The organism is Reyranella sp. (genome assembly GCF_044224635.1).
Lineage (GTDB): Bacteria > Pseudomonadota > Alphaproteobacteria > Reyranellales > Reyranellaceae > Reyranella.
In genome coordinates this window covers 56,182-113,121 of record NZ_JBGAKA010000024.1, presented here as the reverse complement: position 1 = coordinate 113,121, position 56,940 = coordinate 56,182, and the positions used below count along the sequence as shown (strand labels likewise).

The window sequence follows — 56,940 nt, the reverse complement described above, 5'->3', positions numbered from 1 at the left end:
AGCAGCCCGATCGGCACCGCGACCACTGCACGCTCCGCCTCGAGCCGCTCACCGCTCTGCAGCGTGGCGACGATTCCGGCACCGGTCCAGGCGATGCGCTGCACGGCCGCGCCGAGCCGAACGGAAAGGCCCTGCGCGGCATCCTCGATCAGCGTATGGAAACCGCCGCGCGGCTGCGCGTTGCGGTCGAGCCCCTCGGTGGGAAACCATTCCTCGGCAGCGATCGCCTCGTAGGGGGCGCCCTGCACGCCTTCGCTCATCTCCACGAAGGTCGCGATCACGAGCTTGTCGATCTCGGGCAACCAGCCGGCGTGCAGCAACGGATCGACGGCCTGCTTCACCGAGATCGAGCGCGGCCCCCAGCTCCGCGCCATCGCCTTGCTCTTCCAGGCCGCCCATTCGATCGCCACCTTGAAGGCGGCACGCCCGAGCACGGCACGACGACGCTGCCCCTCGCGCGTCGGCGCGGTGGCGCGCTCATCGATCAGCAACCGGTCGCCCTGCGATTCGACCAGGGCGATGCCGAGCTTCTCGCACCACAGGGTGAGCGGGTTGCCGTCGACGCCATGCACCCACGACCCGCCGAGATCGAGCGGCGCGCCCAGTGAGGTGTCGGTCCATGTGCGTCCCCCCAGCCGCTGGCGCGCCTCGAGCACCGTGACCGCGAACCCCGAATCGTGCAGCAGGCGGGCGGCGACGATTCCCGCCATGCCGGCGCCGACGACGATCACGCGCTCCGGCGTGGCCGCGCCCATCGACCACGAGCCTGTCGGCAGGCCAGTCATCGCAGCACCAGGCCGGGCAGCAGCTTCATGGCGTCGAACAGCTCGCCGCCCGCCGCGGCCAGGCCGACCCGATCGGCGTACGGCGCGCCGGCGTAGGCGAGCACGCGCATGCCGGCGGCGCGACCCGCCTGCACGCCCGCCACCGAATCCTCGATCACGATGCAGTCGAACGGCTGCACGTCGAGCGACAACGCGGCATGCAGGAACAGGTCAGGGAACGGTTTTCCACGCGGAACCTGGCTGGAGCTGAAGATGCGTCCGCCGAACAGATCCCACAGGCCGGTGAGGCCGAGCGTGAAGCGCATCTTCTCCGGCGCCCCGGAGCTTGCCACACAGGTCTCGACTCCGGCCGCCTGCAGCGCCAGCACGGCGTCCTTGACGCCATCGATCGGCTGCAGCGGCGCGTCGCGGAAGTTGCCGTAGGTCACCGCCTGCATCTTCTCGAGGAAATCATCCGGCAGCGTGCGGCCGAGCTCAGCCTCGACGATCTCGACGCACGATTTCAGCGAGCGCCCGAGCAGCCGCCGCATCGTCTCCTCGATCGACCAGTGGAGACCCTGCGCGGCGAGCGCCGCCGAGAAGCTCGCATTGGCGATCGGCTCACTATCCACCAGGACGCCATCGCAATCGAAGATCGCTAGCAAGAGAGGGCCGCTCCTTCACGCTCCTCCCCAGCAAAGCTGGGGAGCAAAATGAGACGTGGCGCATGGAGGGCTGGCTAGAACGGCTTGTCGCCGGCCACCGTGACACGGTTGCCACTGCGGGTGTGGGGCCAGTAGTCCCACATGGCGCGGTGCTGGACGCAGCGGTTGTCCCAGAAGGCGATGGAATTCTCCTGCCAGCGGAAGCGACACTGGAACAGCGGATTCTCCATGTGCTGATAGAGATAGCTCAATATGGCATCGCCCTCGTCGCGCGGCACGCCGACCAGGGTGCGGGTGAAGCCGCGATTGACGTAGAGCGCCTTCTTGCGCGTCACCGGATGGGTGCGCACCACCGGATGCTCGGCACGCGGGTACCGCGGCTTGTCGGCGATGCCGTAATTCTTGTACAGGCCGCGATAGACCGATTCGCCGTCATGGATCGCGGTCAACCCTTCGAGATAGGTCTTCATGCGATCGGACAGCGACTCGTAGGCGGCATACATGCTGGCGAACAGCGTGTCGCCGCCCTTGGGCGGGCACTTCCTGATGTAGAGGATGCTGCCCATCGGCGGCTCGAGATCGCAGCTCACGTCGGTGTGCCAGCCCTCGCCGTTGGCGCGCGGCGAATCCTTGTCGGCGTGGATGATCATCAGCTCGGGCTTGCCGGGCTCGGACGGCGCCGCCGGATGAACATGCAGGTCACCGAACATCCGGCCGAACGCCAGGTGCTGCTCTGGGGTGATGTGCTGGTCGCGGAAGAAGATCACCAGGTTCTCGGCGAGCGCGCGATGGACTTCGTCCTGCTGGCGGTTGCTGAGTGGCCTGGCGAGGTCGATGCCGCTGATCTCGGCGCCGATGATCGGCGTCAGCTTGTCGACCGCGATGGTCTCGTAGGGCGCGCTCTCGTCGGCCGTGTGGCGATAGCGGGGCCCGGCTTTGCCGCTCAGCGATCCTTGCATGGCGCTCTCCTACTCCAGCTTGATGTTGCCGCGCCGGATGATGTCGCCCCAGCGCGTCATCTCGGCGCGCGTGAAGGCGGCGAACTCCTCCGGCGTGGTGGTCGACGGCGTCGATCCCATCGTGTCCAACCGCGCCAGGACCTGCGGATCCTGGCAGGCAGCGACGATATCGCGATTGAGTCGGGCAACCAACTCCCCGGGAGTGCCCTTCGGGGCATAGAAGCCGGTCCAGGTCCAGATCTGGAAATCGGGCAGGCCGGCCTCGGCGGCGCTCGGCACCATCGCCAAGCGGGATTCGCGCTGCGGCAGCGTGACGGCCAAGCCGCGCATCGCGCCGCGATCGATCTGCAGCTTGCCGTTGATGGTGTCGATCACCATGAAGGTGAGCTGCCCGTTCAGGAGGTCGGGGAACGCCTGCGGGTTGCTCTTGTAGCCGATATAGAGCGCGTCGACGCCGGCGAGCTGGCGATAGAGCTCCGAGGCGATGCGGGCCGGCAGCGCGCCGGCGCCGAAATTGTGCTTGCCCGGCTCGGCCTTCAGGAGCGCCGTCAGCTCGGCCAGCGTCCTGATCGGCGAATCGGCGCGCACCAGCACGACGAAAGGCGAGGTCCCGAAGCGCGTGATCGGCTCGAAGTCGGCGACCGGATCGTAGGGCAGCTTGTCGTAAAGCGCCGGATTGACCGCCTGGGTCATCGCCGACGTCAGAAAGATCGTGAGCCCGTCGGGCTTGGACTTGGCCGCTGCTTCCGCCGCCGGCAACCCGTTGCCGCCACCCTTGTTGTCGACCACGACCGCCTGGCCCCACATCTGGCCAAGGCGGTCGGCGACCACGCGCCCGGTGATATCGGTCGCCGCTCCCGCCGGAAACGGCACGATGATCGTGACCCGGCCAGTCGGCCAGGCCTGGGCCTGCAGCGATGACGCGGGCGCGACGGCCGACAGCGAAGCGGCGGACAAGAAATGCCGACGGAGCATGTTTCCTCGATTTGTCGTCGGCGCACCATTGGGCGACGGTCTCGCACCGGTCAAGCGAGGCATTTCGCGCTCCGCCCTTCCTCCCCAGCTCCGCTGGGGAGGTGTCGCCATCTTACGGCGATGGAGGGGTCATGGCGGGAGCGCGCCACTCTGTGGCGCTCATGCTCTTCCGATCCGCAATCGTGATGTCCGCTATTCCCATGAGCGCCACAGAGTGGCGCGCTCCCGGCCACGAGTCATGACGGGAATGAGTTGTGCATTCGAGGCCACACAGGCAGGGTCCTGCGGAAACATGAACGGGACCAACCGGGGGAACCATGCCGAGCTTCGACGCCATCGCCTCGCAGACCGTGCGCACGGCCGACCATCTCGAACCTGCGTTCCGGCACGAGGCCGATATTGCCGCCGCTGCGCAGAAGCTCACGGGACGCAGGAAGAAGCCCAACGTCTTGATCTACCTGATGGACGATGTCGGCTGGGGCGATTTCGGCTGCTATGGCGGCGGCGTCGCGGTCGGCGCGCCGACGCCGCATTTCGACCGGCTGGCGCGCGCCGGCCTGCAGCTCACCTCGTGCTACTCCGAGCCGTCGTGCTCGCCGTCGCGGGCCACCCTGCATACCGGGCGCGTGCCCAACCGGCACGGCCTGCATCGCCCGCCGATGTACGGCGAGCCGGGCGGCCTGCAGGGTGAGGTCACGCTGCCCATGCTGCTTGGCCAGGCAGGCTACACGACGCAGGCGGTCGGCAAGTGGCACCTCGGCGAGAATGTCGAATCGCAGCCGCAGCATGTCGGCTACGACGATTTCTACGGCTTCCTTTCGGTGTCCGACATGTACACCGAATGGCGCGATCCGCATTTCTTCCCCGAGATCGTCTACTCCGGCGCACGCACCGAGTGGATCGAGAACATGCCGTTCAACAAATGCTTCGTGCACGCCACCAAGGGCGGCGAGCTCAGCAATGTCGAGGAGGTGACGATCCCCGTCCTCTCCGAGCTCGACGAGAAATGGTGCCAGTATTCGGTCGATTTCATCGAGCGCCAGGCCAAGTCCGACAAGCCGTGGCTGCTCTACCACTGCACGCGCGGCGCCCACTTCGACAACTACCCGCACGAGAAGTATCTCGGCAAGTCGCCGGCCAGGCATCCCTACAAGGACACGCTGATCGAGCTCGACGACATCATGGGCCGCCTGGTCGATGCGCTGGGGCGCTCCGGCCAGATCGAGGACACGCTGATCTTCGTGTCGTCGGACAACGGCCCGCACATGGAGACCTGGCCGGACGCCGCCTTCACGCCGTTCCGCTGCGCCAAGGGCTCGACCTGGGAGGGCGGCGTGCGCGTGCCCGGCCTGATGTTCTGGCCCGGCATGGTCGAGGCCGGCCGGCAGAGCGACGGCCTGTTCGACTTCAACGACATCCTGCCGACCATGCTGGGGCTGGCCGGCGCCTCCGCGCTGCTGCCCAACGACCGCTACATCGACGGCGTCGACCAAACGAGCTTCCTGCTGGCGCCGCACGGCCTGTCGAACCGCAAGTACCATTACTACTGGCTGTCGCAGACCTTCTCCGGCCTGCGCTGCGGCGAATACAAGATGTTGCTGTCGGCAACGAGCGACGACCCGACCGACGCCGCGGGCCCGGGTGGCTTCACCGGCGTGCTCGAACGCTTCGCCTACCCGCGCCTCTACAATCTCTATCTCGACCCCAAGGAGCAGCACAACTACCTGACGCGCAAGCTCGCCTACGTCGAAGCCTTCCAGCTCGGCATGCGCACCCATCTCGGCACCTTCCGCCGCTTCCCGCCGAAGAAGGTCATGGGGCTCAAGGTCGAGGACAAGCGGGCATAGGCGACAAGTCATCGCCGGGAGCGCGCCACTCCGAGCCCGTGACATTTTCGATCGTCGTTCTTTGGCGGTAGATGAGTTCGCCACCGGAAACATTTCTGTCGTCCTGAGTAAGGCGTTTGCAAAGCAAGCGCCGATAGCGAAGGACCTCATCGCCGCTTGGTACGTGTGCACTTCGGAACTTCTGGCGATGAGATCCTTCGCTCCGCTCAGGATGACCGGAGAGGGGTGACTGCGTTCAATAAAGTCACACGCTCTCCGTGGCGCTCATGGAGCAGGTTGCTCGTGGTCCTGGAAGAGCATGAGCGGCACGGAGTGCCGCATTCCCGGCGATGAAAGTCTAGTCGCAGGCGGTGTAGCCTGACTGCACGCAGCGCGCCGCCGTGGCCTGCACCAGCGCCTGCTCGTCCGCGTCGAGCTTGTTGGCCGCGAGACAGTCGCGCGCCAGGTTGACCCACGTCGCATGCTGCGGATCGGTGTTGCGCTCGAGGATGGTCCACCACACCGAGGCCTGCAGCCGCGCGCGCCGGTCGGGCTTGCGCGGGTAGTCGCGCTGCTGCAGGCGCAGCGCCACCATGGCTTGGGCCGGTACGCAGCCCTGCACCGCCGCCGCGCGATACTTGGCGTCGATGGTGTCATGCCAGCGCCGCGCGGCGGCCGATCCTGGCTTGTCCTGGCCCACCATGTCGTCCAGACGCAGCATCGCGCCGAGTTCGCCCTTCTCGGCAGCGCGCGCGAGGGTGTCGACGATGGTGCGATACCACTTCTCCGCCTCGGCCTTGCTCTCCGGCACGCCGCGGCCATAGAGATACATGTCCGCGAGGCGCTCCTGGGCACGCATGTCGCCCGATTCAGCAGCGGCCTTGATGGCCGGAAAGACCAGAGCCCACGCAGTCTGCGCCTTCCTGATCATCGCATAGTTCGACCCGATCAGTCGGCCGTGGTGCTCCGCCAGCAGGTACTGCGCCTCGGCGTCGCCAGCCTCCGCCCGCTCGAGCCTGGCCTTCTCCGCGCGCCTCGCCCAATCGCGCCCTGCCGCCTCGTCGATCGGCGTGCCCGAGCCCCACTGCAGCGCCTTGCCTACCCATTCGAGCGACTCGAGGTCGCCGTTCTCGGCCAGTCGCTTGCGTGTCGCGAACGCTGTCCCATACCAGCGCTCCGCCGCAGCCGGGTCGGTCGGATGAAGGGCCGCGCCGAGCTGGCGCTGCGCCGCCGGGTTGCCCCGCTCGGCCAGCGCCTGCAGCATCGCGAGGCCGCGACTGACGTCGCACGTCTCCAACGCGAACTCAGCCTCGCGCACCACCTTTTCGGCGTGCGCGGCGACGCTTGCCAAGCATAACGCCAGCGTCAGTCCCAGTCGCTTCAGTCGTCGTCCCACAGCGGGGCAGGATCAGACCAGAGGATCATGGGCGAATTTGGGCGATCGCAACGCAAAGATGTTCTCTGCACTCTGACGATTGGGAGCCTATCAGCGCCAGCCGGCTTGCTGCCGCCACGGGAACATCTTGTTCTGATGATGTGAACGTCATATCGAAGGCCACACTCAGGTCCGGAGACCATCTGATGATGAATCGCCCGATCCGTACCGAAGCCGAGTACAAGGCCGCGCTGGCAGAGGTCGAGCACTTTTCCCAAGTCGAGCCGATGAAGGCCCTACAAGCTTGCCGGTAGCCGCCAGAAGCAGGCGACATCACGCACATCGAGTCGGAAAGCCGCCTAGTTCCTGCCCAATCAGGCCGCAGCAGATGACCTGGGTCCGAATCTCGGCGTCTAGGCAGGATTCAGTGCACTGCCGCCTCATCGAAGAGCAGTACGCGCTGAGCGGCAATGGCTTCCTTGAACTCCTCGTCGAGCGAATTCCAGTCGACGACGTCGACCCTCATCGGCAGGTCGCTCTCGGAGAAGGCATGCCTCAACTTCGAGATCGTCTCGTATGCGATAGGCGCGTCACCTTCGAGCGCGATATCGAGGTCGGAGAAACGTTTGGCCGATCCCGTCGCGCGCGAGCCGAACACCCAGACTTTCAGGGCCGGCACATGAAAGGCGAGGATCTCGCGGACCTCGGACAGGGACTCTGCGTCAAGCTGGACGGCCAGTGCTCCGCTGCTTGAAGCCCTGGCCCTCGCTGCCGCCTAAAAGGTTCTCGGCCGGCACCTCGAAGCCGTCGAAGCCGATCTCGAACTCCTTCATGCCGCGATAGCCCAGCACGCGGATCTCGCCGCCCGACATGCCCTTGGCCGGGAACGGATCGCTGTCGTCGCCGCGCGGCTTCTCGGCGAGGAACATCGACAGGCCCTGGTAGCCGGGCTTGGAGGCGTCACTGCGCGCCAGCAGGGTCATGATGTCGGCGCGGGCGGCATGGGTGATCCAGGTCTTGTTGCCCTGGATCCGGTAGACGTCGCCCTCCAGCATGGCGCGGGTGCGCAGGCTGGCGAGGTCGGAGCCGGTGTTGGGCTCGGTGAACACCGCCGTCGGCAGCAGCTCGCCCGAGGCGATGCGTCCGAGATACTTCTGCTTCTGCGCCTCGGTGCCGCCGGAGCGGATCAGCTCGGCGGCGATCTCCGAGCGCGTGCCGAGCGAGCCGACGCCGATATAGCCGCGCGAAAGCTCCTCGGTGACCACGCACATGGCGAGCTTGCCCATGCCGAGGCCGCCCCATTCCTCCGGCACGGTGAGCCCGAACACGCCGAGCTCGGCCATCTTCTCGACCACCGGCAAGGGGATCAGCTCGTCGCGCAGATGCCAGCCATGGGCGTGCGGCGCCACCTCGCTGTCGACGAAGCGGCGGAACTGGCGGCGCACCTCTTCCAGGGCCTCGTCGTCGAGCTGGAGCGCCCCGAAGCCGCCGGTGTCGAGACCGTCGGCAATCAGCTCGGCGATGCGCAGGCGCACCGCCGACGTGTTGGCAGCGATCAGGCGGCTCACGGCGAGCGAGTCGAGCGCAGAGGCATCGGCGCCGAGGTCGGCCGGCCGCACGATCTCGACCTAGCTGAGGGCGATGCCGCCCTTGAGCTGGGCGAGATACTCGCCGAAGGCAGACTGCAGGATGAGCTGCTCGAGCTCACCTGCCGAACCGGCCTCCGCCCAGCGCCTCATCTGGCGCAGCGCCGAGACATAGGTCGCGATCCAGGCGAAGCCGTGGGCGGCGAACTGCTCGCGCTCCAGCGCCTTGGGATCGACCTTCCCTTTCGGCGCGATCAGCCGCCCGCACCGCCTCGCGCGCCGCCGTCTCGTAGCGATCTGCGGCGCTCTCGGCCTCGGCGCAAAGGGCGAGCAGATTTTCCAGGATCAGGGACATTTCTTGGGTCTCGGCAGCAACATACGGAGCAATGCGGGATCGCTAAGCGAAGGGTCCTTGCCGAGAGCCGCCACTTAAGGCGGAGTAACCTCCGCCGACGTGACGCTCTCTTTTCATTCCCCTCCCCAGCTTTTGCTGGGGAGGTGTCGCGTCATACGCGACGGAGGGGTCAAGGGCACAGGTGGGGCTGCTCATGCCCCCTCCGTCCGCGACTACGCGGACACCTCCCCAGCGAAGCTGGGGAAGGAATGAGATGAGCGCCACGTCGGCGGAGGTTACTCCGCCTTAAGTGGCGCGCTCCCGGCGATGAGGGATCCTTCGCTGATCGCGCTAGTCTTCCAGCGCGTCTTCCAGGGTGCGCAGGCCGGGGCGCTTGGCGGAGACCAGCACGGCCATGTTTCCAGGCTTGTGCTGGTTCTTCCACATCTTGGTGTGCGCCTTCGGGATGTCGGCCCAATCGAACACCTCGCTCATGCACGGATCGATGCGGCGCTCGATCACCAGCTGGTTGGCCTGGCTGGCCTGAAGGAGGTTGGCGAAGTGGCTGCCCTGGATGCGCTTCTGGCGCATCCACACGAAGCGCGCGTCCATGGTGAGGTTGTAGCCGGTGGTGCCGGCGCAGAACACGACCATGCCGCCGCGTTTCACGATGAAGCACGACACCGGGAAGGTCTGCTCACCAGGATGCTCGAACACGAAGTCGACGTCGTTGCCCTTGCCGGTATGCTCCCAGATCGCCGCGCCGAACTTGCGGCACTTCTTCATGTACTCGGCGTAGCCCTTCTGGTCGTCGACGTCGGGCAGCTGGCCCCAGCAATCGAAATCGTTGCGGTTGATGACGCCCTTGGCGCCAAGCGACATCACGAAATCCTTCTTCGACGGATCGGAGATCACGCCGATCGCATTGGCGCCGGCCGTCGCGATCAGCTGCACCGCCATGGAGCCGATGCCGCCGGCGGCGCCCCAAACCAGCACGTTGTGGCCGGGCCGCAGGATATGCGGGCGATGGCCGAACAGCATGCGGTAGGCGGTGGCGAGCGTCAGCGTGTAGCAGGCGCTCTCCTCCCAGCTGAGATGCTGGGCACGCTTCATGAGCTGGCGCGCCTGCACCTTGCAGAATTGCGCAAAAGAGCCGTCCGGCGTCTCGTAGCCCCAGATGCGCTGGCTGGTCGAGAACATCGGGTCGCCGCCGTTGCATTCCTCGTCGTCGCCGTCGTCCTGATTGCAATGGATGACGACCTCGTCACCCACCTTCCAGCGCTTCACCTTGGCGCCGACCGCCCAGACAATGCCCGAGGCGTCGGAGCCGGCGATGTGAAAGGGCTGCTTGTGGACATCGAATGGCGAAATCGGCAGGCCAAGGCCCGCCCATACGCCGTTGTAGTTGACGCCGGCCGCCATCACGAGGACCAGCACCTCGTCCTCGCCGATCGTATGCGTCGGTACGACCTCGAGCTGCATCGACTGCTCGGGCGGACCATGGCGGTCGCGCCGGATGACCCAGGCGTACATGTTCTTCGGAACATGGCCGAGCGGCGGGATCTCGCCGATTTCGTAGAGATCCTTCCTTGGCTGGTTGGCCGTCGGATGCGGGCGGGCCGCGAAAGCGACAACGGACATGACGATGCCTCCTGCAATGCAGCAGAAGTTATTGTTGCGTTCGCGAGATTGCAACGCACAAATTGCGGTTCGTTGCTGCTGTCAGGGGGCAATAACAATAAAATTACCCTCACCCTGCGGAAGCCACGCATTGAAGCCAGGTCGGGCCCAAGGTAAACGGGCGTTTACCGATCCGTTCCAAGTCCGGGAGAGCGCGCCATGAAACTCATGTGGTTTCACCTCATGCCCTACACGGAGCTTCCCGACGACTTCAACAAGAAGCACCCGTCGGTGTGGGTCGACATCCATTCGTCGCTGTTCGATCCGCGGCGCGCCCATCACATGTACAACGACTTCATGGACGAGCTCGAGTATGCCGCCGAGGTGGGCTTCGATGCGGTCTGCGTGAACGAGCACCATTCCAACGGCTACGGGCTGATGCCTTCGCCCAACCTGATCGCGAGCTCGCTGGCGCGGCGCACCACCGACACCGCACTCTGCGTCATGGGCAACTCGCTGGCGCTCTACAATCCGCCGACCCGGGTGGCCGAGGAGTTCGCCATGATCGACTGCATCTCGGGCGGCCGGCTGATCGCGGGCTTCCCCGTCGGCTCGCCGATGGATACCTGCTTCGCCTACGGCCAGAACCCCAGCATGCTGCGCGAGCGCTACTACGAGGCGCACGACCTGGTGAAGAAGGCGTGGACCGAGAAGGAGACGTTCGCCTTCTCCGGCCGCTTCAACCAGCAGCGCTACGTCAACATCTGGCCACGGCCGATCCAGGACGATCCGCATCCGCCGATCTGGATCCCGGGCGGCGGCTCGATCGAGACGTGGCGCTGGTGCGCCGAGATGGACTACGTCTACTGCTACCTGTCGTACTATGGCTACAAGGCCGGGCTCACGACCATGCAGGGCTTCTGGAACGAGATGGCCAAGCTCGGCAAGGATCGCAATCCCTACCGGGCCGGCTTCCTGCAGTTCGTCGGCGTCGCCGAAAGCCGCCAGCAGGCGCTCGACCTCTATACCGAGCCGGCCGAGTATTTCTACGGCCGCTGCCTGCACATCGATCCGCGCTTCGCCACGCCGCCCGGCTACACGACCGAGGCGACGCAGCGCGCCGGCATCGAGAGCATGGTCTCGAAGGCGGCCAACGTCGCCAACCCGGCGACCAAGGCAGCGTTGAAGGCGACCAACATGAAGGACATCGTCGACGGCGGCTACGTCATCATCGGCTCGCCCGACGAGGTGGCCGAGCAGGTGCGCCATGTCGCGACCAGCCTCAATGTCGGCAACCTGATGCTGCTGCTGCAGTTCGGCAACATGAGCAAGGACACCACCAAGTACAACACGCGGACGTTCGCCGAGACGGTGATGCCCAAGGTCAAGGACGTGTTCGGCGACTGGGAGAACAGGTGGTGGCCCAAGCCGCTGGCGCACAGCCAGCGCGCCGCGGTGCCGACGTTCCAGCCCAAGCTCGTCGCCGCGGAGTAGCGCCGGTGTCCGCGCCCAAGACGACCACCGTCGAGGTCAACGGCTTTCCCTGCCGCGTCTGGAGCAAGGGCAGCGGGCCCAAGGTCGGCTTCCTCGCCGGCCTGGGCGGGCTGCCGCGTTGGCTGCCGTTTCTCGACAGGCTCGCCGCGACGCGTACCGTCATCGCGCCGTCGTTGCCGGGCTATCCTGGTGCCGTCGGCCATGCCGAGCTCGACAGCCATCTCGACTGGGTGCTGGCGGTGCGCCAGCTGATCGACAAGACGGGGCTGGCCGGCGCCGACCTGATCGGCGCGTCGGTCGGCGGCGCGTTCGCCGCCGAGATGGCGGCGATCTTCCCCGATCGAATGGCCGATCGAGATGACGCGCGCCTCGGAAGCGGCGGCCCGGGCCTTCTGGCCGCTCGGCAACACGCGGCTGGAGAAGCGTCTCGGCCTGATCGAGGCGCCGACCCTGATCCTGTGGGGCGAGGCCGATGCCATCCTGCCGCAGGGCTATGCCCGGAAGTTTGTGAACGGGATCGGCCGCTCGGCGCGCCTCGAGACCGTCGCCGGCGCCGGCCACCTCGCCTATCTCGACCAGCCCGACGCAGTCTCGAAGGCGGCGCTGGCGCATCTCTCGTAACCTCCTCCCCACGACGTGGGGAGGTGCCCCGTCGTACGCGGCGGAGGGGTCATAGAGTCATGAGGTCCATGACCCCTTCTTAGGCTCATGACCCCTCCGTCACCGTAAGACGGCGACACCTCGCCAGCAGAGCTGGGAAGGAGCACTTGAGTTGTGGTTGCACCGTCGTCTCGGATCGCTATTGTCCAGCGCGTTAGAGTTTTGCGAGGATTCGCCGATGATGATCCGTTCGATGAAGAAGGCCGCAGGTGTTTCGCTGCTCGCGGCGGTGCTGGCCGTGGGCGTGACGTTGACCGAACGGCAGGCGACGGCTCAGGTGACGGCCGTGCCGCGCGTCGGCGTCGCGTTCAACCAGACCCTCACGCGACAGGTCACGATCGAATCGGCCGATCCGGAAGGCGGCACGATCACGTTCCGGCTGCCCGACGGCCAGTATGTCGTCTGCCCGGTCTCCAGCTCGCTCACCGGCACCCTGGCGACGCTGGCCGACGGCTCGACCGCCAACATCACCTACAATCAGATCGTGACGCTCCTGAATCTGCGCCAGAAGGGACCGGGCTCGCAGGAGGCACGGCGCGAGCAGATGTCGCCGCCCAGCACGACCGACGTTCAGGTCGGACGCTTCACCATGACGGTCGTCGGCGTCGACCTGCCGAACAACACGGTGTCGGTGATCGACGGGCGCGGCGGCCCGGTGCAGACCTATCGCGCCGACACGATCGCCAAGCAGGACATGCTGAAGAAGATCAAGGTGGGCGACGTCGTGATCGGCCTCACCACGCCGCTCATGGTCACGGCGATCGCGCCGGTCAAATAGGCTGGAATGGGCCGCTGACGCGGCCTTCCTCTCACGCGACGTCGCTGCTCACTCGATGTCGACGTCTTCCCAGAAGCCGATCCAGTGGTCGACCGGCTTCATCTTGGGCTGCGGCGCCTCGTAGGACCATGCCGCGCGCGGGCTGCGCGTGCCGCCCTCGACGACATCGTAGAATTGAACGCCATGGGGGCACTCGAGATCGCGCGCCGTCTTGGGTGTGCTCTCGAGCAGATCCATGCGCACCGTATCGCGCGGGAAGTAGACATAGCCGCCGACCTCGAGCGTGTGGTCGCTCTTCGCGAGCGTCGTGCCACGCCACGTCGCCGTGCGGTGCGTCGTCGTCTGGGTCATCGGTCGAGTCCTCTCGATGGAGAGTTGCTGAAGCGCATTATATGGGGTTGGCGTCGCGCTGCTCCAGTGGCGACACATTACGCTTTCCTCCCTCGCAATCGACCAGGACATTCGCATCTAGGCGCTCTCTCGTTTTCCTCCCCAACTCTGTTGGGGAGGTGTCGCCGTCTTCGGCGACGGAGGGGTCATGAGCAACGGGACTGAGGCTCATGGCCCCTAAGGGCTTGTGACGAAATAAACGCTTCGAATGTCAAGCGACTGTCCGGTTGGGCTTTGGAACGAAGGTGTAGTTCCAGTCTGGATGGAAGCGGTCGTAGCGAATATTGAGCTGACTGATCTGTTGATCAGAGACCTTGGCGCCCTTGGGATAGCTCGTGGCGTCAATGTCGCAGGCGATGGTCAGTCCGGAGGTTGTCGTGGTGGCGGCGATGAGCTGCACGATGACCTTGTGGGAGAGCAAAGGTTTGGCGCGCCAGTTCTGGGTAATGAAGGCGAACATGCGATGCTCGATGCGGTTCCACTTGCTGGTGCCAGGCGGGTGATGGGTGACGGTGATGGCGAGGCCGGTCTGGTTGGCGAAGTTCTGCAACTCGACTTTCCAGAGGCGGACCCGAGCGCCATTGCTGCCACCGCAATCGGCAGTGATCAGCAGGCGCGTGGCCTTGGGATAGCGCTTGCGCCCCATGCGCCGCCACCAGCGACGAATGCTCTCGACGGCGAAGGTTGCGGTGTCATGGTTGATGCCGACACTGACCCAGCCTTCATTGGCGGCAATGTCGTAGACGCCGTAGGGGACCGCTCGACCCTTTCCCGGGATGACGAAGTCGTGCACGCGCACGGGCTGGGGTCGGCCTTTGCGCCGCAGCTCTCGGCCGGCAGTCCTGAAATCGCCGACCAGCTCCTTCTTCTTGGTGTCGACGGAGATGGCCGGTTGTCGGCACCGCCGGAAACGCTGGACCCGATCGTTGATGTGCTGGAACTGTGCATCGCGGTCAGGGTGCTGCTTGCCCTCGCGGGTCTTGGCGTTGGCTTGCAGGCTGAAGCCGAGGTCCTTGAGCAGGCGGCCGACCAGATTGGCGCTGACCCGGTAGCCCTGATCGGCCAACGCGGCGGCGAGATGGCGCTGACTGCGACTCACCCACAGCAGGTCGGCCTGCGGATCGCCTCGGGTGGCCGAGGCAACCAGATCGAGCAAGGCCTTGCGCAAGCCGGGCTGCTTGAGGGTCGCCGCCTTGCGACCACCGCCGCTGCGGCGGACGCGGCCGTATGGCCATTCGGCCGCTTCCTCGTCGAGCTCCTTCAGGCCGCGCCCGATCGTGCTGCGCGCTATCCCATCTTTCTCAACTGGAGCCATTGTTGAGGGAAAAACCCTTTAGAATCAAAGGGTGGAGCTTGAAGGTCTCCACTACAGAGTGGGGTCCCAGGTTAGGCCGCGGAAGTGGGAGGGGCAGAGATCTTGGGCGGCGGCTGAGGTGGGAGCTCGAGCTTGAGCTGGTGGAGCAGGATCTTTTGATCGGCGTTTGGCTCGGTGTGCCGGGTGATGACGAGGGTGCGTCCGTCGGTGGTAGGGAAGTGAACGTCGAGCATCTTGATGTCGGTGAACTTGTCGAGGACGGCGCGCGGGGTGAGGCCGCCGGCGAGAGTGCGCAGGCGGGCGCGCAGGGTGACGTGCAGGCAGTAAGCGATGAAGGCAACGAAGATGTGTGCCTCGATGCGCTGTTCGAGCTGATGGAAGATGGGCCGCAGCTGGAGATCGTGCTTGAGGTTCTTGAAGGCGGCCTCGATCTCGGTGAGCTGGATGTAGAACTGCCAGAGCTCGGCCGGTTGGCGATCGCCGAGATTGCTGCGCAGAAGATATCGGCCTTCACGCTGTCGGACGCGCCGCAGCTTGCTGCGGTTGAGGGCGTAGCTGAATGAGGCGCCACGCGGTGCCACCTCGACATCGATCAGGCGCCAGGCGGCGGGTGCCTTGGCGCGCGCGCCGCCGAGCTTCATGAGCAAGTCCTGGCGCTTGATCTTCTTCATCGCCGACAGTTCCGTGAGGCGAGCCCACAGCCCTTTGAGCTTGCGCCGGCGCATGGCGCGCTCCTTGTGCACGCGCTGCTCACTGCGGGCGAGCACGTAGAGTTCCGGCTCGTCGGCCAGCAGCTTGACGTCGACGCCCTGGCGCACGCTCTGCCACGGCTTGTCGAGCAGGGCTTTCTCGAGCTTGCTGAGCCGGCCCTTCGGTGTGCCGACCAGGTAGTGGACCGGCGGATCGGCTTGCCGCATCTCGGCCAGGACGGCCTCGCTGGGGATGCCGCGATCCATCACCCAGATGCGCTGCGCCTTGCCGTGCTGCGCCTCGATCTTGGCCAGAAAGTCGCGCAGCGTCGTGCTGTCGGCAGTGTTGCCGGCCAGCACCTCGTAGGCCAGCGGGAAGCCTTCCGGCGTGACCACCAGCGCGATCACCACCTGCACGCAATCACCGCGCTTGTCGCGGCTGTAGCCGTAGCGCCGCTTGTCGGTCTCGTTGTGCGGCGGCGCCGACTCGAAATAGGTGCTCGTCAGGTCGTACAGCAGGACCTCGAACTGCGCCCCGAACAAGTCCTGCCAGCGTTGCCGCAGATGGCTGAACAGGCCCTGCTTATGCTCGAGCAGCTTGTCCAGACAACGATACAGCGCATTCTTCTCGACCAGCGAATAGTCGGCGCCCAGCAGATCGCCCATCGCGCTCTGGCTGAACCACTGTCGATGCAGCCGCCACTCGCTGCCAGGATCGATCAGCCGATAGCACACCAACGTCTGCACGATGTCACACCAGCTCGTGCCCTCGCGCGAGTCTTCCAGGCGATCGGCCCAGAAGCGATCCAGCTCGAGCTCCTCGTAGAGATGGCAGGCCAACCAGCACGCACCCCATTGCCGCGGCCTATGAAGCTCCATCGCATCGAGGCGGACCTGCACACCATGACCACGGGCGTGCTCGGGGACACCGCGATCGGCCGGGAACAGCGCCAGCTGCGTGTGCCGCCGAGCGTCTTCGTCGAACGCATCGACCACCCGACACCAGGCTTCACGCTGACAGTCGTTGATCTCGCCGAGGTACAGCACCGGCCGCTGCACCACCTTGCCGCCGGCGCAGCGCTTGTTCTCGACGATGCTCCAATAGCGATGCTCTTTGCCATCTTTGAAGCGTCGGTTGGCGCGTAAGAACATGATGGGTAGGGATACTACCCCACACAATTAGTACACGAAAGAGACTAGGTCTCCACTACACATGATTGCCAACGCGCGGTCATTGAAATCGCTCACTTTTTTGCTTCTCATCACCCTCGAAATCGATGATTCCGAGGTCCAGTTGAGAAAGATGGGCTATGCCTGTGAGATGCGACACCATCGCGATGCCGCCGCGGCCCGCAGCGCGAGCCTCGCTGGCGGCGAACAAACGAAGCCCTCGCTCATCCAAGTGAGGCGCGACTGCCTCATAGCGCATACGAATGGCGTCCCAGTCGACCACTTCATCAATATATAGCGTTTCTCACCTGATCATGCTCGAAATCCGGATTCTATTACTGCTTTATACAACCCGAATCGATTCGATTATTTCGTCACAGGCCCTAAGGGCCTGGGGCCCTTACGGAACGAAGGCTCCCTTGTCATCCTGAGCGCAGCGAAGGATCTCATCGCCAGAAGATTACGCTCGCGCCAACCGGCAATGAGGTCCTTCGCTGCGCTCAAGACGACAAGGGAGTCTGAGGCTGCAAGCCGATCGATTGTCGGCCGAAGCGTGGTCTACCCCCGCTTCCAGGTGGTGCCCTTCGCACCATCCTCGAGGAGCACACCCTTGGCCTTCAGGTCGTCGCGAATTCGGTCGGATTCCCTGAAGTCGCGGGCCTTGCGGGCGGCCTGGCGAGCAGCGATCGCCGCCTCGATCTCGGCATCGGTCGGGCCGCCGGCGCCGGCCGGCATCCAGCGGAACCAAGCCTCGGCGTCCTGCTGCAGGAGCCCCAGCGCATTGCCGCCGGCGCGCAACGCGGCCGGGTCTCCGAGCTGGTGCACGGCGCTGATCGCCAGCGGCGTGTTGAGGTCGTCGGACAACGCCTCTTCCACCGCCTGCGGCACGGATGCCGCCGGCGTGGCGTCGCGCCCGCGCAAGGCACCATACCAGCGGTCGAGGGTGGCCTTGGCCTGGACCAGGCCCTCGTGCGTGAAGTCGAGCGGCTGGCGGTAGTGCGCCGACAGCAGCAGGAGCCTGATCGCCTCGCCGGGATACTGCTCCAGGAGCTCGTGCACGGTGAAGAAGTTGCCGAGCGACTTGCTCATCTTCTCGCCGGAGATGTTGAGAAAGCCGTTGTGCATCCAGTACTTCGCCATCAGCGCATGGCCGAAGGCCGAGCGACTTTGCGCAATCTCGTTCTCGTGGTGCGGGAAGATGAGGTCGAGGCCGCCGGCATGGATGTCGAACGTCTCGCCGAGATGCTTGGCGCTCATCGCCGAACATTCGATGTGCCAGCCCGGCCGGCCGCGACCCCACGGGCTTGGCCAGCCCGGCTGCTGGTCGGTCGACGGCTTCCACAGCACGAAGTCGGCCGGGTCCTTCTTGTAGGGCGTCACCTCGACCCGCGCGCCGGCCACCAGCTCGTCGCGCGTACGCCGCGACAGCCGGCCGTAGTCGGCCATGCTGGGCACGCTGAACAGCACGTGGCCTTCGGCCACATAGGCATGGCCCTTGTCGACCAGGCGACCGATCATCGCGACCATCTCGCCGACATACTGCGTCGCGCGCGGCTCGAAATCCGGCGTGAGCGCGCCAAGGCGGCCCATGTCGCTCTGGTAGGCCGACGCGGTGCGGTTGGTCAGCGCGTCGATGGTCTCGCGATTGTCGGCCGCCCGCACCATGATGCGGTCGTCGATATCGGTGATGTTGCGAACGTAGGTGACTTGGCGATAGCGCCGCTTGAGCAGGCGATAGAGCACGTCGAACGCCACCACCGGCCGGGCATTGCCGATATGGACGTAGTCGTACACCGTCGGGCCGCAGACATAGAGACGCACGTGCCCTGCATCGATTGGAACGAACAGCTCTTTTTCGCGCGACAGCGTGTTGTAGACGACGAGGGACATGGTCCCCTACTCCCGATCGGATTGCGGCAAAGATCGACACGCCGCAGCCGGTGACGGCAGCGGGCGGAAACCTCAGTTACATCGCGCCGTGCAGGCGCCCGGGAATACGGGGAGCGACATAAAAGTAGTGTATCCGACCGGTTCTTTTCGTGCAAATGCGCCGCGATGGAAGCGTTTTTCGTCTCGACCGGCCTCGTCGCCATCGCCGAGATCGGCGACAAGACCCAGCTCCTCGCCCTGATGCTGGCGGCGCGCTACCGCAAGCCATGGCCGATCGTGCTCGGCATTCTGTGCGCCACGCTGGCCAACCACGCGCTGGCCGCCTGGGTCGGTGCCGCAGTCGCGGCCTGGGTGGGCACCGACGCGATGCGCTGGATCCTGGGTGCCACCTTCATCGTCATGGCCGGCTGGTGCCTGATCCCCGACAAGGCCGACGAAGGCCCGCAGGCCGCCAGGCAGGCCGGCGCCTTCCTCGCCACGCTGGTCGCCTTCTTCATCGTCGAGATCGGCGACAAGACCCAGATCGCCACCGTGGCGCTCGCCGCGCGCTTCAATTCGCTGCTCGCCGTCACGGCCGGGACGACCGCCGGGATGATGCTGGCCAACGTACCGGTGGTGCTGTTCGGCGACGCCATCGCCCGCCGCCTGCCGCTCAGGATCGTTCGCGCCGTCGCCGCCGCGCTGTTCGTGATCCTGGGCCTCGTGGCGTTCCTTATGCCCTCCGCCGCGTAAGCCGGACGCCTGCCCTCCCTCTAAAGACGTGCGCGATCGGCATCGGAGAGCGTCAGCGCGGCGAGAGCAGCCAGTTGAACAATGCGGCGCGCGCATTGCCGACATGCAGATGGCCGTCGGGCCGGGTGCGAAGCAGACGACAGGCGAAACCGGCTGGCTCATGCGAGCCGACCTGTGGCGGGCGACCGTTGGCGGGTCAGGGTTCCTCCGCTACTGTCGGCTCGGGAGCGGGGAGTGGTACGGTGTGTGTGCAGCAGGACGTCGAACGAGCGGCGAAATTTCGCTTGCGCGGTCGTTCGGGCGGTTTGTGGCAAGCCCGGCCACAGTTTCACCAATCGGGTGGCCCATTCACGCACCATCAGGGCCGCGCCGCGATCGGCCCGTCGACAGCAGACTTGAATGAACCCTCAGGGAGTCATCGAATGAAAAGACGCAATCTTCTCCTGACCAGCCTGGGCGCGGTGGTCGCCGCACCCGCCATCGTGCATGCCGAAGGCAAGTATCCGGAGCGCACTGTCCGCCTCGTGGTGCCGTTCGCGCCGGCCGGCCCGACCGACATCATCGGCCGCAAGGTCTCCGAGAAGATGACCGGCCTCCTGGGCCAGACCATGATCGTCGACAACAAGGCCGGCGCCGCCGGCTCGATCGGCGCGGTCGAGGTCAAGAACGCCAAGCCCGACGGCTACACGCTGCTGTTCGCCCCGTCGTCGACGCATGCGGTCAATCCGACGGCCTTCGTCAAGCCGGCCTACGATGCGGTCAAGGATTTCACGCCGATCTCGTCGATCTGCGTCAACCCGCTGGTGCTGGTCGTCCATCCTTCGATGCCCAACACCGTGATGGGCCTCGTCGAGGAGATGAAGAAGAACCCCGGCAAGTACTCCTACGCCTCGTCGGGCAACGGCAGCATCCTCCATCTCGCCAGCGAGTACTTCAAACGCGAGGTCGGCGGCCTGGACGTCGTCCACGTGCCCTATCGCGGGTCGGGGCCGGCGCTGCAGGACCTGATGTCGGGCCAGGTCGCCTGGATGTTCGAGACGTTCAGCACGACCCTGCAGCAGCATCGCGCCGGCAAGGTCCGCATCCTGGCCTACGCCCACGCCAAGCGGGCGCCGATCGCGCCGGAGATCCCGACCATGATCGAGGCCGGCGTCCCCGGCTACGAGGCCTATACCTTCAACCTGATCCTCGGGCCGGCCGGCATGCCGCAGCCGATCGTCGACACGCTCGACCAGGCCTCGCGCAAGCTGATGGCCGACGCCGAGATGGTGAAGTTCCTGGAGGACATCGCCGCTGTGCCGACCACCGACACCACGCCGGCGCGCACCGCGAAGTTCATCACCGACGAGATCGCCAAGTGGGCGCCGGTGATCCGTGCGGCCGGCGTCAAGATCGAGTGAGGTAGGCCTCTTCACTCGCGATGCTTGCTCCGCGAGCGTTTGCCTCGGGACGACAGGGCGACCGTCGTCGTCCCGAGCGCCGGCGCCGCGGGAGGCATGGACCTTGCGCCTCGCACCAGCGGGGCCGTGTCATCGTGTCCATTTGCACGGGCCGAGTCGGCGGCAGGGGGACGGTTGGCGAGAGGCTCGAGCAGATCACGCATCTCGCGCAGACGCGCGGCGGCGAACCGGTCGGTGGCGTTCGGCTGGCCGCACAAGGCTGCCCGCAGCATGGCCAGGGTCGGCTCGATCCCGCGCCGCCGACGCTCTTCGGCAAGGATGGCAAGGATGGTCGCGACGTCATCGGGCGTGGCGTAGTGTTCGCGGCGATCACCGGCGGTGTGCTGCAGCTCGACCAGGCGCCATGCCCTCAATTCCTTCAGCGCAAGGCTCACGCCCGACCGTGCGATCTCGAGCTTGGCCGAGATTTCGTCGGCATTGAGAGGTCGAGGCAACAGGAACAGCAGAGCGAAGAGCCGCCCGGCGCTCCGGCTCACGCCCCACTGGGCGCTCATCTCGCCGACATGCAGGACGAAGGCCTTCGTCAGAGGCGGCAAGTCCATCAGGCCTTCCACAAACTGCGCCGGCAGCCTGAAACCGCGACCCGCGATCCCGGGAAATCCTCCGGCTGTTGGCGCTCAACGTCCTTCACCTCGGTGGTCGGCCTGGACTGAACGGCCGACCAGTCCCCTTCTGCTTCAATGCGAGCGTGCGCCTCCACACGCTACAGCAGCGCGGCGACGGCCTTCACCTCGGTATAGAGCTCGATCGCCTCGAAGCCCATCTCGCGGCCCCAGCCGGACTGCTTGTAGCCGCCAAACGGCAGGGCTACGTCATTGAAGTTGTGGACGTTGATCCACACCGAACCGGCCTTGAGCTTGCGGGCGAGCTTGTGGGCGACGCCGATGTCGCGGGTCCAGATGCTGGCTGCCAGGCCGTACTCCGTCGCGTTGCCCTGCCGGGCAAGGCGCTCGAGATCGTCGTCGTTGAACGGCATAGCGCAGACGACCGGGCCGAAGATCTCCTCGCGCACGACCTTCATCTCGGGCTTGGTCTTGGTGAGCACCGTGGGTTCGATGAAATAGCCCTCGTTGCCATGGCGCTTGCCGCCGGTGATGGCTTCGGCGCCCTCCTGCCTGCCCGAGGCGAGATAGCCGGTGACGCGCTGAAACTGCTCCTCGGAGACCAGCGGCCCGATGCGCGTCGTGGGATCGAGACCGGGACCGATCTTGAGCTTCGACGCCTCGTCGGACAGCCCGGTCATCATCTTGTCGAACAGGCGCTCGTGCACGAACAGGCGCGAGCCTGCGGTGCAGCACTGGCCCATGTTGAAGAAGATGCCGTTGGCCGCGCCGGGAATGGCGACCGACAGGTCGGCATCGGGGAAGACGATCGCCGGCGACTTGCCGCCGAGCTCCAGGCTCACCTTCTTGAGGTTGCCGGCCGCCGCCTGCACGATCAGCTTGCCGACCTCGGTCGAGCCGGTGAAGGCCACCTTGTCGACGTCAGGATGGGCCGCCAGCGCCGCCCCCGGCCCGCCGTCGCCGGTGACGATGTTCAGCACGCCCGGCGGGAAGCCCGCCTCCATCACCAGCTCGCCCAGCCGGATCGCCGTGAGCGGCGTCTGCTCGGCGGGCTTCAGGACGATGGTGCAGCCCGCCGCCAGCGCCGGCGCGATCTTCCACACCGCCATCAGCAGGGGGAAGTTCCACGGGATGATCTGGCCGACCACGCCGACCGGCTCTCGCATCGAGTAGGCGTGCCAGTCGCCGGGCGCCGAAATCGGAATGCTCTGGCCGGTGATCTTGGTCGCCCAGCCGCCCATGTAGCGCAGCAGCTCGCAGCCGAACGGCAGGTCGACCGCCTTGGCATCGCTCACCGGCTTGCCGTTGTCGATGCTCTCGATCTCGGCCAGCTCGACCAGGTGCTTCTCCAGGAGATCGCCCAGCCGCCACACCATCTTGCCGCGCTCGACCGGCTTGATCTTCGACCACGGGCCCTCGTCGAAGGCGCGACGCGCGGCCTTGACCGCGAGATCGATGTCGGCCGGCCCGCCGTCGGCGACCTGGGCAATCTGGCCGCCGGTCGCGGGATCGAACACCGGGAAGGTCTTGCCGCTCTGGGCGGTGACCCACTTGCCGTCGATCAGCAGCTTGTGCGGCTTGGAGATGAAGGCAGAGGCAGCGGCGCCGAGGCGCCCGACATTGACTGATACGTCCATCTTGCCCTCCGGGGCGGTCGTTATGTCCTGTCATATATATCGACTTCAGTCGCCGTCGTCATCGGCTGAAGACGGCATGCGCCGGGAGACCCGCAACCTACCTCCCCAACTTCGCAGCTGCGGAGTGGGCACATCTTTCTCCTCCGTAACCGGGGAGGTCCCCCGTCATACGGGCGAGGGCCATACGTCTTCGCTGGGAGCGCGCCACTCCGTCGCCGTAGGATGGCGACACCTCCCCCGGACGTACCCTCATGGCAAAAATGCGTTATGCTCATTAGGACATACCGGCTTTCGCTCGAGGTTTTCGCGATCATGGATCGGCGCGGTTTTCTAGGAGGCCTCCTGATCGGGCTGGCGAGCAGCTTCCCGGCGCTTCGGAGCGCCGTGGCGCAGCATCACGCGATGCAGCCTGCCCCCGGCGCCAGCGACGGGCGGGGTGTGCTGGTCTTCGCCGCCGCGACGTTGAAACCGGCGCTCGACGCGATCGTATCGGCGTATCGCAACAAGCAGGGTGCCGAGGTCACGCTCGCCTATGGTCCGTCACCGGCGCTCGCCAAGCAGATCGAGAACGGCGCACCGGCGGACATCTTCATTTCGGCCGATCCGATATGGATGGACTACCTCGCGGAAAAGCGGCTGGTCCGCCGGCATACGCGTGCCGATCTGGTCCGCAACGTCCTGGTCCTGGCAGGACGCGAGTCGCAGGCCTCGGCTGCATCCGTCGTCATCGACAGCGCGTTTCCTCTCGCACAAGTCGTCGGCGCCGGTCCCCTGAGCATGTGCAATCCCGCCGACCATCCAGCCGGTCGCTACGGCAAGGCCAGTCTCGAGGCCCTCGGCCTGTGGGACAGTGTCGCCAACAAGATCGCCATCGCCGACAATCCGCAGGTCGCCGTGGTCATGGTCGCCCGAGGGGACGCGCCGGCGGCCGTCGTCTTCGTCACCGATGTCAGGGGCGTCTCCGGTGCCCGGGTGCTCGGCACCTTCCCCGAGGCGAGCCATCCGCCCATCGTCTACCCTGCCGCGCTCACGATGGCGGCGCCGCATGCCGACGCGGCCGAGCGGTTGCTCGCCCACCTGCGCTCGGCCGAGGTGCGCGCGCTGTTCGACGACTACGGCTACAAGTGAGCGGAGACGCGTCCCGCCGGCACGGCAGCGACGGGCGAACGAAGACTTCGCCACCACGCGTCGATCCGCTCGGCAGCGGCGGGAAGGACGACGAACAGCGGCGTGGCGAAGGCTTCCCACGCCGCAACGTAGGCCGGCGACACTGACGTCAGCACGGGGACGCCCGCCTCGATCGCCGCACCGAAAGCATCGCGCAGGCCGCCGCCGCCCGCTTCCAGCTTGCCGAACTTGCTCAGCACCACCAGATCGCAGCCGGCGGCGATATCTCGCCGGACCGCGGCGGCAGCCACGGCGGCGCCATCGCCTGCCAGATGGCAGCCCTTCGAGCCTGCGCCGAGGTCCTGGAAGATGGGATAGCGTTCGCCATCGGAAAGGCTGCGCAGGTAGCCGGCGCTGCAGGCGCGATCGGGCAAGCCATGATCTTCCGCGACCACGCCCGCGAGACGGCCGGACGCCTGCCAACGCTGCGTCAGCTCCTGAAACAGCGTCTGGACCAGGGCGCTCGGCGCTCCTTGCACCACGGCGATCTTCTTGACGGGCTCATCCATTGCACTCTCCCGCAGGCTATGGCGGATAGTCGGCAGCATTGGCGGTTTCCTCCCACGAGTCCAGCTCGCGGCGCTGGGCATCGATCTCCGCCCGGACACGCTGGACCGCCGATCGACCGAGCACGAGGCGGAAGGGCGGCGTCTCGGCCTGCACGGCCCGGATGATCGCCTGAGCTGCCCGAGCAGATCGCCCGGCTGGCGGCCATCCGTCCTGCTGTTCTCCTTGCGCCGCATCCCCGCTGTCCGCGCATAGTCTTCGATCGTTCCCAAGACCAGTCCATCGGCTCCTCGATGCTCCCTGCGAACGCCACGACCAACGCAGGGCGAGCCCACCACGAACCGATAGCCACAGAGCGGCCGCGCTGCAAAACAGGTGGCGTGAGCCGGGGCAGCGCTTGTGACTCAAGGCCGGTCGTTCAGCAGGCGCCATACCCGTTCGGGGGTTGCCGGCATGTCGATATGCCGCCCACCCAGCGCGTCGACCACGGCATTCATGATGGCGGGCAGCGCGCCGGCGCAGCCGGCCTCGCCGCATCCCTTGACGCCCAGCGTGTTGGTCTTGGCCGGAACCGGATGGCTCTGAATCGTGAAATGAGGTGCATCCTGGGCACGCGGCATGGCGTAGTCGGTGAACGAGCCGGTCAGCAACTGACCAGTCTCGTCGTACAGCGTGCGCTCCAGGATCGCCTGTCCGAACCCCTGCATCACCCCGCCATGCGCCTGGCCCTCGACCAGCATCGGATTGATCAGCGTTCCGAAGTCGTTGACCATGAAATAGCGCACGACCGCGATCACGCCGGTGTCGGGATCGATCTCGACCTCGCAGACATGACAGCCGTTGGGGAATGACGAGGGCGGCGTGTCGGAGATGTGGCTGACGTCGAGCGTTCGCGGGATATCCTCGGGCAGCGCGAGCCCGTCCTGCAGCTTCTGCGCCAGCTCGAGCAGGCCGATGCTGCGATCCGTGCCGGCGATGGTGAAGCGGCCCTGGGCGAACTCCATGTCGGCCGGCGACGCCTCGAGGACATGGCCGGCGATCTTCTTGCCCTGGTCAATCACCTTGTTGCTGGCCTCGCGGAAGGCTTCGGCGCCGACCAGCGCCGAACGCGAGCCGCCGGTGCCTCCGCCGGCCTGGAGCTGATCGGAATCGCCCTGCATCAGCTTGAAGCGCTCGAAGGGAATGCCGAGCAGGCCGGTCACGACCTGCGCGAAGGTCGAGGCATGGCCCTGGCCGTAATCGAGCGTGCCGCTCAGCATGGTCACGTCGCCGTCCGGCTCGAAACGGATGCCGCCAAATTCCTTGCCGGCCGGCGCGGTCACCTCCAGGTAGCTGGCGACCCCAAGGCCGCGCAGCTTGCCGCGCCGGGCGCTCTCCGTCTTGCGCGTCTCGAACCCGCTCCAGTCGGCGAGGACGAGGGCCTCGTCGAGGATGGCGCGGAACTCGCCCGAATCGTAGAGATTGTTGGCCGGCGACTTGTACGGCATCTGCTCGGGAGCGATGTGATTGCGCCGCCGCAGCTCGATCCTGTCGATCCCCATCTCCTGCGCTGCCGTATCGACCAGACGCTCCATGAAGTAGTTGCCCTCGGGCCGGCCGGCGCCTCGATAGGCCGCGATCGGCGTCGTGTTGGTGAAGGCGATCCTGGAATTCACCTCCATCGCCGGTGTCCGGTAGACGTCGATGAGGTTCTTCACCGCATTCATCGTCGCCGGAACCGGCGGATAGATGTAGGCGCCGGCATTACCTGTGCCGGTGAGGCGCACGGCCAGGAACCTGCCGTCCTTGTCGAGGGCCAGCTCGGCGACGCGCTGATGGTCACGCCCGTGATGGTCGCTGAGAAAACTCTCGGAGCGCTCGTCGGTCCATTTCACCGGACGCCCGAGCTTCCTGGCGGCGAGCAGAAGCGGACCGTACTCGGGATAGGGCGGCGCCTTCATGCCGAATGAGCCGCCGACGTTGCCGGTGAGGACATGCAACTTGTCGGGCGTGACCTTGAGGACCTCCTTGGCAAGGCCGCCCCGCAAGCCGAACACGCCCTGGCAGCCGACATTGAGGATCCACCGCTCCTTCTTCGGATCGTACGACCCGATGGCCGAACGCGGCTCCATCGGATTGCAGACAACTCGGTTGGAATCGATCTTCAGGGTCGTCACGTGGGCCGCTTCGGCGAAGGCCTTGGTCACCGCTTCACGGTCGCCGAAATGAAAATCGAGCACCAGGTTGCCCGGTGCCTCGTCGTGGATCTGGGCCGCCCCGGGCGCCAGCGCGGACTCCGGGTCCGTGACGGCCGGCAACTCGTCGATGTCGAGCATGACGGCTTCGGCGCCGTCCTTGGCCTGTGAGGCGGTTTCCGCCACGACGACGGCCACGGCTTCGCCGACGAACCGTACCTTGCCCTTGGCCAGCGATGGCCGGGGCGGCGATTTCATCGGGCTGCCGTCGCGCTGCGGGATGTTGACCGGGCACACGAGCGGCCCGAAGCCGGCCTCGTCGAGATCGGCCGCCGTCAGGATGGCAAGCACGCCCGGCATCGCCCTGGCCTCGGAAACATCGATGCCCTTCAGGATGCCGTGCGCGTGGCGGCTCCGGACCATCACCGCGTAGGCCTGGCCAGGAAGGTTGATGTCGTCGGTGTAGCGGCCCTGGCCGCGCAAAAGGGTCGGATCCTCCTTGCGCAGCACCGGTTGGCCGACGCCGAATTTCATCAACGCAAGCTCGGTGTCGTCCATCACGCAACCCTCACATCAAACCCGTCGCCCGCCTGGCAACGGGCGGCATGCCCGTCGATGCCCTGATGCAAACGGGTTCCAGCTCGGCCGCGCGATCGACCTGGCCTGGCGCCAGCGCCAGTCAGCTGGCGCACGCCGACACACTTCGCCGTCTGGTCGCAGCGCTCGGGATCATGGCAGTCTTTATATCCACTAAGATATAACGAAGAGCGACGCAAGACGTCCTGCCAGGCGACGATGTGACATCCGGCGCTTTGACTCCTGACCAGCCCCGTGGTGCCTGCAGCTGACAATCGGAGTGACCATCCTTGAAGTCCACCATCGTCGCCGCGATCCTCGCAACCGCCGTCACGGGCAGCGCTGCCGCGCAGACCGCCGAGTTCAAATGCCCGACCAGCGGCACCCAGTTTTCCTACCGGGGCGGCGCCTTCGAGAAGGTCATGACGGCCACCGGCCAGGATGGCAATGTGTGCCTGTTCCGCAGCGTCTCCGATGGCAAGACCGAGTCGCTGCGCGTTCACGGAGGGTTGGTCGGCTCGGTCGACGCGCAAGGCGAGGCCTTCGCCCGCGGACTGGACATCACGGCGCTGTGGCCGCTCAAGGTCGGCAACAAGACCACGAACACCGTCACCCTCGTCGGCCGAGACGGCAAGAGCTACACCTCGACCGTCTCGCTGGTCGTCGCCGCCTATGAGAAGGTCGCAGTCCCGGCCGGCACGTTCGAGGCGTTCCGCGTCGAGGAGATCAAGGCTGGCGAGAGCGCCCGCAACATCCACTGGTGGGCGCCCGCGCTGGCCGTCTCGGTCAAGGAAAGCTTCCCCGACTGGCATGACCTCAGCAAGGTGACCGTCCTCGAACTGACGACAGTGAAGCCCCCCGCCTGGTGAGCAATCACGCCCGCGCCATCTCGCCGTTCTCGCTGAGGGCACAAGACAATTCCTTCAGCGTGGTCCGCAGCGCGTTTTCGAACGTGGCCGCGAGCTCCCACTTCAACGCATCGCTGTGATCGGGAAAGGCAAGGTCGAGCGACAGGCGATAGCCGTCGAACGCATTCTCGACGGCGGCGACTCGCCGCTCGACGGGGAGCGACAGGATGACCAGCGCGACCCGTTCGCGGAAGTCGATTTGCGCCGGGCTCTCGTGTCCGGCCTTTCCGCCCCGCGCGCCTCCAGAAGGCATCACGCCAGCGACTTCTTGAGCACCGAGACGTTCTTGATGTCGCAGTAGAAGTCCATGCTCCAGTCGCCGCCCTCCCGGCCGATGCCCGAGTTGCGCGAGCCGCCGAACGGCGCCGCGAGATCGCGGACGAAGAAGCAGTTGACCCACAGGCTCCCCGCGACCAGCCGGTCAGCGATCCGCCACGCCCGCTTCTCGCTGCCGGTGAACAGCATCGCGGCGAGGCCATACCGGGTGCCGTTCGCCATCTCGATCAGCTCTTCCTCGTCGGCGAAGGTCTGCCACGTCAGCACCGGCCCGAACACCTCCCGCTGCACCACTTCCATGTCCTGGCGGACATCGGTCAGCAGAGTGGGCTGGAAATAGAGATCGCCGAAGTCGTGGCGCTTGCCGCCCCACAGCGGCTTCGCGCCGTCGGCCAGGGCGCGCTCGACGAAGCCCGTCACGCGCGCGAATGCCTCAGGATGGATCAGCGGGCCGACCTTGGTGCCGCCCTCGCGCGGGTCGCCGACCTTACCCGCGTCGACCTGCTTGCGCACACGGCCCAGCAGATCCTCGGCAATGGACTGCTCCACCAGGATGCGGGTGCCGGCGAGGCAGACCTGCCCGGCATTGTTGTACTGGCCGGCTATGGTCCGCGCCGCCGCGTCGAGATCGGCATCGCCAAACACGACAAAGGGTGACTTGCCGCCGAGCTCGAAGCTAACCGGCGTGATCGTGCGGGCGGCCGCCTGGCCGATGATGCGCGCCGTGTCGGTCGAGCCGGTGAAGCTGATGCGGTCGATCTCCTCGTGATTGACCAGCGCCGCGCCGGCTTCCTCGCCGATGCCCTGCACGACGTTCAGCACGCCCGCCGGCACGCCGGCCTCGTGCGCGATGTCGGCCATCAGCGAGCAGGTGAGCGGTGCCCATTCCGGTGGCTTGACCACGACCGTGTTGCCTGCCGCCAGCGCTGGCCCCACCTTCCAGGTGGTCAGCATGAACGGGCCGTTCCAGGGTGTGATCAGCACCGCCACGCCCGACGGATCGTAGCGCACGTGATTGGTGACCGTCGGCGAGTCGATGGTCGCGTGCTGACGCTTGGCCGCCCACTCGGCGAAGAAGTCGATGTTGTGCGCGGCGCGGGGAATGGCGCCCTCGCGATTGCGCGACAGCAGGGAGCCGTTGTCGAGCGTCTCGACCGCCGCGATCTCGTCCTTGCGCGCCACGATGCCTTCGGCAAAGCGCTTCAGGATGGGAAGACGGCCCTGCGGGCCGAGCGCCGCCCATGCCGGGAACGCGCGCCGCGCCGCCGCCACGGCCGCATTCGCCTCCTCCGCGCCGCCAGCCGAGACATTGGCGAGATGACTGCCGTCGATCGGCGAGAAGACCTCGAAGGTGCGATTGGACGGTACACGCCGGCCGTCGATCCAGTGCGCGGTCGAGACGTCCACGCCGGCCACCTTGGTGCGGGCGATCCGCGATGCTTCAGTCATGACATTCTCCTTCGCTGCTCAGCGCCGCCCGACGGCCCGATGGATGAGCCTTCAGCCGTGGCCCGTCACCGCATGCGGAACGTAGGGCTCCTCGAGGCCCTTGATGTCCTCGGCCGAAAGCTTGAGGTCGAGGGCGGCGATTCCGTCGTCGAGATGATGCGGCTTGGATGCCCCCGCCTTGCCGGCGCGAACGACGTCGGTCAGTGCCTCCAGCGTCTCTTCCATCGGCGTCGACGGATCGAAGCGGTGGATCTGGTAGAGATCGCCATAGTCCATGCCCAACCGCCTGAGACTGGCATCGATTGCCTGCATGATATGCTTGCGTGAAAGCCCACGCGCATTGGGATCGCTGCCCATCGCGCCATGCACCTTCGTCGCAACCACCAGGCGATCGCGCGGCGGCCCGAACTCCGTCAGCGCACGGCCGAGGATCTCTTCGCTGGCTCCCTGGGAGTACACGTCGGCGGTGTCGTAGAATGTGACGCCCACCTCCAGGGCTCGCCGGATGAGCGGCCGGCTCGCTTCTTCGTCCAACACCCATTCGCGTCAGCTCTTGGCGCCATAGGTCATGCAACCAAGGCAGATGCGCGAGACCTCGAGGCCGGTCGAGCCGAGATTGACGTACTGCAAGGCGCGATTTCCGAAGGTTGGTGCGGCTTTTTCCCGCGACAGGTGGGTATCGACCGGCGAAACCGGTTCGCTATGTTAAATGGTATATAACGACAAGGGCCGATGCAATCGCCCAGGGTTGACGAGAGAGGAAGGCAATGACGCTGTTGCAGGATCGGCCGGAGCACATCGGGCAGCCCCGCGATTGCTCGTTCCACCCTTCGGACTGGAAGGTCCTTTCACAGTCCTGGTTTGCCGTCGCCAGCGCCGAAGAGATCGTCGACAAGCCCGTCAAGGCGAGGCTGCTCGACATCGATCTCGTGGTGTATCGGACGGGGGGAGCCGTGCGCGTGGACCGCGACTTGTGCGCCCATCGTGGCGCCGCCCTCAGCCTTGGTTGGGTGGAGGGGGATATCCTGGTATGCAACCTTCAGATCTTCAACAAGGATCGCCTCATCGTGGAGTCGCAGCGGCCGGAGGACCTTCCCCTGGAAGCCCAGCTCGAGGCCCATATCCCGGCCGACCGGACGTCGATCGCCTATCACCGGCTTCTCAAGGAAGGCGGCTTGGGCAGCCACTATGTCAGTTGACCTTGGAAGTGCCGCACTCGATCGAAGGCTGAACCAACGGCCTAGGAGCATGTCGAAGCACGTGGTGTCGACGCTGTGAGCACGATCCAGAATGTTTCCCGGCTGCTGCGCCTGTTCACGGCCGAGCGAGCCGTGCTGTCGGTGACCGAAGCCTCCCAGCTTCTCGCTCTGCCCAAGAGCTCGGTGTCGCGCTTGCTGAAGGCGATGGCGCAGGCCGGACTGCTCACTCCCATCGCAGACAGGGCCGGCTATCGCGTCGGCAACCTGATCTTCGAAACGTCGCGCCGTCATCGCAGCAACTCGACGGTGAGCGTGATGGCCGATGAAGCGCTGGCGCAGATCGCGAAGGCGACCGGGCACACCGGTTACATCGCGATCCAGGACGGCCCGGAGGTTCTCGGCCTGCGGATGCGGCACGGGACGCGCGCCTTGCGCGTCGTGACCTCTCCAGGAGACCGCTTGCCGGCCTTCGCGTCGGCGAGCGGCCGCGCCTTGCTGGCGCGGCTTGGCAACGATGCGGTCCGCACCTTGCACAAGGCGCCGCTCGAACCCCCTTCACCGCATGCGCCGCAGACGATGCCCGATCTGTCATTGGATGCGGGGTAGCGCTCGCCGCCCTGCGCTACGGCCCTTCGCCCGTTACGGCGGCCGACGAACGCTTCAAGGTCATGCGCACGGATGCCGAATGGCGCCGCCTCCTCACGCCGGCCCAGTTCGCAGTGCTGCGTCGATCGGCGACCGAACGGCCCTATTCCAGCCCGCTCAACGACGAACACCGCCCCGGGACATTTGCCTGCGCCGGCTGCAGACAGTCGCTGTTCGCCTCCGACACCAAGTTCGATAGCCAGACCGGCTGGCCAAGCTTCTGGGCGCCGCTCGACGGGGCGGTGGGCACCACCACCGATCAGTCCCTGGGCGTGACGCGGACCGAGGTCCATTGCGCCCAGTGTGGCGGCCATCTGGGCCACGTGTTCGAGGATGGCCCACGACCGACAGGGTTGCGCTACTGCATGAACGGACTCGCGCTGATCTTCGTCCCGCGCGGCGCCTGACGATCGTCCATCCCATGATCCTGTTCGTCTTGTCCTATCTCGGCGGCGTGCTGACGATCGTCAGCCCGTGCATCCTGCCAGTGCTGCCCTTCGTGTTCGCGCGGGCCGACCAGCCCTTCGCCAGAAGCGGCTTGCCGATGTTGCTCGGAATGGCCGTCACCTTTGCCGGGGTCGCCACCCTCGCGGCGGTCGGCGGCGGCTGGGCCGTCGACGCCAACGAGTACGGCCGCGCAGCCGCTATCGCAATCCTGGCCCTGCTTGGTGCCACATTGCTGTTTCAATCGTTGGCCGATCGGCTGGCGCGACCGCTCGTCGCCATCGGCGCGCGCCTGTCGGCGTCGGCCACGGCCAACGGTGGCCGCCAGCCGAGCACCCTGTCCTCGTTCGTGCTCGGCATCGCGACCAGCCTGCTGTGGGCGCCGTGCACCTCGGCTTCATGCGGTCGGAGAATTTTTCCTCGCCCGGCGGCATCGTGCAGGACGTCGACCATCGCTATGCCCTGCCATCCGATCTCCGCCTCAACCAGTGGGCGCTGAACGGCATGTGGAAGGTCGAGCACGAGAAGGCAAGCCTGGGCATTGCCGGCGGCAGCATCGATTTCCGCTTCCACGCCCGCGACCTGCACCTCGTGCTGGGCCCGGGCAGCGATGGCAAGCCGGCGCGATTTCGCCTCCTGATCGACGGCAAGCCGCCGGGCGAGGATCACGGCGTCGACACCGACAATGCGGGTCAAGGCACCGTGGTCGAGCAGCGTCTCTACCAGCTCATCCGTCAATGCGGTCCGGTCAAGGAACGCACCTTCGAGATCCAATTCCTCGACCCTGGCGTACAGGCGTTCGCCTTCACGTTCGGCTGAGGGCGCTCGACGCGCGGTCCAAGGCAACGAGCCGACGATGCCGGGTCGTCTACCGCACGTCGCGACGCTGCGTCAGGGGCCGGTGTTGATCCAGACCGCCTTGGGCTCGGTGAAATTCTCGATGGCGCTTTCGCCATGCTCGCGGCCAAAGCCCGAATCCCGCGCACCGCCCCAGGGAAGGCGAATGTCGGTCGGACCGAACGTGTTGACCCAGACCGTGCCGACCTTCAGGCGCCGGACGAAGCGGTGGCCACGGGTGATGTCAGCCGTCCATACGCCGGCCGCGAGGCCATACCTGGTTCCGTTGGCGAGCCTTATCGCCTCCTCCTCGTCCTTGAATCGGATGACCGCAGCGACCGGTCCGAAGATCTCCTCCTGGGAAATGCGCATGGCATGATCGACATCGGTCAGCACGGTCGGCTCGACAAAGAACCCTGTTCGGCCACGCCGTACGCCGCCAGTGACGATTTGCGCGCCCTCCTGCCTGCCGATCTCGATGTAGTCGAGCACCCGCTTCATCTGGCCCGCCGAGATGACGGGCCCCATCGAGGTTGCGACATCGCGCGGATCGCCGAGGCGCACCAGGGCCGCACGGGCCGCCACCCGTTCGACCACCCGGTCGTAGATCGACTCGTGGACGAGAATCCTCGATCCGGCGGAGCATACCTGGCCAGCATTGAAGAAGATCGCCGATGCCGCCGCCCTGGTCGCCGCGTCGAGATCGGCATCAGGGAAGATGATGTTGGCCGACTTGCCGCCCAGCTCAAGCGTGACACGCTTCAGGTTGCCCGCGGCCCCCTGCAGGATCTGCCGGCCGACGCCTGGCGAGCCGGTGAACGTCACCTTGTCGACCTCCGGGTGATCGACCAGCGCCGCGCCTGCCGTCTTGCCGAAACCGGGCACGACATTCAGCACGCCCGGCGGCAGGCCGGCTTCCAGGGCGAGCTCGCCAAGGCGCAGGGCCGTCAGCGGCGTCAGCTCGGCGGGCTTGAGCACGACCGTGCAACCGCAGGCCAATGCCGGAGCGATCTTCCACATGCCGATCATCAACGGGAAGTTCCAGGGTACGATGGCGCCCACCACCCCGACCGGCTCACGCACGGTGTAGGTCAACGCGTCGGGCCGCGCCGGAACGACCTGTCCGTTGATCTTGTCGGCCCAGCCGGCATAGTAGGCAAGCGTGTCGAGAACCGCAGGCAGGTCCTGACGGCGAATGGCCGAGACGGGCTTTCCCGAGTCCAGGCTCTCCAGCTCGACCAGCGCATCGGCGTCGCGGCGGATGAGTTCCGCCCATCTCAGCAAAGCCTGACCGCGGTCCGCCGCCCGCATGCGGCCCCATGGACCGTCGAGCGCGGCTCTTGCCGATCGGACTGCTGCATCGACATCCGCTGCGTCGGCTTGAGCCACACGGGTAATGACCTGCTCGGTCGCCGGATCGAGTGTTTCGAAGCTACGGCCGGACGCCGCAGGCACCCGCTTCCCGCCAATCAGCAGATACTGCGTGTGCTGGAGGAAATCGAACGGCATGACCCAACCTCACAACATATGCATATTGATTCATATCTGAGCCATCAGTGGGCCAGACAGTCGCCGGCAATATGGGCAGTGTTGGCGCATCACAAAATATGAGATGAGTTGCCTATCCGAAGCTGGGTTGGAGCATCCGAATTATGTACTCGAGTGCATATCTGTCGATAGGCCTGCCTTGATCCGCATCGAGATCACGCCGACCTGGCGGTTCCGACACGACGCCGACGGCCGCTCGATCCTGGTGATGCTCGATTTCCTCAACGAGATCCGGGTGACGGGAAAGATCACCCAGGCGGCCGATCGGGCGCAGATGTCCTACCGCCATGCCTGGAACCTGATCGAGAAATGGTCGGAGTTCTTCGGTGTCCCCCTGGTCGAGCGTCGACAGGGGCGCGGGACGACCCTGACCGTGTTCGGTGCCCGTCTCGTCTGGGCGGGTCAGCGTCTCGAGGCACGCCTGGGGCCGCAACTGCAGAATCTGGCCCAGGAGCTCGAAACCGAGATCAATCAGCTCCTGCCGCACGGACCGGCCATCATCCGGGTCCACGCGAGCCACGGTTTCGCAGTGTCCAAGCTGCGGGAGCTGCTGAGCCGCGAGGCCGATATCGGCGTCGACCTCAGGTACGTCAGCAACCAGAACTCGCTGGTCTCGCTCGCCCATGACGGATGCGACCTGGCGGGCATGCACCTGCCGATCGGTGCCCTGCGTCAACGGAGCATCGCCGCATCCAAAGGCTGGCTGACACCGAGCCTGCACCGCGTCATCAGTTTCGTGACGCGCGAGATGGGCTTGATGGTCAAGCCCGGCAACCCGCTCCGCATCACCTCGCTGCAGCGCCTGCTCGACCCGTCGGTACGGTTCGTCAATCGCGATCCAGACTCCGGCACCCGCCTGCTGTTCGAACAGCTGCTTGCCCAGCACCGGCTCGATGGCTCGCAGGTCAACGGCTACGAACGCATCGAGTTCACCCATGCCGCTGTTGCCGCCTACGTCGCCAGCGACATGGCCGATGTCACCTTCGGCGTCGAGGCCGCGGCACGCCAGTTCGATCTCGATTTCGTTCGCCTCGTCACCGAGGACTATTTTTTCGTCTGTCGACGCCAGCTGCTCGAGCTGGAGCCGATGAAGCGCGTCCTGGCGATCATGGAAGGAGAGGAGTTCCGGACGGCCATCTCCCGCCTGCCAGGTTACCGGATCAAGGATGCCGGCGCCGTGAAGACGGTGAACGAGGTATTCCGCCAATCGTAGAGCTTGCCCCGCCGCAGGAAGCGACGACGAGTCTCGCCGCTGCGAATCGGCCGATCGGCCTGCGAAGTGCCCCTGGTCGCGACCGACGCCTCAAGCCACGTACATCTGCAGGGAGCCCTCATACTCGGGCTGGGTGCGCAGATAGCCGTATCGCGCGTCCCACGTCCCGTCCTCGAGGTCGCGACGCAAATGGGCGATGTAGCCGTCACTGGTCCCTCGGTCGACGAAGCTCCAGGCTGAATTGGCAAGGCGAGCGCCCTCGTCCAGCAATCTCGCCTGGGACCGCCACACCCATCCCGAGCGTGATCGCCAACGCGCGATCAGGCTTGGTGGCGCCCTGCGGCTTCACGCCCTTCCCCGAAGGACTCGCCGCCCTACCGGCGTCCGAACGCGCCACTTCCCGGGCCGGCCGCGCCTTCATTGCCTGGATGTCCGAGGAACTCGCTCAATGTGACGATCCTGTCACCGATGCCGGAAAAGCTCCGCCTTTCCCTCAGGCCACCTAACACGCTATATTTGATCAGACATAACGACCGCGGCCGGTCGCGGGTTGGCACGGGCCGCCATGCGTAAGGGTCTTCACACCGATCGTTTTCCAATCAGCGGAGGGTAGCGCCATGAGCGTACAGGCACCGATCAAGCATCCGGATTGCTTCTTCATCGACGGCAAGTGGACCAAGCCTTCGAGCACGGCGAAGATCAACGTGCTGAACTCGGGGACCGAGGAGCCGTTCGCAAGCGTTGCCGAAGCCCAGGAGGCCGACATCAACCGGGCGGTTGCCGCGGCGCGCAACGCCTTCGATCATGGCCCCTGGCCGCGCATGACGCACAGCGAACGGGCCGTCTACATCAGGGCCATCGGCGTCGAGCTCGACAAGCGGGCCGAGGAGAGCGCGCTGATCTGGACGGCTGAGTCCGGCCTGCTGCACAGCGTCGCCAAGGCCCGGTCAGGGGCTTTGAGCGGGACCTATGGCTACTATGCCGACCTGGCCGAGACCTATCCCTTCCAGGAGCGCCACAAGCCGGGTGCCGGCGGCAACGTCGGGCTGCTCGTGCGCGAGCCGGTCGGGGTGGTGGGCGCGATCATTCCCTGGAACGGCCCGCCCGGCCTCATCGCCTACAAGTGCGCGCCGGCGCTGCTTGCCGGCTGCACGATCATCGTCAAGGCCTCCCCCGAGGCGCCGGGCGCCGCCTATATGATCGCCGAGGTGTGCGAGAAGATCGGCTTGCCGCCGGGCGTGCTGAACATTCTCACGGCTGATCGACAAGTCTCCGAGTTGCTGGTCCGCCACCCCGATGTGGACAAGATCACGTTCACCGGATCTACCGCGGCGGGCCGACGCATCGCCTCGATCTGCGGCGACCGCATCGCGCGCTGCACCCTGGAGCTCGGCGGCAAGTCGGCCGCGGTGATCCTCGACGACTACGACATCGAGACGGCGGCCAAGACCATCGCCAGCCGGGCCACCTTCCTGACCGGCCAGGTCTGCTCGTCGCTCACCCGGATCGTCGTGCCGCAGAAGCGGCATGACGCCATGGTCGACGCGCTGAGCGCGTCGTTCAGCAAGGTGAAGGTGGGCAACCCGTTCGACGCGGCGACCGAGATGGGACCGTTGGCGATGAGCCGCCAGCGCGACCGCGTCGAAGGATATATCGAGAAGGGCAAGGCCGAGGGCGCCACCCTGGCCACGGGCGGCGGCCGACCGGCGCATCTCAACCGCGGCTACTTCATCGAGCCGACGGTGTTCGGCAATGTCGACAACCACTCGACCATCGCGCGCGAGGAGATATTCGGGCCGGTGCTCTCTGTGATTCCGGCGGCGGACGAGACGAATGCCGTGCAGATCGCGAACGACACCGCCTACGGGCTGAACGCGTCGGTGTTCACCAACGATATCGACCGGGCCTATGCGACCGCACGGCAGTTGCGGTCGGGCACCGTCGGGCACAACTCGTTCCGCACGGATTTCAGCATCGCGTTCGGCGGCTTCAAGCAATCCGGCATTGGCCGCGAAGGCGGCAAGGAAGGCTTGCTGCCGTTCCTCGAGACCAAGACCCTCATCCTGGATGAAATGCCCGCGAGCGCCGGGCGCGTCGTCTGAGAGCGAGGGCCGTACGATCCCAGGATCCGGCGGGACGGCCGCTACCATTCCGTCCCGCCGGCTGCCGGTGCCGAGCGTGCATCATCCTGCGGGAGGCCGCGTGCAGGCTTGATCGTACGCATATCGCTGCTTGAGTGAGCCGAAATACTCGAAGACATCGAGCGCCACCTCGAACGCCTGCGGCGTGATCTCGACATGGCGCGTCCAGCAGCCCAGCTGCTGATAGCTCGCGATGCATCGCGCCAGGACATCGACGTCGATCGACGGGAAGAACGACTTCTCCGCCTTGGCAATCTCGATTGCCGGCGTTGCCAGCATGTAGACACGCGTTTTGGTGTAGGCGCGCATGAACGCCTTGGCCATGTCGGTCTGCAGCCATTCCCGCTTCGCCGCGAGGCTCGAAAAGGCGACAGGTCCGATCTTCGGGCCGCACTGCGCGACAATGTGGCCAACCCCATCCGCCTCCAGTTGCTGTGGAAACGGCCCCTGCTGCTGGACGTATTGTCCTTTGCCGGCGCGAAACGCCTTGTCCATGTCCTCGGCGCCGCCGACGTTGATGACCTTGAGCTTGGCGAAATCGATTCCTGCCTTGTGGCAGGCATACTTGAACATCGCGAGAGGCTGGCCGCTTCCGAAGAGGATCACTTCGGACCCTTCGAGCCCCTTCCAGTCAAAGTCCGGATCGGCAGCCCGCCCCGTGATGTAGAACCCGTCCATCTCGTTGATCTGGGCAAAATGAACTGCCGTTGGCGTCTCGCCCTTGGCCAAGGAGGCGAAGGCCTGGCTTGGAGCGGACTGGATGACGTCGGCCCGGCCTTCCTCCAATGCCTTGACCGCGGAGACGCCGGGAGGCGAGACAGTCCATTCGGCGTCCAGGCCTTCAGCCTTCAGGAAGCCGCTGGACATCGCCGAAATGAGTGGCGAGTAGAAGGCCGAGAACAAAGTGAACTCGATGTTGATGCGCGTCATGCCGGAACCTCGCTTGCAATAGATACGCTATAGTCTATTGGACATAACGAAATCCGCCTACCCGCCAAGAACGGGCCAGACAGCACCGGAGCAAGAGCTCCTCGAGAGCAGGCGACGCGCCGCGCTCATCGCCGCCGAAGAGCGCGCGGTCGCCCTGTTCGACGCGATCGAAGCCGCACGGCTCGTCGTGCCCGGCCGCCGAGAGCGGGACATCGAGGATGACATCTACGCGCTTGCCAGGGAGCGCTTCGGCGTCGAGAAGCACTGGCACAAGCGCATCGTGCGCGCCGGGCCAACACGCTCACCACGGCCATCGACAATCCGCCGGTGCGCACAATCGCTGCGAACGACACGGTCTACGTCGATCTGGGCCCGGTCTTTGGTGAATGGGAAGGCGACGTCGGTCGCACCTATCTCATGGGGAACGATCCGGCCAAGGCGAGACTGATCGCCAACCTCGAGCGCATCTTCGGAATCGGCCAGGCACACTTTCACTCGACGCCCGACATAACAGGCGCGGCGCTCTATGACTTCGTCAGCCGGCAGGCTGCCGAGGCCGGCTGGCGCTTCGGCGGCAGCATCGCCGGGCACGTGGTCGGCGAGTTTCCCCACGCCCGATTGCCGGGCGACAAGGAACTGAACCGCATCAGCCCGCGCAATCCGCGGCCGATGAGCGAGCCTGACGGGCTGGACCAGGCGCGGCACTGGATCCTGGAAGTTCACCTGGTCGACAAGGACCGCACGTTCGGGGGCTTTTACGAGCGCCTGCTATAGCCCGTGTAAAGTGCAGCGACACGCTCGATACCGACGCGGTCGTCGTCATCGAAGCGGCCGGGCAGCGGACTGTCGAGATCGATGACGCCGAGAATGGCCTGCCCGGACAATAGCGGTACCACGAGCTCCGAGCGCGACGCAGCATCGCACGCGATGTGCCCGGGAAAGGCATGGACGTCGGGAACGACGATGGATTGCTGCCGCGCGACGGCGGTGCCGCAGACTCCCTGACCGACGGCAATCCGCACGCAGGCCGGCTTGCCCTGGAAAGGACCAAGGACGAGCTCGCCGCCGTTCAGGAAGTAGAAACCCGCCCAGTTGAGCTCGGGCATCAGATGGAACAGCAGCGCCGACGTATTGGCCGCATTGGCGATCGGATCGTGCTCGCCCTGGAGCAGCGCTTCCAATTGGCGACAAAGCTCGCCGTAGAAGGCGGGCTTGGCGACATCGTCGATGGCCTTGATCTCGTGCATCCGGGCTTCCGCATCGGTTCGCCGCCTTGGCGGCGGACGATCGATCATCTGCTTGACACTGCGAGGATGCAATTGCATCAGGTCCGCTCGAGCTCAGCAGCCTTCTCTCGTCCCGCTTCTGGAGTCTCCTTGACCAGCGGCCCCGTGGCCACGCCGGCCGCGAAGTTGCGCCATTCTTGTCGCGCCGCGACGACGCGATTGCGCAGCACGCCGATCCCCGCGACCTCGAGCTCCACCGTGTCGCCGGCGGCGAGTTGCTTGTCGCCGGCGAAGGTGCCGAGCGAGATCACGTCGCCGGCTTCCATCAACGTATAGTCGGAGCAGTAGGCGAGCACCTGGTACGGATTGAAGATCATCTTCGAGCTGTTGCCGCTGCGCGTCACCTTGCCGTTGATGCGCACCGCCATGTCGAGGTTGCAGGGATCGGCGATCTCCTTCGTGGTGACCACCCAGGGCCCGATCGGGCAGAAGCTCGCGAAGTTCTTGGCATAGGCGTAGGGCTGGCCCATCTTCAGCCGCTCGCGCTGGCGGTCGCGCGCCGAGACGTCGTTCACGATGGTCCAGCCGAAGATGTGGCCCGCGGCCTGCGACGGCAGGATGTGCCGGCAGTTGCGCCCGACCACGAGCGCAAGCTCGTGCTCCTCGTCGACCTTCTGCGGAAACGGCGGCAGCTCGATCTCAGCCTCATGGCTGATCATGTTGCAGCCGTACTTGGCGAAGACGATCGGCTCGTTGAAGAAGGCGAGATTGCTCTCGTCGATGTGCTCCTGATAATTCAGGGCAAGCGCCAGGATCTTCGGCGGCCGCAGGATCGGCGGAAGCCAGCTCGGATTGGCGACCAGATAGTCGCCGAGCACGCCGGAATTGCGCAATTGCGCGAGGCTTCGCTCGCCGATCGTGTCGATGTCGATCCCAGACTGTATGATGGCAAGCAGGGACCGGCTTTCCTTGACGTCCGGATGGGTCCTTTCCATGGCGCGGGTGAGGTCGACGATCCCCTCCGGCGCGGTGACGCCGACGTGAGGGGTCCCGTTGAAGTCGAAGGATAAGAGTTTCAAGTCAACCTCCTCGTCTTTTCAGATCTCGCGCGCTGCTCTCCGGGATGTCCCGCCGCAATACCGGACAGACGATCGCCGATGCGATAGAGCTTGGCCTCTCCGGTTTGCGCGACGTAGCCCAGCGTCGCCATCGTTCGCAGCATGCGCAATGCAGTGCTCTTGTGCAGCCCGACGAGCCGGCTGAGGTCACGCAAGCTGATGCCCCTCGGGCTGCAGGCAATGACCTCGAGCATGGAGAATGCCCGCACGAGCCCCCGCACCTGCTTGGCGTTCCTGCTCAATTCGGCCTGTGATTGCATCATCTCGAACCTGCAACTCGACCTGCCATCGATCAGTCCTAAGGGAGGTCCCTTCGACCGGCGTGTGACATCCCAACAGCGCGCGCCGCGCTCCTTCCTCGTTATATCTCGCATACTATAACGATCGAGCATGGCAGGTCCAATGCCACGGTCCGATGCAAGCCCGGCAGGACACGGCTAGAGTGGCGACTGACCAGACCTGCAGCTCTCGGGAGGCGACCTTGAAGACCTATCAGCACTTTATCGGCGGCCAATATGTCGATCCGCTCGGCGGAAAGTGGATCGACAGCATGGATCCCTATCGCGGCGAGGCCTGGGCCCGCATCCCGCAGGGCTGCGCGCGCGACGTCGACCGGGCGGTCAGCGCGGCGGCGCAGGCCATGCAGGGGCCGTGGTCGAAGATGACTCCCTCGGCCCGCGGCAGGTTGATGCTGAAGCTGGCCGACCTGGTCACGGCCAATATCGATCGCCTGGCCGAGGTCGAGGTCAGGGACAACGGCAAGCTCCTGGCCGAGATGCGCGGCCAGCTCGTCTATCACCCCGAGTGGTGGCGCTATTTCGGCGGGCTGGCGGACAAGATCGAGGGTGCCGTCGTGCCGATCGACAAGCCCGACACCTTCGCCTTCACGCGGCACGAGCCGATGGGCGTCGTGGCGGCTCTGACGGCGTGGAATTCGCCCCTGCTGTTCGTCGCCTGGAAGTGCGCGCCGGCGATCGCCGCCGGCTGCTCGGTGGTGGTGAAGCCCTCCGAATTCGCTTCGGCCTCGACCCTCGAGTTCGCGGCCTTGACCAAGGAGGCCGGCTTTCCCGACGGGGTGTTCAACGTCGTCACCGGTTACGGCCAGGAGGCGGGCGCGGCGCTGGTCGACCACCCCGGCGTCGCCAAGATCACTTTCACCGGCTCCGATTCGACCGGGGCGAAGATCTATGCCCAGGCGGCCAAGACCTTGAAGCGCGTCTCGCTCGAGCTCGGCGGCAAGTCGCCCAACATCGTGTTCGAGGATTGCGACCTCGGCGCCGCCGCATCAGGCGCGATCTCCGGCATCTTCGCCGCCACCGGGCAGACCTGCATCGCGGGCTCCCGACTCCTGGTGCAGAACTCGATCCGCGCGGAGTTCAGCAAGACGGTCGCCGAGCTCGGCCGCACCGCCCGCAAGGGCGACCCGATGAAGGCGGACACCAACATCGGCCCGGTCACGACGGCGCCGCAGTACCGCAAGATCCTGGACTACATGGAGATCGCCAAGGCGGAAGGCGCGCGCTGCATCCTGGGCGGCGGCGCGGCGACAGCGGCCGACCTGCCGGGCGGCCAGTTCGTCGAGCCGACCATCTTCACCGACGTGAAGCCCGACATGCGCATCGCCCGCGAGGAGGTCTTCGGCCCCGTCCTGTCGATTATCGGCTTCGAGGACGAGGCGGAAGCGATCAAGCTTGCCAACGACACGATCTACGGCCTGGCCGCCGGCGTCTGGACCAAGGACATGAACCGGGCGCTGCGCATGACGGCGGCTCTCAAGGCCGGCACGGTCTGGGTGAACACCTATCGGGCGATCAGCTACATGATGCCGTTCGGCGGCATGAAGCACTCGGGCATCGGCCGCGAGAGCGGCCTCGAGGCGATCCGCGAGTACCTCGAGACCAAGAGCGTATGGATCTCGATGGCGGAGGGCTCGCCCGCCAACCCGTTCGTGATGCGGTGAGTGTCATTCTCCTCCCCAGCTGCGCTGGGGAGGAGTAAGAGAACTACCTCCCCGGCGTGCCGTAGCCCGGCGGCGGGGGAACGTTGCCCGGGGTCGGCGTGATCGGGGTCTGCTGCGGCATCTGCGAGGGCAGCGGCTCGTTGCTCACTGTCGGCACGATGTCGCTGGTCGAGGCGACGCGGCCGGGCGCCATCTGACCGGTGGTGCTGATGTAATAGCCGGCGACGGCGTTGGAATTGTCGCCCTCGGTCTTCTCGGGCACGTCGACCATGCCGACCCGCTCGCCCTGGTCGTCCAGGCGGTAGCCCTGGTTGTCGAGCTTGTAGTTGGCGTTGTCGATGCGCGTGCCGCCTGCCTCGACGCGGTAGGACGCCGGCTGCTTGACATCGACATAGTCGGGACGCGGCAGCGGATCGCATGCCGTCAGCGCCAAGCCAGCCAGCGCCGCAGCCATCAGAACTCTCGCTTCCATCAATCCACTGTCCCCCGCTGCAAAATGCGGCCGTATCATAGCGGATTGCGGCCACGGGGCAAAAGAGGCCCACCACCGCACGCGGCGTGCAGCGATCAGGCGGCTTTCTTCAGGACGCTGTCGCGCAGCTCGCGGCGCAGGATCTTGCCGACATTGGTCTTGGGCAGATCGTCCCGGAACTCGATGATTTTCGGCCGCTTGTAGCCGGTCAATTGCTGAGCACAGTAGGCTGCCAGGCTCTCCCTGGTCAGCGCCGCATCCTTCTTCACCACGAACAGCATGACCGCCTCGCCCGAGGCCTTGTCGGGCACGCCGACGGCGGCGCATTCGAGCACGCCAGGATGGCTGGCGACCACCGACTCGATTTCGTTGGGGAACACCTTGAAGCCCGAGACGACGATCATGTCCTTCTTGCGATCGACGATGCGTATGTAGCCGCTCGCATCCATCTCGCCGACGTCACCCGACTTGAAGAAGCCGTCCGGCGTCATGACCAGCGCCGTCTCGTCCGGCCGCTGCCAGTAGCCCTGCATGACCTGCGGGCCGCGGATGGCGATCTCGCCGGCCTCGCCCATCGGCACATCCCTGCCCTGCTCGTCGAGGATGCGGATCTCGACATTGGGCAGCGGCAGTCCGATCGAGCCGGTATAGACTTCCGAGTCGGTCGGGTTGCAGGTCACTCCCGCCGAGGTCTCGCTGAGACCGTACCCTTCGCAGATCGGGCAGCCGGTGATCGCCAGCCATTTCTTGGCCACCGCCTCCTGCACCGCCATGCCGCCGCCGTTGGAGATGGCGAGCTGCGAGAAATCGAGCTTCGCGAAGTCGGGCTGGCTGGCGAGGCCGTTGAACAGGGTGTTGACCCCCGGGAAGATGTTGATGCGGTACTTGGCGAGCTCGGCCACCGTGCCCTTCATGTCGCGCGGGTTGGGGATCAGGATATTGAGTGCGCCGGTGCGCAAGCCGAGCAGGCCGCAGGTGATGAACGCGAAGACGTGATAGAGCGGCAGTGCGCAGACGATGGTGAACTGCCCGCTGAGCTGCTTGCGCCTGAGGCCGGGCTGCATCCAGGCCTCCGAGGCGAGCAGGTTGGCGACGATGGTGCGATGGAGCAGCGTCGCACCCTTGGCCACGCCGGTCGTGCCGCCGGTGTATTGCAGCACCGCGACGTCCTCGGGCTGGAGCGCCGGCCGCGCATAGGCCGACGATCGGCCGGTGGAGATCGCGTCCTTGAAGGGCGTGTGCCCGGGCAGCGACCAGGCCGGCACCATCTTGCGCACCGTGCGGACAACGAAGTTGACGATCAGCCCTTTCGGGAAGCCCAGCAGGTCGCCCATCGCGGCGACGACGACGTGCTTTATCGGATGCTTTCCGCGGTCCAGCGCCTGCTGCAGGGTGCCGGCGAAGTTCTCCAGCACGATCACCGCTTCGGCGCCCGAGTCGCCCAGCTGATGCTCGAGCTCGCGCGCCGTGTAGAGCGGGTTGACGTTGACGGCGACGAAGCCCGCCCGCAGCACGGCCGCTACGGCGACCGGATACTGCAGCACGTTGGGCATCATGATCGCGACGCGCGCACCCTTCTTCAGGCCCCTGCCCTGCAGCCACGCCGACAGCGCCTTGGAGAGCGTGTCGAGCTCGCCGAAGGTGATGGCCTTGTCCTGGCAGACATAGGCCTTGCGGTCACGGAACCTGTCGAAGCTCTCCTCGAGCAGCGAGACGATGGTCGGATAGACCGAGGGATCGATGTCCGCCGGGACACCCGGCGGATAGCTCTTGAGCCAGAAACGATCCATACGTGTTTCTTCCCGCTTTTGCTTTCCTCCCCAGCTTCGCTGGGGAGGTGTCGCCGTCATGCGGCGACGGAGGGGTCATGGTCTTCCGGACCGTGAGCGTCTCGCTCGCCCACGGTCCGGAAGATCGTGACCATGACCCCTCCGTCCGCGTATGACGCGGACACCTCCCCACGCAAAAGCGTGGGGAGGAAATCTGCTAAGCCGCCTGCAACCCCTGCGCCACGGCGTCCTCGACCTTCTGCAGCCAGACGAACTCGAGGCTGTTGCGCACCTCTTCCGGGATGTCGTCGAAGTCGCGACGGTTGCGCGCCGGCAGCATCACGCGGGTGATGCCGGCGGCGGCCGCCGCCACCACCTTCTCCTTGATGCCGCCGACCGGCAGCACCAGGCCGCGCAGGCTGATCTCGCCGGTCATCGCGGTGTCGTTGCGCACGGTGCGGCCGGTCAGCAGCGAGGCGAGCGCCATGTACATGGCCACGCCGGCGCTCGGACCGTCCTTGGGTGTCGCCCCGGCGGGCACATGGACATGGATGTCGGTCTTCTCGAGGGCGCCGGCCTCGATGCCGAGCGCGGAGGTGTTGCTCTTGATCAGGCTGAGCGCGGCCTGCGCGCTCTCGCGCATCACCTCGCCCAACTGGCCGGTCAGGAGCAAGCGGCCGCTTCCCGGCGAGCGCGTCGCCTCGATGAACAGGATGTCACCGCCGACCGGCGTCCAGGCCAGCCCGGTGGCCACGCCGGGCACGCTGGACCGCATGGCGATCTCGTTCTCGAAGCGCACCGGCCCCAGCACCCGCTCGAGGTCGGCGACGGCGATATGCTTCTTCTCCGTTGCCCCTTCGGCGAACTCGACCGCGACGCTGCGCAGGGCGCGTCCGATCTCGCGCTCGAGATTGCGCACGCCCGCCTCGCGCGTGTAGCCGTCGATGATGCCGCGCAGCGCCGCATCGTCGATCTCCACCTGATCCGACGTGAGGCCGTTGGCCTCGAGCTGGCGCCGCACCAGGTAGCGTCGCGCGATCTCGAGCTTCTCGCCCGCAGTGTAGCCCGACAGGGCCACGATCTCCATGCGGTCGCGCAGCGGGCCAGGAACGGTCTCGAGCATGTTGGCGGTGCAGATAAACACCACGCGGCTGAGGTCGAACGGCACGTCGAGATAGTTGTCGCGGAACGTGCCGTTCTGCTCGGGATCGAGGACCTCCAGCATGGCCGCGGCGGGATCGCCGTGGATGCCGGTGCCCATCTTGTCGATCTCGTCGAGCATCATCACGCAGTCGCGCGCGCCGGCCTTGCGGATCGCCTGGATGATGGTGCCCGGCAGGGCGCCGATATAGGTCCGGCGATGGCCGCGGATCTCGGCCTCGTCGTGCACGCCGCCCAGGCTGACGCGCGAGAACTTGCGCCCCATGGCGCGCGCGATCGACTGGCCGAGCGACGTCTTGCCGACGCCGGGCGGCCCGACGAAGCACAGGATCGGCGCCTTGCCCTCGGGTGCCAGCTTGCGCACCGCGAGGTACTCGACGATGCGCTTCTTGATCTTCTCCAGGCCATAATGGTCGGCGTCGAGGATGCGGCGCGCCTCGGCGATGTCGATGTCCTTGTGCTCCGGCGGCGCCCACGGCAGCTCGAGCAGAGTGTCGAGGTAGGTGCGGATCATGCCGTACTCGGCGGCGGCCTCGGGCGTGCGCTGCAGGCGGCGCAGCTCCTTGCGCGCTGCCGCCTCGACCTCGGCCGGCATCCTGGCCTCGACGATCGCCTTCTCGAGGTTGGCGAGCTCGGCCTTGTTGGAGCCGTCCTCGCCCAGCTCGCGCTGGATGGCGGCCATCTGCTCGCGCAGCAGGACCTCGCGCTGGCGCGAATCGAGCGACTGCTTGGTGCGCGCTCCGATCTCGGCCGACAGGCGCAGAACCTCGAGCCGGCGCGCCAGCAGGCTGGAGACCTTCTCCATCCGCGGCCCCAGGTCGATGGTGGCGAGGATCTCCATCTTCTCGGCCGGCGCGGCGTCGAGATAGGTCACCGCGAGATCGGCCAGCAGGCCGGGCGACGTCGTCGCCTCGATGGTTTGGCGCAGCTCCGGCGGCACGCGCGGCAACAGGTCGAGCACGTCACGGATCTGCTCCTGCAGCAGGACCATGCGGGCTTCGATCTCGGGTCCCGTGGTCGTCGGCTCCGGAACGTGGATGCCGCGAGCCAGGAGGAACGGATACCCGGTGACGAATTCCGAGATGCTGTAGCGCTGCACGCCCTGGCAGATCAGGTGATGGCCGCCTTCCGGGCTGGTCACATACCGGCCGATATTGGCCACGGTGCCGATGCGATAGAGGTCATCCGGCCCGGCATCGTCCTTTTCGGGGTCGCGCTGCAGCACAAGCAGGATCTGGCGTTGCTCGCGCACCGCCTGCTGGGCGGCCGCGATCGAGGCCGGCCGGCCGAGCGTGATCGGCAGCACGATCTCGGGAAACAGAACCATGTTGCGCACCGGCACGACGATCAGGGCGTCGGTCGGCAGCGGCTTCATCGCCTGGTCGGCGGTGGCGGCGTCGGGCGGGCTCACGGCTGCACCTTCGTCGCCTGAGACAGCGGCGCCTTGACCAACTGGATGACCACGCAGCCGTTCGATACCCCGGTGCGCGGCTGCTCGTAGCGGCCGGGCGGGATGGGAACGCGGCGCTCGAAGCGGCCCTGCGGCAGCTCGAGCCGATGGATCGTCGCGGTGCGCAGCTCCTGCGGCAGCACGCGCTCGCCCGAGAGCGTGAGCACGCCGCCCTGCAGGCTGAGCCTGATCTCCTTGGGGTCGACGCCCGGCAGCGCGACCAGGATCAGCACCATGGAGTCGGTTTCGAGCACGTCGGCCGGCGGCTCCCAGCCGATACCGCGCTGCGAGGCCTGCGGCGGATTGAAGACGGTGCGGTTCAGGCGTTCGGCACGGGCCAGCATCTGCAGCGCCTCGGCCCACATCCACTTTCGGGGATCATCGGTCATGTCCGCCAATATAGGGAAGTTTTTGCGCTTGCCCATGTCCGGCCGGCGCGTCCAGCATGGCGTCCATGCAATTCGGACTATTCGGCGGCGCGCGCACCAAGCCTTCGACCGGCCTGGAGGACAGCCAGGGCTACGAAACCTTCATCGACTATGTCGTCGAGGCTGACCGCCTGGGCTTCCGCCACTTGTTCATGGTCGAGCATCATTTCACCGGGCAGGGCCAAGTTTCCTCGTCGATGACCGTGCTGGCCTACCTGGCGGCCAAGACCCGCAACATCCGCCTCGGCACCGCCGTGGTGGTGCTGCCGTGGCACAATCCGGTTCTGGTCGCCGAGCAGGTCGCGACACTCGACCTGCTGACCGGCGGGCGCGTCGATCTCGGCGTCGGCAAGGGCTATCGCAAAGCCGAGTTCAGCGGCTTCTGCATACCGATGGACGAGGCGACCGAGCGCTTCGACGAGGCCATGGAGGTGATCCGCAAGGCGTGGACCAGCGAGGGCCGGTTCAGCCATCACGGCAAGCGCTGGCACTACGAGAACATCCTCGTCGAGCCGGCGCCGCTGCAGCGCCCGCACCCGCCGCTGTGGCTTGCCGCGGGCAGCCTCGACAGCGTGCGGCGCGCGGCGCGCGAGGGCTACAACCTGCTGCTCGACCAGCTCGCCCAGACCGACCAGATCATCCGCCGCATCGCCCTGTTCCGCGAGGAGTGCGAGCGCGCCGGCCGGCCCTACTCGCCCGACATGGTGGCGACGGCCCGGGCTCTGCAGATGATCCACAGCGAGGGCGAACGCGAAGCCGCCTACCAGACGCGCCGCCGGACGCTGAGCGTCATCGGCGACCTCGCGCGCGACAAGCTGCCCGACCGCGTCGAGGACGACACCGCGCCCCTGCTCGGCACGCCCGACGAGGTGATCGCCCGCATCCGCGAGCTCGGGGCGGGCGGCGCCACCAACCTGCTGCTGGTCGATCCCAACGCGTCGGTCGGCAACCTGCGCGCCTTTGCCCGCGAGGTCATGCCGGCCTTCCAGCCCAGCCCTGCCGTCGCCGCGGATTGAGCTTTCATCTTCCTCCCCCGTCATCGGGGGAGGCATTCGCGGCGGACGGTTCCATCGCATCGCAAAGCGCTCTAGGATCGAACCACGCAAATCACAAAGGACAGGGAGGAAGTGTCCATGCGTATCAAACGTCGTACTCTTGGCAAGCTTGCCGCCGCCGGCGCGGCCACCGGCTTCGCCGGCAGCGCCAGCGCGCAGGGCAAGCCGCTCACCATCGGCTTCGGCATGGCGCTGACCGGCGGCCTCGCGCCCAACGGGAAGGCGGCGCTGCTTTCCATGCAGATCTGGGAAGAGGAGATCAATGCCAAGGGCGGCCTGCTCGGCCGGCCGGTCAAGCTCGTTTACTACGATGACCAGTCCAATCCCTCGCAGGTGCCCGGCCTCTATACAAAGCTGATGGACGTCGACAAGGTCGACGTGGTGGTGAGCGGCTACGCCACCAACATGATTGCGCCGGCGATGCCGGTCGTCATGCAGAAGGACCGCACCTTCTTCGGGCTGTTCGGCTTGGCCGTGAACTCCGAGTTCAAGTATCCGCGCTACTTCTCGGTCCAACCGGCGGGCGGGCCGAAGCCGAAGGAAGCCTTCGCCGAAGGCTTCTTCGAGGTGGCGATGGCCCAGAACCCCAAGCCGACGACCCTGGCGATGACCGGCGCCGACGCCGAGTTCCCGCGCAACGCCATGGAAGGCGTGCGCAACATCGCCAAGAAATACAACCTGAAGATCGTCTACGACAAGACCTATCCGCCGGCGACCGCCGACTACACGCCGCTGGTGCGCGCCATCGCCGCGACCAATCCCGACATTTTCTTCGCCTCGTCCTATCCGCCCGATTCGGTGGGAATCATCCGGGCGTCGAGCGAGACCGGCTTCAAGCCAAAGATCTACGGCGGCGGCATGGTCGGCCTGCAGGCGACCGCCATCAAGACGCAGCTCGGGCCGCTGCTGAACGGCATCGTGGTCTACGATTTCTGGTTGCCCTGGGCAGGCTTCGCCACCGATGCCGCCCGCGAGTTCCTGAAGAAGTACCAGGCGAAATCGGCGGCCGCCGGCGTCGACCTGCTGGGCTATTACCTGCCGCCGTTCGGCTACGCCATCATGCAGGTGGTCGAGCAAGCCGTGATCGGAGCCGGCGGCACCGACGACGCCAAGCTCGCCGATTTCTGCCGCAAGAACACCTTCAAGACGATCGTCGGCGACATCAAGTTCAACGCCGAGGGCGAGTGGACCGAAGCGCAGGTCCTGGCGGTCCAGTTCCAGGGCGTCAGCGGCAACTCGGTCGACCAGTTCCGCGATCCCAAGACCGAAGTGATCCTGTGGCCGACCAAGTACAAGACCGGCAACATCATCTATCCATACGACCCGAAGAAGTGACAGCGGACTTCCGTCCGCTGTCATCCCGAGCGTAGCGAGGATCAAGGCCCTCCTCCCCAGCTTCGCTGGGGAGGTGTCCGCGTCTTCGCGGACGGAGGGGTCATGAGTCCCAGGAGAGACGGCGGGGCCGATGGCTCATGACCCCTCCGTCGCCGTAAGACGGCGACACCTCCCCAGCGAAGCTGGGGAGGAGATTTATGCCCCGAGATAGAACTCGCGGATCATGTCGTTGTTGTTCAGCGCCTCGGCCGACTCGCCCTCGAAGGCGATGCGGCCGTGCACGATCACGTAGCCGCGGTCGGCGATGCGGATCGCCTGGGTGAAGTTCTGCTCGGCCATCAGCACCGTCAGGTTGTAGCCTTCCTTGAGCTCCTTGATCTTGTCGATCGTGCGACTGACCAACAGTGGTGCCAGGCCGACCGACGGCTCGTCGATCAGCAGGATGCGCGGCGCCGACATCAGCGCCCGCGCCAGCGCCAGCATCTGCTGCTCGCCGCCGCTCATGCTGCCGGCCAGCTGGCCCGACCGCTCCTTGAGGCGGGGGAACGTCTCGAAGCAGAAGTCGAGATTGCGCGCGATCGCCGACCGGGCGGTCGGCCGGAAGGCGCCGAGCATGAGGTTCTCGGTCACGGTCAGCTTGGGGAACAACCGCCTTCCCTCGGGCACGAAGCCGATACCGAGATCGACGATCTCCTCGGTCGACCGGCCGACCAGCTCGTGCACGGTGCCCTCGATCTCCGCCTTGATGCTGCCGGCCGACGGCCGCACCATTCCCATGACCGATTTCATCAGGGTCGATTTGCCGTTGCCGTTGGTGCCGAGCAGGGCCACCGTCTCGCCGGCGCCGACGCGCAGCGACACGTCCTCGATGATTCGCACCGCGCCATAGCCGGCGTGGATGTTGGCGAGGGTGAGGCTACTCTCCAAGGTAAGCTCTCACGACTTCGGGATCGCGCACCACGTCCTTAGGGGGGCCGTCGGCGATCTTGCGCCCGGCCACCAGCACCGCCAGGCGCTGCGAGACCTCCATCACGGCCCGCATGATGTGCTCGATCATGATCACGGTCACGCCCTGCTCGTTGAGGCGGATCAGCAGCGCTATGATCTCGTCGACCTCGTTGTGCGACAGGCCGGCCATCACCTCGTCGGCAATCAGGAGCTTAGGCTCGGCCGCCATGGCGCGAGCCAGCTCGAGCTTGCGCATCTCGATCTGCGTCAGATCGCGCGGCAGCCGATCGGCCTTGCCGGCCAGCCCGACCTCGCCCAGCAGGTCGCGACATCGCGCGGCAATCGCCTCGCCGCCAATAGCGCCAGCACCGCCCCGCGCGTTCACCGCATAGAGGATGGGTATGCGCAGGTTGTCGGCCAGCGACAGGCTGCCGAACGGGCGCGGAAGCTGGAAGCTGCGCGCCAGGCCGCGGCGCGTGCGTTCATGCGCCGACAACCCGTCGAGCGCCTGGCCGTCGAAACGGACGCTGCCGGTTTCGTTGCGCAGGGTGCCGCAGATGCAGTTGACCAGGGTCGACTTGCCCGAGCCGTTGGGGCCGATCAGGCCGAGGCGCTCGCCGTTCTGCACCTCGAGCTCGATCGCCTCGAGGGCGACGAAGCCGCCAAAGCGCTTGCCCACTCCATCGACATGCAGCAGCGCCGTCATCTCTTCCTCTGGAACAGGCCGACGATGCCTTGCGGCGCCACGATGACGAACACCACCATCAGCACGCCGGCGACCAGCACATTGACGGCCGAGGAAATGGTCACCCGCAGATACTCCTGCAGGCCGCCGACCAGCACGGCGCCGACGATCGGACCGACCCAGCTTCCCATGCCGCCGATCAACGGCATGGCGATGGCGTTGACCGCGTAGTTCAGGCTGAAGCCCGAGGTCGGGTCGAGGTAGGTGACGTAGTAGGGCAACGGGGCCCCCGCCATGCCCATGAAGCCGCCGGAGAGCGTGGTCGCGATCAGCTTCAGCCTGAGCGTCGGGACGCCCGAAGCCTCGGCCGCCGCCTCGTCGTCTCGAATGGCGGCGAAACCATAGCCCAGAGCCGAGCGTTCGATGCTGCGCGCCGTCGCCAGCACGACAACGCACAGACCCAGCATGATCAGGAACAGGTACTGGACGTATTCGCCGCCGATCAGCGGCGCCACGCGAGGGCGCAGCACGTAGGCGCCGCGCGCGCCGCCGACGAAATCCCAGTTGGTGATCAGCGTCTGCACGACCACCGCCAGGGCCAGTGTCGCGATGGAGAAGAAGACCCCGCGCAAGCGCAGGGTCAGGTAACCGGTTCCGAGGCCGACCAGGCCGGCCAGGATACCGCCGACCAGAACCATGATGGGCAGCGGCAGCGCCGGCACGAGCTTATGCAGCACCACCGTCGAGTAGGCGCCGATGGCGAAGAACGCCGTGACGCCGAAATTCACGTAGCCGGTATAGCCGCCGAGGATGTTCCAGGCGGTGCCCAGCACGATGTACTGGACCACGACATAGGCGGCGAAGAAGGCGTAACTGTTGTTGATCCACTTGCCGCAGGCGAAGATGACCGCGGCGGCCGCGATCAGGCAGAGGATGAACGGTACCCCGCGCATGCCGGGGGTGACCAGCTTATCGGCCAAGGATACCACTGGGCCGTACCGCCAGAGTGATGAGCAGGATGCCGAACGCCACGGCAGGCGCCCAGGACGGGCCGAAGAACGTGGCGGTCAGGCTTTCAGCGATGCCCAGGGTGACGGCCGCTATGACCATGCCAGGGAAGCTGCCGAGCCCTCCCAGGACGACGATGGCGAACACCCGGCCGATATATTCGCGTCCGATCGACGGCTCGATCGGCTGGATGATGATCAGGAAGGCGCCCGCCAGAGATGCCGTCGCGATCGACAGGCCGAAGGCGATACGCTTGATCTTGACCGGGTTGGCCGCCATCAGCCGCAGCGCCTGCTGGTCCTGCGCCACCGCCTGGATGGCCCGCCCGATGAAGGTGCGCGACAGGAAGGCTTGCAGCGCGACCACCATGAGCATCGAGACCAGGAAGGGCACCAGCAGGCGCAGCGGCAGCTCGAGAAAGCCCAGATTGATATTGGCGCCGATATAGGACGCCTGAACCAGGCGATAATCGACGCCGAACACCAGCACCAGGCTCACTTCGGTGATGAACAGGATGCCGAAGAAGAACGACAGGCCGCGCAGCGACTGGTCGTCCCGTCGCTCGAACGCGACGTAGTAGACCTGATAGGCCAGCATGCCGAGAAAGTAGAACGCCGGCGTGGCGATCAGGGCGGCCAGGATCGGGTCGATGCCGAACACCGTATTGCCGATGAAGGCGACGTAGGAGCCGAGCAGGATGAAAGCCGGATGGGCGATATTGACCACGTCCAGCAAGCCGAATGAGATTGCCACGCCCATCGACACGGCCGCATAGAACCCGCCGAGCAGCAGACCCGAGATGACAGCGTTGAATAGCAGATCGGCCGAACCATCCATGCGGTCGATCAACCCGTCGATGCGGCGTCGCCGCGAGCCTGCGCTGGCATGCACGTCTCTCCCACGAAACCGGCGATCGTCGCGTCGCCTTCAACAGACAGTGTGCGCCAAGCGAGCGATCCTTGCCTAGCGATTTTTCGCAGTCGTTTCGCGAGGCTGCATAGTGCGGACGTCTCTTTCATTTCCCTCCCGTGGCGCCGCAAACAGCGCCACGGGAGGAGGGAGAGCACTCAGTTCCCGATCAGCGCCTGGTAGACCAAGTCACGCATCAGGTAGCGATAACGCAGGCGGGCCGCCGGCGATTGCATCATGAACACCACGTACATGCGCTCGCGCGGGTCGTGCCAGAAATAGGTGCCGTAGGCGCCGCCCCAGTAGTAGTCGTTGGGCGAGCCGGGCAGCGGGCTGCGGCCCTGGTCGTTGCGCACGGCGAAGCCCAGCCCGAAGCCCTGCCCCATGCGCGCGCTCGGTTCCAGCGCCTCGAAGCGCCACATGTCCTCGCCCATCCTGATGTCGGGCGGCAGGGCGTCAGCCGTCATCAGGTCGATCGACTTGCGCGACAGTAGCCGCACCCCGTCGAGCTGGCCGCCGTTGGCGAACATCTGCAGGAAGCGCGCGTAGTCGGCCGCGGTCGATACCATGCCGCCACCGCCCGATCGCCAGACGAATTTCTCGGTGACCTCGGGGACCGATGGCAACTCGTTCTTGGGCCCCTCCTTCATCGGCCTGGCGCCACGCGCCTTCTTGTCGGCGCCGACCTCGAAGGCGGTATCGCCCATCTTCAGCGGCTTGGTGATGCGTTCCTCGATGAACTTGTCGAGCGGCATGCCCGAGGCGACCTCGACGACGCGGCCCAGCACGTCGGTCGACATCGAGTATTCCCAGGTCGTGCCGGGTTGGTACAGCAAGGCGAGCTTGGCCAGCTTGTCGGCCATCTCGGCGTTGGTCTGGCCGCGGTCGTTCACCTTCATGTCGAGATAGGATTGCTTCACCACGTTGGCGCCCAGCGCGCCGTAGGTCAGGCCCGAGGTGTGGCGCATCAGGTCCTGCACCGTCATCGCCCGGACCTGCGGCTGGAGCGTGTACTCGACCGTGCCGTCTTCCTTCTTCCTGGGCACCGAGACCTTGGTGTCGGCAAAGGCCGGGATGTAGCGCGAGACCGGATCGGCCAGCGTGATCCTGCCCTCCTCGACCAGCAGCATCGTCGCCACGCTGACGATCGGCTTGGTCATCGACGCGATGCGGAAGATCGTGTCGTTGGTCATCGGCACCTTCGCTTCCTTGTCGCGGAAGCCGAAGGAATCGAACATCGCCAGCTTGCCGTTGCGCGCGATCAGCACCACGGCGCCCGGCAACTCGTTGTTCTTGACGCCTTCGTTGAGGCGATCGGACAGTCGCTTGAGGCGGGTGGATACGAATCCCACCTCCTCGGGCGATTGCGCCTTGGGAATCCCCTGCGCGCCGGCCGGCAGCGCAATGCTCATCGCCAGGGCGGCCAGGACGGACGCACGAATACTCGACATCGGATTTCCTCCTCGTTGCGCCCATCAAAGCAAATCGCCCCATCCTGCGCGAGGATGATCAGGCGACGACGATCCGCTCCACGAGCCAGACGGCACCGAGGCAGGCGACGACGAGCGACAGGATCCGGGGCAGGCGCGGCAGCCCCAGCTCGACGCCGACATTGAAGCCGATGAGCGCCCGGACCATCGCGTCCGGCGGCAATCCGAGCTCGCCCAGCGCCGAGGCGAAGCCCAGTCCATGGACGAGACCGAACACGGCCGCCACCAGCCAGCGCCGCCCCGGTCCGGACGGGACGAGAACATTCTCCAGTGCCACCCAGACGATCGACGCGGCAATCAGCGGCTCGACGATGCGCGACGGCACGTCGACCAGGCCGAGCACCGCCAGGCTCAAGGTCACGCTGTGCGCCACCGTGAAGGCCGTGACGATCGTCACCGTCGGCCAGAATCCGCGGACCAAGGCGAGCAAGGCGACCAGGAACAGGAGATGGTCGATGCCGCCCCCGATGTGCTCGACACCCATCGCGACGAACCCGAGCCAACCGGTGTCGACGGGTGTGCCGAGGTCGAGCGTCGCCGTCCGTCGCGCCTCGAAGAAGACGAAGTCGAATGGCGGACGATCCGGAATGCGCACGCTCAGCAGGGTCTGGAAGTGCGTGCCCATCAGGTCAGGCCATTCATCGCGCATGGCCAGCACGCCAATCGACTTGACGCAGGACACCGTCATCTCGATCACGAGCTTGTCGGCGGCGCCGGCCGTCCGGATCACGATCGCCCCGGGCTGGCAGGCCTCGCCATCGATCGAGAAGCGGGCGTAGTCACGCGCAAAGGCGGTCACGCGGTCCACGGCGCCGCGATCGCCCGCGGCCGCCTCGGCCAGCAGGCGACCGCCGTGGTAGTCGACCTCGCTGGCGACGACGGCCAATCGATAACGCAAGGTGCTGCCGTCGACATCGAGCGTGGCCAGCCCGGTGCTGGCGACATGCGCCGACGCGACGCCGATCGAGCAGAGCAGGATCGATAAGGCGATGGCGACGCGGGTCATTCTACGCTCCTGCCCTGCGACCAA

At 66.2% G+C, this 56,940-nt stretch carries 49 protein-coding genes and 6 pseudogenes (1 of these 55 only partly in view); 19 read left to right on the top strand and 36 right to left on the bottom strand.

Going from position 1 to position 56,940, the window contains the following annotated elements; genetic code table 11:
• From ACILR9_RS20970 to ACILR9_RS20955, 4 genes are all read right to left on the bottom strand, one after another.
• Nucleotides 1–785: the 5' portion of a flavin monoamine oxidase family protein gene (locus ACILR9_RS20970; protein WP_395711900.1), read on the bottom strand. It extends 646 nt beyond the left edge of the window; the window shows 785 of its 1,431 coding nt (coding positions 1–785); the start codon lies at nt 783–785; its stop codon lies beyond the left edge, outside the window.
• The gene (locus ACILR9_RS20965) at nt 782–1,429 is read right to left on the bottom strand and encodes an HAD family hydrolase (protein WP_395711899.1); all 648 of its coding nucleotides are present in this window, start codon (nt 1,427–1,429) and stop codon (nt 782–784) included. The genes ACILR9_RS20970 and ACILR9_RS20965 overlap by 4 nt, the downstream gene beginning before the upstream one ends.
• Nucleotides 1,430–1,503: 74 nt before the next feature.
• The gene (locus tag ACILR9_RS20960) at nt 1,504–2,388 is read right to left on the bottom strand and encodes a TauD/TfdA dioxygenase family protein (RefSeq protein ID WP_395711898.1); all 885 of its coding nucleotides are present in this window, start codon (nt 2,386–2,388) and stop codon (nt 1,504–1,506) included.
• A 9-nt stretch (nt 2,389–2,397) separates the two neighbouring features.
• Complete coding sequence (locus ACILR9_RS20955) at nt 2,398–3,363, bottom strand: Bug family tripartite tricarboxylate transporter substrate binding protein (protein WP_395711897.1); 966 nt, start codon at nt 3,361–3,363, stop codon at nt 2,398–2,400.
• Nucleotides 3,364–3,680: 317 nt separating this feature from the next.
• Here ACILR9_RS20955 and ACILR9_RS20950 point away from each other — a divergent pair, with 317 nt between their 5' ends.
• Nucleotides 3,681–5,210 carry an arylsulfatase gene (locus ACILR9_RS20950; protein ID WP_395711896.1) on the top strand — a complete coding sequence of 510 codons (1,530 nt, stop codon included), beginning with the start codon at nt 3,681–3,683 and terminating at the stop codon, nt 5,208–5,210.
• Between the two features lie 337 nt (nt 5,211–5,547).
• Here ACILR9_RS20950 and ACILR9_RS20945 read toward each other — a convergent pair whose 3' ends face one another.
• The 4 genes and pseudogenes from ACILR9_RS20945 to ccrA form a co-directional block, all read right to left on the bottom strand.
• Nucleotides 5,548–6,540: a tetratricopeptide repeat protein gene (locus ACILR9_RS20945; RefSeq protein WP_395711895.1), complete on the bottom strand. Its 993-nt coding sequence runs from the start codon at nt 6,538–6,540 to the stop codon at nt 5,548–5,550.
• 448 nt (nt 6,541–6,988) lie between these two features.
• Nucleotides 6,989–7,276 carry a nucleotidyltransferase family protein gene (locus ACILR9_RS20940; protein ID WP_395711904.1) on the bottom strand — a complete coding sequence of 96 codons (288 nt, stop codon included), beginning with the start codon at nt 7,274–7,276 and terminating at the stop codon, nt 6,989–6,991.
• A 34-nt stretch (nt 7,277–7,310) separates the two neighbouring features.
• A pseudogene (locus tag ACILR9_RS20935) lies at nt 7,311–8,189 on the bottom strand (acyl-CoA dehydrogenase family protein); the annotation flags it as partial.
• Between the two features lie 646 nt (nt 8,190–8,835).
• On the bottom strand, nt 8,836–10,125 hold the full coding sequence (gene ccrA / locus ACILR9_RS20930; RefSeq protein ID WP_395711893.1) for a crotonyl-CoA carboxylase/reductase: 1,290 nt from the start codon (nt 10,123–10,125) through the stop codon (nt 8,836–8,838).
• A gap of 198 nt (nt 10,126–10,323) precedes the next feature.
• Between ccrA and ACILR9_RS20925 the strand changes: the two genes are divergently transcribed.
• The 4 genes and pseudogenes from ACILR9_RS20925 to ACILR9_RS20910 all read left to right on the top strand — a co-directional run bounded on the left by ACILR9_RS20925 (nt 10,324) and on the right by ACILR9_RS20910 (nt 13,036).
• Nucleotides 10,324–11,598, top strand: coding sequence for an LLM class flavin-dependent oxidoreductase (locus tag ACILR9_RS20925; protein WP_395711892.1), 1,275 nt, complete (start codon nt 10,324–10,326; stop codon nt 11,596–11,598).
• Nucleotides 11,520–11,936 (top strand): annotated as a pseudogene (locus tag ACILR9_RS20920) (alpha/beta fold hydrolase); the annotation flags it as partial. The gene ACILR9_RS20925 and the pseudogene ACILR9_RS20920, both read left to right, overlap by 79 nt.
• Nucleotides 11,911–12,219, top strand: a pseudogene (locus ACILR9_RS20915) (alpha/beta fold hydrolase); the annotation flags it as partial. The pseudogenes ACILR9_RS20920 and ACILR9_RS20915, both read left to right, overlap by 26 nt.
• A gap of 217 nt (nt 12,220–12,436) precedes the next feature.
• On the top strand, nt 12,437–13,036 hold the full coding sequence (locus tag ACILR9_RS20910; protein ID WP_395711891.1) for a hypothetical protein: 600 nt from the start codon (nt 12,437–12,439) through the stop codon (nt 13,034–13,036).
• Nucleotides 13,037–13,084: 48 nt separating this feature from the next.
• On the opposite strand, the gene ACILR9_RS20905 is transcribed toward ACILR9_RS20910, so the two are convergent.
• From ACILR9_RS20905 to cysS, 5 genes and pseudogenes are all read right to left on the bottom strand, one after another.
• The gene (locus ACILR9_RS20905) at nt 13,085–13,387 is read right to left on the bottom strand and encodes a DUF427 domain-containing protein (RefSeq protein WP_395711890.1); all 303 of its coding nucleotides are present in this window, start codon (nt 13,385–13,387) and stop codon (nt 13,085–13,087) included.
• Between the two features lie 250 nt (nt 13,388–13,637).
• Nucleotides 13,638–14,741, bottom strand: a pseudogene (locus ACILR9_RS20900) (ISAzo13 family transposase); the annotation flags it as partial.
• A gap of 71 nt (nt 14,742–14,812) precedes the next feature.
• Entirely contained in the window at nt 14,813–16,582 is a 1,770-nt protein-coding gene (locus ACILR9_RS20895) for an IS1634 family transposase (RefSeq protein WP_395708878.1), read from the bottom strand.
• 79 nt (nt 16,583–16,661) lie between these two features.
• Nucleotides 16,662–16,883 (bottom strand): hypothetical protein, encoded by a 222-nt coding sequence (locus ACILR9_RS20890; RefSeq protein ID WP_395708879.1) that lies wholly within the window; start codon nt 16,881–16,883, stop codon nt 16,662–16,664.
• Nucleotides 16,884–17,158: 275 nt separating this feature from the next.
• Nucleotides 17,159–18,490: a cysteine--tRNA ligase gene (gene cysS / locus ACILR9_RS20885; RefSeq protein ID WP_395711889.1), complete on the bottom strand. Its 1,332-nt coding sequence runs from the start codon at nt 18,488–18,490 to the stop codon at nt 17,159–17,161.
• 165 nt (nt 18,491–18,655) lie between these two features.
• On the opposite strand from cysS, the gene ACILR9_RS20880 reads away from it, so the two are divergent.
• Both ACILR9_RS20880 and ACILR9_RS20875 read left to right on the top strand, forming a co-directional pair.
• On the top strand, nt 18,656–19,222 hold the full coding sequence (locus ACILR9_RS20880; protein WP_395711888.1) for a TMEM165/GDT1 family protein: 567 nt from the start codon (nt 18,656–18,658) through the stop codon (nt 19,220–19,222).
• Nucleotides 19,223–19,644: 422 nt separating this feature from the next.
• Nucleotides 19,645–20,622, top strand: coding sequence for a Bug family tripartite tricarboxylate transporter substrate binding protein (locus ACILR9_RS20875; protein ID WP_395711887.1), 978 nt, complete (start codon nt 19,645–19,647; stop codon nt 20,620–20,622).
• Nucleotides 20,623–20,633: 11 nt separating this feature from the next.
• Here ACILR9_RS20875 and ACILR9_RS20870 read toward each other — a convergent pair whose 3' ends face one another.
• Complete coding sequence (locus ACILR9_RS20870; protein WP_395711886.1) at nt 20,634–21,224, bottom strand: GbsR/MarR family transcriptional regulator; 591 nt, start codon at nt 21,222–21,224, stop codon at nt 20,634–20,636.
• A gap of 161 nt (nt 21,225–21,385) precedes the next feature.
• A complete protein-coding gene (locus tag ACILR9_RS20865; RefSeq protein WP_395711885.1) occupies nt 21,386–22,882 on the bottom strand; it encodes an aldehyde dehydrogenase family protein in 1,497 nt (498 codons plus the stop codon).
• A 312-nt stretch (nt 22,883–23,194) separates the two neighbouring features.
• Between ACILR9_RS20865 and modA the strand changes: the two genes are divergently transcribed.
• On the top strand, nt 23,195–24,010 hold the full coding sequence (gene modA / locus ACILR9_RS20860; protein ID WP_395711884.1) for a molybdate ABC transporter substrate-binding protein: 816 nt from the start codon (nt 23,195–23,197) through the stop codon (nt 24,008–24,010).
• Here modA and ACILR9_RS20855 read toward each other — a convergent pair.
• The 3 genes from ACILR9_RS20855 to ACILR9_RS20845 form a co-directional block, all read right to left on the bottom strand.
• Nucleotides 24,001–24,558, bottom strand: a complete 558-nt coding sequence (locus ACILR9_RS20855; RefSeq protein ID WP_395711883.1) for a DUF2478 domain-containing protein — start codon at nt 24,556–24,558, stop codon at nt 24,001–24,003. The genes modA and ACILR9_RS20855 overlap by 10 nt on opposite strands.
• Before the next feature lie 16 nt (nt 24,559–24,574).
• Complete coding sequence (locus tag ACILR9_RS20850; protein ID WP_395711882.1) at nt 24,575–24,712, bottom strand: hypothetical protein; 138 nt, start codon at nt 24,710–24,712, stop codon at nt 24,575–24,577.
• A gap of 248 nt (nt 24,713–24,960) precedes the next feature.
• Nucleotides 24,961–27,288, bottom strand: coding sequence for a xanthine dehydrogenase family protein molybdopterin-binding subunit (locus ACILR9_RS20845; RefSeq protein WP_395711881.1), 2,328 nt, complete (start codon nt 27,286–27,288; stop codon nt 24,961–24,963).
• Nucleotides 27,289–27,596: 308 nt separating this feature from the next.
• Between ACILR9_RS20845 and ACILR9_RS20840 the strand changes: the two genes are divergently transcribed.
• Nucleotides 27,597–28,175, top strand: a complete 579-nt coding sequence (locus ACILR9_RS20840; RefSeq protein ID WP_395711880.1) for a hypothetical protein — start codon at nt 27,597–27,599, stop codon at nt 28,173–28,175.
• Between the two features lie 4 nt (nt 28,176–28,179).
• Here ACILR9_RS20840 and ACILR9_RS20835 read toward each other — a convergent pair whose 3' ends face one another.
• The 3 genes and pseudogenes from ACILR9_RS20835 to ACILR9_RS20825 form a co-directional block, all read right to left on the bottom strand.
• Nucleotides 28,180–28,470, bottom strand: a complete 291-nt coding sequence (locus ACILR9_RS20835; RefSeq protein ID WP_395711879.1) for a hypothetical protein — start codon at nt 28,468–28,470, stop codon at nt 28,180–28,182.
• Complete coding sequence (locus tag ACILR9_RS20830) at nt 28,467–29,939, bottom strand: aldehyde dehydrogenase (protein ID WP_395711878.1); 1,473 nt, start codon at nt 29,937–29,939, stop codon at nt 28,467–28,469. The genes ACILR9_RS20835 and ACILR9_RS20830 overlap by 4 nt, the downstream gene beginning before the upstream one ends.
• Before the next feature lie 174 nt (nt 29,940–30,113).
• Nucleotides 30,114–30,569: pseudogene (locus ACILR9_RS20825) on the bottom strand (aldo/keto reductase); the annotation flags it as partial.
• Between the two features lie 137 nt (nt 30,570–30,706).
• On the opposite strand from ACILR9_RS20825, the gene ACILR9_RS20820 reads away from it, so the two are divergent.
• From ACILR9_RS20820 to ACILR9_RS20805, 4 genes and pseudogenes are all read left to right on the top strand, one after another.
• Nucleotides 30,707–31,138 carry a Rieske 2Fe-2S domain-containing protein gene (locus tag ACILR9_RS20820; RefSeq protein WP_395711877.1) on the top strand — a complete coding sequence of 144 codons (432 nt, stop codon included), beginning with the start codon at nt 30,707–30,709 and terminating at the stop codon, nt 31,136–31,138.
• Between the two features lie 75 nt (nt 31,139–31,213).
• Entirely contained in the window at nt 31,214–31,744 is a 531-nt protein-coding gene (locus ACILR9_RS20815; protein WP_395711876.1) for an IclR family transcriptional regulator, read from the top strand.
• Nucleotides 31,729–32,190 (top strand): peptide-methionine (R)-S-oxide reductase MsrB, encoded by a 462-nt coding sequence (msrB, locus tag ACILR9_RS20810; protein ID WP_395711903.1) that lies wholly within the window; start codon nt 31,729–31,731, stop codon nt 32,188–32,190. Before ACILR9_RS20815 ends, msrB begins: the two co-directional genes overlap by 16 nt.
• 14 nt (nt 32,191–32,204) lie before the next feature.
• A pseudogene (locus ACILR9_RS20805) lies at nt 32,205–33,046 on the top strand (cytochrome c biogenesis protein CcdA).
• 72 nt (nt 33,047–33,118) lie between these two features.
• Here ACILR9_RS20805 and ACILR9_RS20800 read toward each other — a convergent pair.
• Nucleotides 33,119–34,573, bottom strand: a complete 1,455-nt coding sequence (locus ACILR9_RS20800; protein ID WP_395711875.1) for an aldehyde dehydrogenase family protein — start codon at nt 34,571–34,573, stop codon at nt 33,119–33,121.
• 178 nt (nt 34,574–34,751) lie between these two features.
• Here ACILR9_RS20800 and ACILR9_RS20795 point away from each other — a divergent pair, with 178 nt between their 5' ends.
• Together ACILR9_RS20795 and ACILR9_RS20790 are read left to right on the top strand one after the other, a co-directional pair.
• On the top strand, nt 34,752–35,825 hold the full coding sequence (locus ACILR9_RS20795) for a substrate-binding domain-containing protein (RefSeq protein ID WP_395711874.1): 1,074 nt from the start codon (nt 34,752–34,754) through the stop codon (nt 35,823–35,825).
• Nucleotides 35,826–36,442: 617 nt separating this feature from the next.
• Nucleotides 36,443–37,927, top strand: a complete 1,485-nt coding sequence (locus ACILR9_RS20790) for an aldehyde dehydrogenase (RefSeq protein ID WP_395711873.1) — start codon at nt 36,443–36,445, stop codon at nt 37,925–37,927.
• Nucleotides 37,928–38,008: 81 nt separating this feature from the next.
• Here ACILR9_RS20790 and ACILR9_RS20785 read toward each other — a convergent pair whose 3' ends face one another.
• Nucleotides 38,009–38,896 carry an ABC transporter substrate-binding protein gene (locus ACILR9_RS20785; RefSeq protein WP_395711872.1) on the bottom strand — a complete coding sequence of 296 codons (888 nt, stop codon included), beginning with the start codon at nt 38,894–38,896 and terminating at the stop codon, nt 38,009–38,011.
• A gap of 327 nt (nt 38,897–39,223) precedes the next feature.
• Between ACILR9_RS20785 and ACILR9_RS20780 the strand changes: the two genes are divergently transcribed.
• Nucleotides 39,224–39,670: a M24 family metallopeptidase gene (locus ACILR9_RS20780; protein WP_395711871.1), complete on the top strand. Its 447-nt coding sequence runs from the start codon at nt 39,224–39,226 to the stop codon at nt 39,668–39,670.
• Here ACILR9_RS20780 and ACILR9_RS20775 read toward each other — a convergent pair.
• From ACILR9_RS20775 to ACILR9_RS20765, 3 genes are all read right to left on the bottom strand, one after another.
• Complete coding sequence (locus ACILR9_RS20775; RefSeq protein WP_395711870.1) at nt 39,652–40,143, bottom strand: GAF domain-containing protein; 492 nt, start codon at nt 40,141–40,143, stop codon at nt 39,652–39,654. The two genes, ACILR9_RS20780 and ACILR9_RS20775, sit on opposite strands and share 19 nt — an antisense overlap.
• A gap of 77 nt (nt 40,144–40,220) precedes the next feature.
• A complete protein-coding gene (locus ACILR9_RS20770; protein WP_395711869.1) occupies nt 40,221–41,201 on the bottom strand; it encodes a fumarylacetoacetate hydrolase family protein in 981 nt (326 codons plus the stop codon).
• Nucleotides 41,198–41,503 (bottom strand): helix-turn-helix domain-containing protein, encoded by a 306-nt coding sequence (locus tag ACILR9_RS20765; RefSeq protein ID WP_395711868.1) that lies wholly within the window; start codon nt 41,501–41,503, stop codon nt 41,198–41,200. The genes ACILR9_RS20770 and ACILR9_RS20765 overlap by 4 nt, the downstream gene beginning before the upstream one ends.
• Before the next feature lie 218 nt (nt 41,504–41,721).
• On the opposite strand from ACILR9_RS20765, the gene ACILR9_RS20760 reads away from it, so the two are divergent.
• Nucleotides 41,722–43,200, top strand: coding sequence for an aldehyde dehydrogenase (locus tag ACILR9_RS20760; RefSeq protein ID WP_395711867.1), 1,479 nt, complete (start codon nt 41,722–41,724; stop codon nt 43,198–43,200).
• Nucleotides 43,201–43,243: 43 nt separating this feature from the next.
• Here ACILR9_RS20760 and ACILR9_RS20755 read toward each other — a convergent pair whose 3' ends face one another.
• The 4 genes from ACILR9_RS20755 to ACILR9_RS20740 all read right to left on the bottom strand — a co-directional run bounded on the left by ACILR9_RS20755 (nt 43,244) and on the right by ACILR9_RS20740 (nt 48,441).
• Nucleotides 43,244–43,672 (bottom strand): hypothetical protein, encoded by a 429-nt coding sequence (locus ACILR9_RS20755; protein ID WP_395711866.1) that lies wholly within the window; start codon nt 43,670–43,672, stop codon nt 43,244–43,246.
• 95 nt (nt 43,673–43,767) lie between these two features.
• Nucleotides 43,768–45,462: a long-chain-fatty-acid--CoA ligase gene (locus ACILR9_RS20750; protein WP_395711865.1), complete on the bottom strand. Its 1,695-nt coding sequence runs from the start codon at nt 45,460–45,462 to the stop codon at nt 43,768–43,770.
• A 196-nt stretch (nt 45,463–45,658) separates the two neighbouring features.
• Complete coding sequence (lon, locus tag ACILR9_RS20745) at nt 45,659–47,977, bottom strand: endopeptidase La (RefSeq protein ID WP_395711902.1); 2,319 nt, start codon at nt 47,975–47,977, stop codon at nt 45,659–45,661.
• A 32-nt stretch (nt 47,978–48,009) separates the two neighbouring features.
• Entirely contained in the window at nt 48,010–48,441 is a 432-nt protein-coding gene (locus ACILR9_RS20740; RefSeq protein ID WP_395711864.1) for an Hsp20/alpha crystallin family protein, read from the bottom strand.
• Between the two features lie 65 nt (nt 48,442–48,506).
• Between ACILR9_RS20740 and ACILR9_RS20735 the strand changes: the two genes are divergently transcribed.
• A complete protein-coding gene (locus tag ACILR9_RS20735; protein ID WP_395711863.1) occupies nt 48,507–49,496 on the top strand; it encodes an LLM class flavin-dependent oxidoreductase in 990 nt (329 codons plus the stop codon).
• A 117-nt stretch (nt 49,497–49,613) separates the two neighbouring features.
• On the top strand, nt 49,614–50,870 hold the full coding sequence (locus ACILR9_RS20730; protein ID WP_395711862.1) for an amino acid ABC transporter substrate-binding protein: 1,257 nt from the start codon (nt 49,614–49,616) through the stop codon (nt 50,868–50,870).
• A gap of 195 nt (nt 50,871–51,065) precedes the next feature.
• Here the strand turns inward: ACILR9_RS20730 and ACILR9_RS20725 are convergent, their stop codons facing one another.
• The 6 genes from ACILR9_RS20725 to ACILR9_RS20700 form a co-directional block, all read right to left on the bottom strand.
• Nucleotides 51,066–51,797: an ABC transporter ATP-binding protein gene (locus ACILR9_RS20725; protein WP_395711861.1), complete on the bottom strand. Its 732-nt coding sequence runs from the start codon at nt 51,795–51,797 to the stop codon at nt 51,066–51,068.
• The gene (locus ACILR9_RS20720; protein ID WP_395711860.1) at nt 51,787–52,524 is read right to left on the bottom strand and encodes an ABC transporter ATP-binding protein; all 738 of its coding nucleotides are present in this window, start codon (nt 52,522–52,524) and stop codon (nt 51,787–51,789) included. Before ACILR9_RS20720 ends, ACILR9_RS20725 begins: the two co-directional genes overlap by 11 nt.
• Nucleotides 52,521–53,483, bottom strand: coding sequence for a branched-chain amino acid ABC transporter permease (locus ACILR9_RS20715; protein ID WP_395711859.1), 963 nt, complete (start codon nt 53,481–53,483; stop codon nt 52,521–52,523). Before ACILR9_RS20715 ends, ACILR9_RS20720 begins: the two co-directional genes overlap by 4 nt.
• Complete coding sequence (locus ACILR9_RS20710; protein WP_395711858.1) at nt 53,473–54,402, bottom strand: branched-chain amino acid ABC transporter permease; 930 nt, start codon at nt 54,400–54,402, stop codon at nt 53,473–53,475. Before ACILR9_RS20710 ends, ACILR9_RS20715 begins: the two co-directional genes overlap by 11 nt.
• 176 nt (nt 54,403–54,578) lie before the next feature.
• Nucleotides 54,579–55,871 (bottom strand): serine hydrolase domain-containing protein, encoded by a 1,293-nt coding sequence (locus ACILR9_RS20705; protein ID WP_395711857.1) that lies wholly within the window; start codon nt 55,869–55,871, stop codon nt 54,579–54,581.
• A 58-nt stretch (nt 55,872–55,929) separates the two neighbouring features.
• Nucleotides 55,930–56,916, bottom strand: coding sequence for a HupE/UreJ family protein (locus tag ACILR9_RS20700; protein ID WP_395711856.1), 987 nt, complete (start codon nt 56,914–56,916; stop codon nt 55,930–55,932).
• Nucleotides 56,917–56,940 lie beyond the last annotated feature (24 nt).

Bases quoted from the DNA above. Each gene is read 5' to 3' on its own strand.
- ACILR9_RS20705 (WP_395711857.1), bottom strand. From the start codon at position 55,871: ATGTCGAGTATTCGTGCGTCCGTCCTGGCCGCCCTGGCGATGAGCATT.
- ACILR9_RS20750 (WP_395711865.1), bottom strand. From the start codon at position 45,462: ATGGATCGTTTCTGGCTCAAGAGCTATCCGCCGGGTGTCCCGGCGGAC.
- ACILR9_RS20785 (WP_395711872.1), bottom strand. From the start codon at position 38,896: ATGACGCGCATCAACATCGAGTTCACTTTGTTCTCGGCCTTCTACTCG.
- cysS (WP_395711889.1), bottom strand. From the start codon at position 18,490: ATGTCCCTCGTCGTCTACAACACGCTGTCGCGCGAAAAAGAGCTGTTC.
- ACILR9_RS20720 (WP_395711860.1), bottom strand. From the start codon at position 52,524: ATGACGGCGCTGCTGCATGTCGATGGAGTGGGCAAGCGCTTTGGCGGC.
- ACILR9_RS20700 (WP_395711856.1), bottom strand. From the start codon at position 56,916: ATGACCCGCGTCGCCATCGCCTTATCGATCCTGCTCTGCTCGATCGGC.
- ACILR9_RS20910 (WP_395711891.1), top strand. From the start codon at position 12,437: ATGATGATCCGTTCGATGAAGAAGGCCGCAGGTGTTTCGCTGCTCGCG.
- ACILR9_RS20855 (WP_395711883.1), bottom strand. From the start codon at position 24,558: ATGGATGAGCCCGTCAAGAAGATCGCCGTGGTGCAAGGAGCGCCGAGC.
- ACILR9_RS20775 (WP_395711870.1), bottom strand. From the start codon at position 40,143: ATGCACGAGATCAAGGCCATCGACGATGTCGCCAAGCCCGCCTTCTAC.
- modA (WP_395711884.1), top strand. From the start codon at position 23,195: ATGGATCGGCGCGGTTTTCTAGGAGGCCTCCTGATCGGGCTGGCGAGC.
- ACILR9_RS20925 (WP_395711892.1), top strand. From the start codon at position 10,324: ATGAAACTCATGTGGTTTCACCTCATGCCCTACACGGAGCTTCCCGAC.
- ACILR9_RS20955 (WP_395711897.1), bottom strand. From the start codon at position 3,363: ATGCTCCGTCGGCATTTCTTGTCCGCCGCTTCGCTGTCGGCCGTCGCG.
- ACILR9_RS20830 (WP_395711878.1), bottom strand. From the start codon at position 29,939: ATGACTGAAGCATCGCGGATCGCCCGCACCAAGGTGGCCGGCGTGGAC.
- ACILR9_RS20755 (WP_395711866.1), bottom strand. From the start codon at position 43,672: ATGGAAGCGAGAGTTCTGATGGCTGCGGCGCTGGCTGGCTTGGCGCTG.
- ACILR9_RS20865 (WP_395711885.1), bottom strand. From the start codon at position 22,882: ATGGACGTATCAGTCAATGTCGGGCGCCTCGGCGCCGCTGCCTCTGCC.
- ACILR9_RS20960 (WP_395711898.1), bottom strand. From the start codon at position 2,388: ATGCAAGGATCGCTGAGCGGCAAAGCCGGGCCCCGCTATCGCCACACG.
- ACILR9_RS20870 (WP_395711886.1), bottom strand. From the start codon at position 21,224: ATGGACTTGCCGCCTCTGACGAAGGCCTTCGTCCTGCATGTCGGCGAG.
- lon (WP_395711902.1), bottom strand. From the start codon at position 47,977: ATGAAGCCGCTGCCGACCGACGCCCTGATCGTCGTGCCGGTGCGCAAC.
- ACILR9_RS20895 (WP_395708878.1), bottom strand. From the start codon at position 16,582: ATGTTCTTACGCGCCAACCGACGCTTCAAAGATGGCAAAGAGCATCGC.
- ACILR9_RS20880 (WP_395711888.1), top strand. From the start codon at position 18,656: ATGGAAGCGTTTTTCGTCTCGACCGGCCTCGTCGCCATCGCCGAGATC.
- ACILR9_RS20845 (WP_395711881.1), bottom strand. From the start codon at position 27,288: ATGGACGACACCGAGCTTGCGTTGATGAAATTCGGCGTCGGCCAACCG.
- ACILR9_RS20765 (WP_395711868.1), bottom strand. From the start codon at position 41,503: ATGATGCAATCACAGGCCGAATTGAGCAGGAACGCCAAGCAGGTGCGG.
- ACILR9_RS20950 (WP_395711896.1), top strand. From the start codon at position 3,681: ATGCCGAGCTTCGACGCCATCGCCTCGCAGACCGTGCGCACGGCCGAC.
- ccrA (WP_395711893.1), bottom strand. From the start codon at position 10,125: ATGTCCGTTGTCGCTTTCGCGGCCCGCCCGCATCCGACGGCCAACCAG.
- ACILR9_RS20735 (WP_395711863.1), top strand. From the start codon at position 48,507: ATGCAATTCGGACTATTCGGCGGCGCGCGCACCAAGCCTTCGACCGGC.
- ACILR9_RS20875 (WP_395711887.1), top strand. From the start codon at position 19,645: ATGAAAAGACGCAATCTTCTCCTGACCAGCCTGGGCGCGGTGGTCGCC.
- ACILR9_RS20730 (WP_395711862.1), top strand. From the start codon at position 49,614: ATGCGTATCAAACGTCGTACTCTTGGCAAGCTTGCCGCCGCCGGCGCG.
- ACILR9_RS20820 (WP_395711877.1), top strand. From the start codon at position 30,707: ATGACGCTGTTGCAGGATCGGCCGGAGCACATCGGGCAGCCCCGCGAT.
- ACILR9_RS20740 (WP_395711864.1), bottom strand. From the start codon at position 48,441: ATGACCGATGATCCCCGAAAGTGGATGTGGGCCGAGGCGCTGCAGATG.
- ACILR9_RS20800 (WP_395711875.1), bottom strand. From the start codon at position 34,573: ATGCCGTTCGATTTCCTCCAGCACACGCAGTATCTGCTGATTGGCGGG.
- ACILR9_RS20790 (WP_395711873.1), top strand. From the start codon at position 36,443: ATGAGCGTACAGGCACCGATCAAGCATCCGGATTGCTTCTTCATCGAC.
- ACILR9_RS20905 (WP_395711890.1), bottom strand. From the start codon at position 13,387: ATGACCCAGACGACGACGCACCGCACGGCGACGTGGCGTGGCACGACG.